Annotated in this window: 55 protein-coding genes; 19 read left to right on the plus strand and 36 right to left on the minus strand. The window is 38.7% G+C overall.

Annotation, left to right across the window (positions count from 1 at the left end; translation table 11 throughout):
- Nucleotides 1–77: 77 nt before the first annotated feature.
- From CDOM16188_RS09290 to CDOM16188_RS09310, 5 genes are all read right to left on the minus strand, one after another.
- Nucleotides 78–272, minus strand: coding sequence for a sigma factor-like helix-turn-helix DNA-binding protein (locus tag CDOM16188_RS09290; protein ID WP_172201630.1), 195 nt, complete (start codon nucleotides 270–272; stop codon nucleotides 78–80).
- Nucleotides 273–274: 2 nt separating this feature from the next.
- On the minus strand, nucleotides 275–1,138 hold the full coding sequence (locus tag CDOM16188_RS09295; RefSeq protein ID WP_172201632.1) for an AAA family ATPase: 864 nt from the start codon (nucleotides 1,136–1,138) through the stop codon (nucleotides 275–277).
- A gap of 64 nt (nucleotides 1,139–1,202) precedes the next feature.
- Nucleotides 1,203–3,929 (minus strand): DDE-type integrase/transposase/recombinase, encoded by a 2,727-nt coding sequence (locus CDOM16188_RS09300; protein WP_172201634.1) that lies wholly within the window; start codon nucleotides 3,927–3,929, stop codon nucleotides 1,203–1,205.
- A 1-nt stretch (nucleotide 3,930) separates the two neighbouring features.
- Nucleotides 3,931–4,098, minus strand: a complete 168-nt coding sequence (locus CDOM16188_RS09305) for a hypothetical protein (protein WP_172201636.1) — start codon at nucleotides 4,096–4,098, stop codon at nucleotides 3,931–3,933.
- 389 nt (nucleotides 4,099–4,487) lie between these two features.
- The gene (locus CDOM16188_RS09310; RefSeq protein ID WP_172201638.1) at nucleotides 4,488–4,727 is read right to left on the minus strand and encodes a hypothetical protein; all 240 of its coding nucleotides are present in this window, start codon (nucleotides 4,725–4,727) and stop codon (nucleotides 4,488–4,490) included.
- 154 nt (nucleotides 4,728–4,881) lie between these two features.
- On the opposite strand from CDOM16188_RS09310, the gene CDOM16188_RS09315 reads away from it, so the two are divergent.
- Nucleotides 4,882–5,613, plus strand: coding sequence for a LexA family transcriptional regulator (locus CDOM16188_RS09315; RefSeq protein WP_172201640.1), 732 nt, complete (start codon nucleotides 4,882–4,884; stop codon nucleotides 5,611–5,613).
- A gap of 545 nt (nucleotides 5,614–6,158) precedes the next feature.
- Here the strand turns inward: CDOM16188_RS09315 and CDOM16188_RS09320 are convergent.
- Both CDOM16188_RS09320 and serC read right to left on the minus strand, forming a co-directional pair.
- On the minus strand, nucleotides 6,159–6,797 hold the full coding sequence (locus tag CDOM16188_RS09320; RefSeq protein WP_172201642.1) for a Crp/Fnr family transcriptional regulator: 639 nt from the start codon (nucleotides 6,795–6,797) through the stop codon (nucleotides 6,159–6,161).
- 201 nt (nucleotides 6,798–6,998) lie between these two features.
- Nucleotides 6,999–8,078: a phosphoserine transaminase gene (gene serC / locus CDOM16188_RS09325; RefSeq protein WP_172201644.1), complete on the minus strand. Its 1,080-nt coding sequence runs from the start codon at nucleotides 8,076–8,078 to the stop codon at nucleotides 6,999–7,001.
- 143 nt (nucleotides 8,079–8,221) lie between these two features.
- On the opposite strand from serC, the gene CDOM16188_RS09330 reads away from it, so the two are divergent.
- The 9 genes from CDOM16188_RS09330 to CDOM16188_RS09370 all read left to right on the plus strand — a co-directional run bounded on the left by CDOM16188_RS09330 (nucleotide 8,222) and on the right by CDOM16188_RS09370 (nucleotide 16,875).
- Nucleotides 8,222–9,649, plus strand: a complete 1,428-nt coding sequence (locus tag CDOM16188_RS09330) for a CHAD domain-containing protein (protein ID WP_172201646.1) — start codon at nucleotides 8,222–8,224, stop codon at nucleotides 9,647–9,649.
- A gap of 10 nt (nucleotides 9,650–9,659) precedes the next feature.
- The gene (ubiE, locus tag CDOM16188_RS09335) at nucleotides 9,660–10,376 is read left to right on the plus strand and encodes a bifunctional demethylmenaquinone methyltransferase/2-methoxy-6-polyprenyl-1,4-benzoquinol methylase UbiE (protein WP_172201648.1); all 717 of its coding nucleotides are present in this window, start codon (nucleotides 9,660–9,662) and stop codon (nucleotides 10,374–10,376) included.
- The gene (gene xseA, locus CDOM16188_RS09340) at nucleotides 10,370–11,533 is read left to right on the plus strand and encodes an exodeoxyribonuclease VII large subunit (protein WP_172201650.1); all 1,164 of its coding nucleotides are present in this window, start codon (nucleotides 10,370–10,372) and stop codon (nucleotides 11,531–11,533) included. The genes ubiE and xseA overlap by 7 nt, the downstream gene beginning before the upstream one ends.
- A 9-nt stretch (nucleotides 11,534–11,542) precedes the next feature.
- Entirely contained in the window at nucleotides 11,543–13,045 is a 1,503-nt protein-coding gene (locus CDOM16188_RS09345; RefSeq protein ID WP_172201652.1) for a DUF1266 domain-containing protein, read from the plus strand.
- Nucleotides 13,042–14,529: a DUF1266 domain-containing protein gene (locus tag CDOM16188_RS09350; protein WP_172201654.1), complete on the plus strand. Its 1,488-nt coding sequence runs from the start codon at nucleotides 13,042–13,044 to the stop codon at nucleotides 14,527–14,529. Before CDOM16188_RS09345 ends, CDOM16188_RS09350 begins: the two co-directional genes overlap by 4 nt.
- A gap of 81 nt (nucleotides 14,530–14,610) precedes the next feature.
- The gene (locus CDOM16188_RS09355; protein ID WP_169942181.1) at nucleotides 14,611–15,282 is read left to right on the plus strand and encodes a CsgG/HfaB family protein; all 672 of its coding nucleotides are present in this window, start codon (nucleotides 14,611–14,613) and stop codon (nucleotides 15,280–15,282) included.
- Between the two features lie 9 nt (nucleotides 15,283–15,291).
- Complete coding sequence (locus tag CDOM16188_RS09360) at nucleotides 15,292–15,663, plus strand: DUF4810 domain-containing protein (RefSeq protein ID WP_172201656.1); 372 nt, start codon at nucleotides 15,292–15,294, stop codon at nucleotides 15,661–15,663.
- Nucleotides 15,653–16,324, plus strand: coding sequence for a GNA1162 family protein (locus CDOM16188_RS09365; RefSeq protein ID WP_172201658.1), 672 nt, complete (start codon nucleotides 15,653–15,655; stop codon nucleotides 16,322–16,324). Before CDOM16188_RS09360 ends, CDOM16188_RS09365 begins: the two co-directional genes overlap by 11 nt.
- Nucleotides 16,325–16,326: 2 nt before the next feature.
- Nucleotides 16,327–16,875: a hypothetical protein gene (locus CDOM16188_RS09370; protein WP_172201679.1), complete on the plus strand. Its 549-nt coding sequence runs from the start codon at nucleotides 16,327–16,329 to the stop codon at nucleotides 16,873–16,875.
- 60 nt (nucleotides 16,876–16,935) lie between these two features.
- On the opposite strand, the gene CDOM16188_RS09375 is transcribed toward CDOM16188_RS09370, so the two are convergent.
- On the minus strand, nucleotides 16,936–17,658 hold the full coding sequence (locus tag CDOM16188_RS09375; RefSeq protein WP_172201681.1) for an ankyrin repeat domain-containing protein: 723 nt from the start codon (nucleotides 17,656–17,658) through the stop codon (nucleotides 16,936–16,938).
- A 93-nt stretch (nucleotides 17,659–17,751) separates the two neighbouring features.
- On the opposite strand from CDOM16188_RS09375, the gene CDOM16188_RS09380 reads away from it, so the two are divergent.
- The 4 genes from CDOM16188_RS09380 (at nucleotide 17,752) to CDOM16188_RS09395 (ending at nucleotide 21,204) form a co-directional block, all read left to right on the plus strand.
- On the plus strand, nucleotides 17,752–18,783 hold the full coding sequence (locus CDOM16188_RS09380; protein ID WP_172201683.1) for a hypothetical protein: 1,032 nt from the start codon (nucleotides 17,752–17,754) through the stop codon (nucleotides 18,781–18,783).
- 2 nt (nucleotides 18,784–18,785) lie between these two features.
- A complete protein-coding gene (locus CDOM16188_RS09385; protein ID WP_172201685.1) occupies nucleotides 18,786–19,853 on the plus strand; it encodes a hypothetical protein in 1,068 nt (355 codons plus the stop codon).
- A gap of 83 nt (nucleotides 19,854–19,936) precedes the next feature.
- Nucleotides 19,937–20,389 carry a DIP1984 family protein gene (locus CDOM16188_RS09390; protein ID WP_172201687.1) on the plus strand — a complete coding sequence of 151 codons (453 nt, stop codon included), beginning with the start codon at nucleotides 19,937–19,939 and terminating at the stop codon, nucleotides 20,387–20,389.
- A 248-nt stretch (nucleotides 20,390–20,637) separates the two neighbouring features.
- A complete protein-coding gene (locus tag CDOM16188_RS09395) occupies nucleotides 20,638–21,204 on the plus strand; it encodes a hypothetical protein (protein ID WP_172201689.1) in 567 nt (188 codons plus the stop codon).
- 157 nt (nucleotides 21,205–21,361) lie between these two features.
- Here CDOM16188_RS09395 and CDOM16188_RS09400 read toward each other — a convergent pair whose 3' ends face one another.
- From CDOM16188_RS09400 to CDOM16188_RS11485, 23 genes are all read right to left on the minus strand, one after another.
- Nucleotides 21,362–21,772 carry a Fur family transcriptional regulator gene (locus CDOM16188_RS09400; protein WP_169942163.1) on the minus strand — a complete coding sequence of 137 codons (411 nt, stop codon included), beginning with the start codon at nucleotides 21,770–21,772 and terminating at the stop codon, nucleotides 21,362–21,364.
- 63 nt (nucleotides 21,773–21,835) lie between these two features.
- Entirely contained in the window at nucleotides 21,836–23,665 is a 1,830-nt protein-coding gene (gene dxs / locus CDOM16188_RS09405) for a 1-deoxy-D-xylulose-5-phosphate synthase (protein WP_172201751.1), read from the minus strand.
- Between the two features lie 11 nt (nucleotides 23,666–23,676).
- Nucleotides 23,677–24,528: a flagellar assembly protein FliH gene (gene fliH / locus CDOM16188_RS09410; RefSeq protein WP_172201691.1), complete on the minus strand. Its 852-nt coding sequence runs from the start codon at nucleotides 24,526–24,528 to the stop codon at nucleotides 23,677–23,679.
- Nucleotides 24,525–25,556 (minus strand): flagellar motor switch protein FliG, encoded by a 1,032-nt coding sequence (fliG, locus tag CDOM16188_RS09415; RefSeq protein ID WP_169942160.1) that lies wholly within the window; start codon nucleotides 25,554–25,556, stop codon nucleotides 24,525–24,527. Before fliG ends, fliH begins: the two co-directional genes overlap by 4 nt.
- Nucleotides 25,556–27,253: a flagellar basal-body MS-ring/collar protein FliF gene (gene fliF, locus CDOM16188_RS09420; RefSeq protein WP_172201693.1), complete on the minus strand. Its 1,698-nt coding sequence runs from the start codon at nucleotides 27,251–27,253 to the stop codon at nucleotides 25,556–25,558. Before fliF ends, fliG begins: the two co-directional genes overlap by 1 nt.
- Nucleotides 27,254–27,256: 3 nt before the next feature.
- Entirely contained in the window at nucleotides 27,257–28,357 is a 1,101-nt protein-coding gene (hisC, locus tag CDOM16188_RS09425; protein ID WP_172201695.1) for a histidinol-phosphate transaminase, read from the minus strand.
- Nucleotides 28,354–29,433, minus strand: coding sequence for a prephenate dehydratase (pheA, locus tag CDOM16188_RS09430; protein ID WP_169942154.1), 1,080 nt, complete (start codon nucleotides 29,431–29,433; stop codon nucleotides 28,354–28,356). Before pheA ends, hisC begins: the two co-directional genes overlap by 4 nt.
- On the minus strand, nucleotides 29,417–30,199 hold the full coding sequence (locus CDOM16188_RS09435; protein ID WP_172201704.1) for an HAD-IIA family hydrolase: 783 nt from the start codon (nucleotides 30,197–30,199) through the stop codon (nucleotides 29,417–29,419). The genes pheA and CDOM16188_RS09435 overlap by 17 nt, the downstream gene beginning before the upstream one ends.
- The gene (lysA, locus tag CDOM16188_RS09440; RefSeq protein ID WP_367649350.1) at nucleotides 30,196–31,449 is read right to left on the minus strand and encodes a diaminopimelate decarboxylase; all 1,254 of its coding nucleotides are present in this window, start codon (nucleotides 31,447–31,449) and stop codon (nucleotides 30,196–30,198) included. The genes CDOM16188_RS09435 and lysA overlap by 4 nt, the downstream gene beginning before the upstream one ends.
- A gap of 41 nt (nucleotides 31,450–31,490) precedes the next feature.
- Nucleotides 31,491–32,552 carry an LptF/LptG family permease gene (locus tag CDOM16188_RS09445; protein WP_172201708.1) on the minus strand — a complete coding sequence of 354 codons (1,062 nt, stop codon included), beginning with the start codon at nucleotides 32,550–32,552 and terminating at the stop codon, nucleotides 31,491–31,493.
- Nucleotides 32,553–32,799: 247 nt separating this feature from the next.
- On the minus strand, nucleotides 32,800–33,351 hold the full coding sequence (gene pth / locus CDOM16188_RS09450) for an aminoacyl-tRNA hydrolase (RefSeq protein WP_172201710.1): 552 nt from the start codon (nucleotides 33,349–33,351) through the stop codon (nucleotides 32,800–32,802).
- A 15-nt stretch (nucleotides 33,352–33,366) separates the two neighbouring features.
- A complete protein-coding gene (locus tag CDOM16188_RS09455; RefSeq protein ID WP_172201712.1) occupies nucleotides 33,367–33,903 on the minus strand; it encodes a 50S ribosomal protein L25/general stress protein Ctc in 537 nt (178 codons plus the stop codon).
- 63 nt (nucleotides 33,904–33,966) lie between these two features.
- Nucleotides 33,967–35,178, minus strand: coding sequence for a type IV pilus twitching motility protein PilT (locus CDOM16188_RS09460; RefSeq protein ID WP_172201714.1), 1,212 nt, complete (start codon nucleotides 35,176–35,178; stop codon nucleotides 33,967–33,969).
- A 10-nt stretch (nucleotides 35,179–35,188) separates the two neighbouring features.
- The gene (locus tag CDOM16188_RS09465) at nucleotides 35,189–36,199 is read right to left on the minus strand and encodes a transaldolase (protein WP_172201716.1); all 1,011 of its coding nucleotides are present in this window, start codon (nucleotides 36,197–36,199) and stop codon (nucleotides 35,189–35,191) included.
- A gap of 12 nt (nucleotides 36,200–36,211) precedes the next feature.
- Nucleotides 36,212–36,835 (minus strand): phosphoserine phosphatase SerB, encoded by a 624-nt coding sequence (gene serB, locus CDOM16188_RS09470; RefSeq protein WP_172201718.1) that lies wholly within the window; start codon nucleotides 36,833–36,835, stop codon nucleotides 36,212–36,214.
- A 10-nt stretch (nucleotides 36,836–36,845) separates the two neighbouring features.
- Nucleotides 36,846–37,346: a chemotaxis protein CheW gene (locus tag CDOM16188_RS09475; RefSeq protein ID WP_169942137.1), complete on the minus strand. Its 501-nt coding sequence runs from the start codon at nucleotides 37,344–37,346 to the stop codon at nucleotides 36,846–36,848.
- A 3-nt stretch (nucleotides 37,347–37,349) separates the two neighbouring features.
- Complete coding sequence (locus CDOM16188_RS09480; protein ID WP_172201720.1) at nucleotides 37,350–39,695, minus strand: chemotaxis protein CheW; 2,346 nt, start codon at nucleotides 39,693–39,695, stop codon at nucleotides 37,350–37,352.
- 9 nt (nucleotides 39,696–39,704) lie between these two features.
- On the minus strand, nucleotides 39,705–40,652 hold the full coding sequence (locus CDOM16188_RS09485) for a chemotaxis protein (RefSeq protein ID WP_172201721.1): 948 nt from the start codon (nucleotides 40,650–40,652) through the stop codon (nucleotides 39,705–39,707).
- Nucleotides 40,645–41,397: a UDP-2,3-diacylglucosamine diphosphatase gene (locus CDOM16188_RS09490; protein WP_253908181.1), complete on the minus strand. Its 753-nt coding sequence runs from the start codon at nucleotides 41,395–41,397 to the stop codon at nucleotides 40,645–40,647. Before CDOM16188_RS09490 ends, CDOM16188_RS09485 begins: the two co-directional genes overlap by 8 nt.
- The gene (gene argC / locus CDOM16188_RS09495; protein WP_172201723.1) at nucleotides 41,381–42,385 is read right to left on the minus strand and encodes an N-acetyl-gamma-glutamyl-phosphate reductase; all 1,005 of its coding nucleotides are present in this window, start codon (nucleotides 42,383–42,385) and stop codon (nucleotides 41,381–41,383) included. The genes CDOM16188_RS09490 and argC overlap by 17 nt, the downstream gene beginning before the upstream one ends.
- Nucleotides 42,386–42,874: a transcription elongation factor GreA gene (gene greA, locus CDOM16188_RS09500; RefSeq protein WP_172201725.1), complete on the minus strand. Its 489-nt coding sequence runs from the start codon at nucleotides 42,872–42,874 to the stop codon at nucleotides 42,386–42,388.
- Between the two features lie 2 nt (nucleotides 42,875–42,876).
- Nucleotides 42,877–43,908, minus strand: coding sequence for a lipid-A-disaccharide synthase (lpxB, locus tag CDOM16188_RS09505; RefSeq protein WP_172201727.1), 1,032 nt, complete (start codon nucleotides 43,906–43,908; stop codon nucleotides 42,877–42,879).
- Nucleotides 43,905–44,342, minus strand: a complete 438-nt coding sequence (locus tag CDOM16188_RS11485) for a lysozyme inhibitor LprI family protein (RefSeq protein WP_172201729.1) — start codon at nucleotides 44,340–44,342, stop codon at nucleotides 43,905–43,907. Before CDOM16188_RS11485 ends, lpxB begins: the two co-directional genes overlap by 4 nt.
- Nucleotides 44,343–44,470: 128 nt before the next feature.
- On the opposite strand from CDOM16188_RS11485, the gene surE reads away from it, so the two are divergent.
- Together surE and CDOM16188_RS09520 are read left to right on the plus strand one after the other, a co-directional pair.
- Entirely contained in the window at nucleotides 44,471–45,244 is a 774-nt protein-coding gene (surE, locus tag CDOM16188_RS09515) for a 5'/3'-nucleotidase SurE (protein WP_172201731.1), read from the plus strand.
- On the plus strand, nucleotides 45,237–45,875 hold the full coding sequence (locus CDOM16188_RS09520; RefSeq protein ID WP_172201733.1) for a ThiF family adenylyltransferase: 639 nt from the start codon (nucleotides 45,237–45,239) through the stop codon (nucleotides 45,873–45,875). The genes surE and CDOM16188_RS09520 overlap by 8 nt, the downstream gene beginning before the upstream one ends.
- A 358-nt stretch (nucleotides 45,876–46,233) precedes the next feature.
- Here CDOM16188_RS09520 and CDOM16188_RS09525 read toward each other — a convergent pair whose 3' ends face one another.
- A complete protein-coding gene (locus CDOM16188_RS09525) occupies nucleotides 46,234–46,659 on the minus strand; it encodes an isoleucyl-tRNA synthetase (RefSeq protein ID WP_172201735.1) in 426 nt (141 codons plus the stop codon).
- A 245-nt stretch (nucleotides 46,660–46,904) separates the two neighbouring features.
- On the opposite strand from CDOM16188_RS09525, the gene CDOM16188_RS09530 reads away from it, so the two are divergent.
- Genes CDOM16188_RS09530 through CDOM16188_RS09540 form a run of 3 tightly spaced genes read left to right on the plus strand, consistent with a single transcriptional unit; the run spans nucleotide 46,905 to nucleotide 51,980 of the window.
- Nucleotides 46,905–47,552 (plus strand): MerR family transcriptional regulator, encoded by a 648-nt coding sequence (locus CDOM16188_RS09530; RefSeq protein ID WP_172201737.1) that lies wholly within the window; start codon nucleotides 46,905–46,907, stop codon nucleotides 47,550–47,552.
- Entirely contained in the window at nucleotides 47,549–51,013 is a 3,465-nt protein-coding gene (locus CDOM16188_RS09535; RefSeq protein WP_172201739.1) for an acyl-[ACP]--phospholipid O-acyltransferase, read from the plus strand. Before CDOM16188_RS09530 ends, CDOM16188_RS09535 begins: the two co-directional genes overlap by 4 nt.
- Entirely contained in the window at nucleotides 51,000–51,980 is a 981-nt protein-coding gene (locus CDOM16188_RS09540; RefSeq protein ID WP_172201741.1) for an amidohydrolase family protein, read from the plus strand. The genes CDOM16188_RS09535 and CDOM16188_RS09540 overlap by 14 nt, the downstream gene beginning before the upstream one ends.
- Before the next feature lie 253 nt (nucleotides 51,981–52,233).
- Here CDOM16188_RS09540 and gdhA read toward each other — a convergent pair whose 3' ends face one another.
- The 4 genes from gdhA to CDOM16188_RS09560 form a co-directional block, all read right to left on the minus strand.
- Nucleotides 52,234–53,592: an NADP-specific glutamate dehydrogenase gene (gdhA, locus tag CDOM16188_RS09545; protein ID WP_172201743.1), complete on the minus strand. Its 1,359-nt coding sequence runs from the start codon at nucleotides 53,590–53,592 to the stop codon at nucleotides 52,234–52,236.
- Nucleotides 53,593–53,849: 257 nt separating this feature from the next.
- Nucleotides 53,850–54,272: a Sua5 YciO YrdC YwlC family protein gene (locus CDOM16188_RS09550; RefSeq protein ID WP_172201745.1), complete on the minus strand. Its 423-nt coding sequence runs from the start codon at nucleotides 54,270–54,272 to the stop codon at nucleotides 53,850–53,852.
- Between the two features lie 81 nt (nucleotides 54,273–54,353).
- Nucleotides 54,354–55,175 carry a site-specific DNA-methyltransferase gene (locus CDOM16188_RS09555; RefSeq protein WP_172201747.1) on the minus strand — a complete coding sequence of 274 codons (822 nt, stop codon included), beginning with the start codon at nucleotides 55,173–55,175 and terminating at the stop codon, nucleotides 54,354–54,356.
- The coding region (locus CDOM16188_RS09560; protein WP_172201749.1) for a DpnII family type II restriction endonuclease at nucleotides 55,165–55,490 on the minus strand (326 nt) is incomplete at its 5' end. The genes CDOM16188_RS09560 and CDOM16188_RS09555, both read right to left, overlap by 11 nt.

Below are 55,490 nucleotides of genomic sequence, written 5' to 3' on the forward strand. Positions count from 1 at the left end.
ACACCCTTTTACAAATATAAAACCGTCTGAACTAACTCCGTAAAATTTCTTTGAGTAATACGCCATAATCCCTCTTATCATCTCATCTCTCCTATTGTGCCTTCTGCGGCTCTTTTGGCTTTTTGGGTCTCTATCATCACTATAGTTTCTTTTATGTTTTTCCACGCGCCTCTATTCTTTGGATGCATTAGTTTTGCGATAGCAGTGCGCTCTATTTGGCGCACTCTCTCGCTGCTAATGCCAAGAATTTTAGATATTTCCGCGTGTGTCATTGTTAGCCCAATACAACCATGCTAGTAGCGCGCTCTACTATCTCGCTATCTATTTCAATGTTGTTAAATTCTGCTAATTTTTTAGCCTTCTTGTATAGCTTTGCGGAGCTTCTAAAGTTCCCTTTGCTCCACTCGTAAATATGCTCTCCAAAGAAGCTTTCACATTCGTCCTTACTTAGTCCTTTCATGACCCACTTGCCGCATATTCTGCTATATAGCTGTTTTAGCTCTTTATTTTTACCGACTAAGTTTTTTAGCAGTATCTCTGTGCCGCACAATATTAGTGGCGTTCTGCTAAAGTCATATATGCGGCGAAGATCCTCAAGAGCCCTTAAAGGCAAATGCTCCGCTTCATCTATTACTATGATCTTGTCACTATTTTTTAGGAATTTTGCTGCTGCTTTTAGCTTGCCGTTAAGGCTACTTGGAGCATCTATTTTTAAAGCTTCACACATATCCTCAAGCATTACCTTTGCACTTGTGTGTACGGTTGCTTCGATTAAAACCGCGTTTGAGTGCTTGGCGCAAAATTCTTTCAAGATAGTTGTTTTGCCTGTTCCTGCTTCGCCGTATATGAGAGCTATCTCTTTTTCGCTTACGGCTTCATCCATCACGAAATTTGCGAGCTTGTAATCGCTACTCTCAAATATGTCGCTACTTTTGGTTGGTAAAATTTGTGCCTTTTGGTTATAATTGTCAATGTAATTATTTATTTTTTTGGCGATGGCTTCGCTGTCGCCTTTATACTCTTTTTTGCGAAACTGACTAATCATCGCAGGGCTTACTCCAAGCGCACGAGCTAAGGCACTGGCACTTGTTTCATTTTTAGACAAAAAACATTCAAGTTTTTCGCAAACATCTTGCATTTTTACTCCTTTTTATGTGATTTAAACACTTTTAAAAGCACTTTTTAAATGCGTTTAAAGCTGTTTAAATAGCCTTTCTCTTAGCTTCGGCCATCTCTTCAAAACCTTTTATCTTCGGTTTTGATTGGCTTTTTGCCGCATACTGCATATACTCATCGCTTAATTCAGCATTGCTTTTCATGTTTCTATCTAGCTTCATGCGGTTTTCTATCTCTTTGTTGACAGACTTTATCTCAGGCTTATTAGCTTTTGAAGCTTCTACATTTCTTACGTATTCCTCGAAAAATTTCTCTGTCTCTTTTCTATCTGCTGCCGATTTATCTTTGATCTTTTTAATTCTTTGTGTAATTATCTTTTGAGCGGCTTTTGCAGTTTCTACACTTTCGCCGTTTTGCAAGTCAAGAGGAGTTGCCACGCCTATAAATTTGTCTTTTTCATCAAATACAAACTGCTCTTTTATGTTGTTTAAATTTGCCCTTACCAAGACTTGCGAGTGATTAAACATAGCTAGATTGCTAAACCATACGCCATCTACACTAATGCCCTTTTTAAGCACTTTTTTGCTCTCTTTTTGGGCTAGATACAAGCTTAGCTCAAGCTCGCTCATAGTTATAGCTTCGCTACTTTTCTCGTTATAAGCCTCTCTACAAGTCTTGCCAAGTCTTTCTAAATAGCGATTGTTTAAGAATTTCTCCGCATAATCATCTATCAAAGAGCTTATTTCATCTATTGTATTTAGCTCTTTTAGGTTTGTTAGGTAGCCTTTTTTGAGTCTTCTCTCTTTTTTAGAGAAAAAGAACTCTATAGCCTGACGTTGTGATATATCATGACCTATAAAGCCCATTAGCCACTCGCTCAGTCCGTTTTGTAAAGCGCCAAAATTCTTTTCTACATACGGTTTTAACCATCCTGAGTATGCCCTTACCGCCTTATATTCTATTCCGACACTTCCAAGGAAGCTAAAATTTGCCTTTGACTTAAATGCCTTTCCGTTATCGCCTTTGATTGTTGCAGGTTTGCCGTATCTTAGAATATATTTGGCTGTAGCTCTTGCTATAGCTGTGCTGTTTTCAGTATCTGATACATGAAAACTAGCTACTCCGCTATATGTATCTATGAGTCCTATGATCGTATAGCGTTTTTGCCACTCACTTACGAATGACTCAAACTCTTCTCTGTCTTTAAAAACATTATTAACCGCCTCAAAACCTATCTTTTTACATAGATCGCTAGCATTGCATATTACATCAAGCGGAGATGCGTCTATCTCAACTATTTGATTTATGCTATCAGCCGCCCAGTTGCTGCGTCCAAGCGCGGTTAAATGTTTGCTTATCGCGCCGTCCTCACCTTTTTCTATCAAAGTTTTTAGTATTGGATTTGATTTTAGGTGGTTTTTTACGAAGCGATTTACGACCTCATAGCTTACTATCTCATCTTTTTTGCCAAGAAAATCATCATGACTTATTAGATCTTCGCTTACTGCGTGATAGTTAAGCATTTTGTATATGTTGTAAGAATTTATGCGCCCGCGCTGAGAATATATTAGCCTTATCGTTATATCTTCTAGCCCAAGCTTGGTTATTTCGCACTCTTTATTGTTGGTGCGTTCATCTATCAGCCCATCTATTCCGCCGTTTTTATAAGCTCTTTGCCATGCATATAGCTTATTTGCGGTTAGCTTTATTGGATATATCCTTTTAGCATTGATATACTCAATAAAACTAGCCTCTCTAACCCTTCCTTTTGCTCTTGTCCACTCGTCAAGTATCATCTTTTTGACAAGCGCAAGCTCTTTTTTTCTATCACTTGCGCTTGCAAATTTGCTATCTACATTGTTTGAAGCATAAACCACAGCATGATTGCCAGAATCATTGCCGCTTGAAACAAATCCATCGCTATCATCATTATCTATCTCTCCGCCCATTCGTCCAGTCTGCCAAACCACTCCTCGAACTTTTGGATCCCATAGCTCCCCTTTGCTATCAGTAGAACACATGTTATCGCTAATAGTATCGGAGTGGCTACAAATATTAACAACATTCTTTTTATCGGTTTCATCTATATTTTCTCCTTTATACTTCGCTTCATTTAAGAGTAAATTACCGCTAGCGCTATTATCGTCATACAGATTATGAATAGTGTGTCCATCTAGGCTCCTTTCACTCTCCATCCATACACCCCGTGATCTGCTATCTTGACCACAAAGCCCTTTTTGCTCATACTCTTTGCAAAATGCAGGAATTTTGACTGCCTCGCTACTTCCGCCTGAGTTAATCGATCCTCTTTTTGCATCATCTGCGCCAATCCGGCTGCTTGGCTTCGTTCCACTTGCCGCTTTGCAAGAGGTGTCCTCTCTATCGCTACCGTTTGCATTTTTACCTTCCTTTTTCATGAAATTTAAGCTGCCGATGCTCTCGGTTGCTGCACTTATGGCTTTAACACTCTCAGAGTCCTTAAGCGCATGCACATCGGCAGGTTGAATTTCACGTCTAAACTCCTCAAAACAAGCATCGCGCTCGGCGTTAGCCGATTTTTCTATAATCTCTCCATTAAATCCCTCTTTTTCATTTATATTGCTCTTTGATTGTTTTATGATCTCGTCATCTATCCAAATTTGAAGTATTTTTCCTGAAGCTCCACCACGCCCCTCAATATATGAAAAGTATAATTTATGGAACTTTATAGAGCAAATTTTTTTACCACACTTTTCAGCTCTTCTAGTAGCTTTTTGTAAGGCATCATATTTTACGCCCAAAATCTCCGCAGCCTCTTTAGAATTTACCCACATATTAAGCTACTTTTATCCCGTCTTTTTCAAGCACTTTTCTAGTTTTTTGGCTGATATAACCTTTATATAGGCTACTTAGGCTAAGTCCGCGCATCTCGCAATAATCTTTTAGATCGTATTTTAGTTTTTGCTTTACCGCTTTTGCTACCGGTTTTACTCTGTTTGCCATTTATTACTCCTTTACTATAATTTCATTGCTAAATTTTTAATGTATAATATTACAAAAAGGATCTACAATGCGTAAAGCCCTTTTATACTATAATAAATTTGAGGACATCATAAGAGATATGTTGACTCAAACCCCAAGAGAGGTATTAGAGGAATTAGACGCGGTTGTAGTCAAGTCTATAGAAAATAAAGATTTCCAAATAGAGCCTCTTAAAGAGGAAATCTTAAAAAACGCGATTTCCTACATTAAAAAGACTCAAAAACAACGAGAAGATATGCTAAAGAATATGACTTTGCAAGAAAAGATTCTTGTAATATTTCCTGCGGTATATGCTCTAACAAAGGCTTATCTTATCCATTCAAAGAGTACTGACAAGTTATTTTTTAATTCTAACATCCCTTACAAGACATTTGCTGCACAAGCTGCTCAAGATCTATTTGGGATTTCGCCTCACGACATTTTAGAGAATTTTCAGAACCATGTTCGCTACGCTCTTGCATGTGATAAGATAGGTTATAGATTATAAGATCAACGATTGCCTTTTTCCCATAAAAATCCTCGCTCATTGCTATATGACCTAATGCGCCTAAAATTTCGCTGATACGCTCGCTTTTTATCTCTACGTGCATATTTGCTCCTTTTTAAAAATTTAACAATGAAATTTAAAAGAACCCGCTTAAGAAATCTTTTGCCTTTTATAGGTTATGATTTCTTAGTTTGTTTTGAAATTATAGTATAATTTAAGGAACTTGTCAAGACTTTTTGTTAATTTTGGAGTAAAATATGGAACTTTCCTCTAGGATGAAAGAATATCGAGATTTTTATGGATGGACACAAGATGATTTATCTGAAAAATCGGGCATATCAATTTCTACAATAAAAAAGTATGAAGCTGGATCTGTTGAAAATTTTACTTATGGAAATTTAAAAAAAATAGCATCGGCTTTTAATGTTACACCATCTGATTTTTTGGATGAATTTTTGTCCGTCAATTTGTCCGTCAATCCTAAGAAAAATGTCCGTCAAAATCAAAATGCACATAAAAATCTGTCCGTCAATCCCTCTAACCTTAAAAAATCAGAAATAGAACAAATACAAAGTGATCAAATTTATATACGACAGCTTAGCTCAAGTGTAGGAGCTGGCGAAAGTGTCGAAATAAACGGCATAGAGATATACGATACCGATATACTTGTACCTTTTTCCCAAATGCTTTTTAAGGTTCGTCCTAAAAACACCGATCATGTAAGATGTATGCGTGTAGATGGTTACTCCATGATACCTATGCTATATCCCGATAGTTGGGTCATAGCTGACGTTACAGCCAAATTTACAGGTGACGGGCTATATATTGTTAACTATTGCAATAACTTTATGGTTAAGCTGCTCCAAAAGTCGCCAAATGGTGTACTTTATATCAAAAGTATCAATAAAGACTATGAAAGCTACGAGATCGGTACTGATGATGAAGCTGAGGTATCTATCATAGGTAAAGTATTGAGGTGTGTGATTTAAAGCCCATTTAAACGGCTTTTAAAAGCTTGTAAAAGGAAGTGTAAAATTCCGTAAAACTTTTGTAAAGTAATGTAAAATAAATTTTTGCCACTTTGATTTTAAACAAAATAGCTCTTAATCCCTAAATCTAGGCACTTGCCTAAAATTTTTCCTCACTTTGAATTCTTACAAAATTTTACACAAATAAGCCGTTGATAACTTTACACGAATTAAAAAGTATATGAAAAAGGTGTATGTAAAAATATTATGCGCCTAAACTATACTTAACTTTGGTATGCATATCTGTAGAGTAACTTCACAAATTTCGCCAAGCAAATTTATGGATAAATTTCTCACCAAATTTAAAAAAGTATTCTAATCAATATTCGCAAATATCAACAATAAAACTAAAATTTTAACTCTCTAAATTTGCTAAAGTTGCTTTAGCTGAAATTCTTGCCAAAAAACCTATATAGCCCTTAGAGCGTATCAAATCTCTTTTTAATTATAAAAAATACAAGACTAAGCCACGCAAGGATAATTTATCAAGCAAAACGGTCGGATATTTAAGCTTCATAAAGCTCTTTTAGCTTGTCATGTTCAAGTATGGTTATATTCTTTTTAGCGTCTATTGCTATGTAGCCGTTTTTCTTAAATTTAGTAATAACACGAGAAAAAGTTTCAGGCGTAGTATTTAGCATTTGAGCGATTTGCGAGTACTTTTGCATCGGCAATTCATTTTGATATTCGCTGATAAAAAGAGCTATCTTACCCTCCACGCCAAGGGCTATTTCTCGGTGTAAAAGTCCTTGTATCATCCTAAAATTTTGCGAAAGCGACCTGATGATCTCCATACAGACATTAACATCATTCATAAAATTTTTCTTAAATTTAGCAAAGTCTATCATCAAAACTTCCGAATCCTCGACAAAAACAGCCGAAGCGGGGAAAGGAGTGTTGTCGAAATTTGCAAATTTAGCCACAGGCGAACCCGGCAAAAACTCATGCACAAACAGCTCTTTGCCGTTTGGCAAGGTTTTGTAAATTTTAACTCGCCCCTTTAAAAGTATATAAAACCACTTTGGCGTTTCGCCTTCGATAAATAGTATTTCGTCGCGCTTATAGCCTCTGATTATGCTTATATCGGCAAGTTTTTGCAAACGTTCGTCATCAAGCGAACTAAATATCTGAATATCCTTAAGCATTATTTTCCGCCTTTTCTTGCTTTTTTTGGATTTTATAAAATCTAAAATAAATTTTCAATATTTAACCGGAGTGTCAAATTTATAATAATATAAATTTAAGCTAATTTAACGCCAAAGATAGCTCGCTTGGTAATTTAAAAGCAAATTCACCCGCCAAAGCCCCTTGAAACAATATATAAAGCCATAGCGGGCGAATAATCTCTAGCCGAATTTCTTAGCGAATTCGCCCATAAACGAAACTAAAGTTTTAACGTTTTCAAGGCTTACGGCATTATAGATAGAGGCGCGAATTCCGCCAAGATGACGGTGTCCTTTTAGACCTATCATGCCCGCTTTTTCGGCTTCTGCTACAAACACCGGCTCAAGCTCGGAATTTAAGGCGATATTGTAGCTTACATTCATTATGGAGCGATCTTTTTTGATAGAGTGTCCTTTGTAAAAACCACCCGAATTATCAATGGCTTCATATAAAATCGAAGCTTTTTGCTCGTTTACGCCTTTTATCGCGTCAAGTCCGCCTTGAGACTCGATCCACCCAAGAGTTAAATTTAGTAGATAAATTCCAAATGTCGGAGGCGTATTAAAAAGCGATTTTGCGTCGGTGTGAGTTTTGTATTTAAGCATCGTAGGCACACTTTCGCCTGCTCTATCAAGCAGGTCTTTTCTGATTATCACTACGGTAACGCCGCTTGGGCCGGCATTTTTCTGAGCTCCGCCGTAGAGCACGCCGATATTTGAAAAATCCATTTTATAAGAGAAAAAGTCGCTTGAAGCGTCAATCACAAGTGGCGCTTTTGTCTTTGGTAAGCTCTTATACTGAGTGCCGTAGATTGTATTGTTCGTGCAGATATAAGCATAATCCGCATCGTCGCTGAAATTTATATTTTCGGGAATTCTGTCGAAATTCGTATCTTTTGAGCTTGCGATCACTTCGTAATTTATGCCTTGTATTTTGGCTTCCTTGATCGCCTTACTCGTCCAAACTCCCGTATCTACATACTCGGCTTTGCCGCCTTTGCATAAATTCATGGGAATCATTGCAAACTGCAAGCTTGCACCGCCTTGCAAAAACAAAATTTCATAATCATCGTTTATACCATAAAGCCTTTTTATCTTATCCATCGCACCGAAATGAATCTCTTCAAAAACCTTGCTTCTATGGCTTATTTCCATTATAGAATATCCTTTGCCTTGATAGCTGGTCAGCTCTTTTTGAGCATGCTCCAGCACGCTTAAAGGCAACCCGCTAGGTCCTGCGCTGAAATTTATTTTTCTATCCACGAAAGCTCCTTTAAAAATTTTTTAAAATTTAGCACAATTTGAGTTAAAAATTAATTTTAATCCCGTTTTTTAAACTAAATTTTCAAAATTTACACTTTAAGCTATGTTTTGATACAATTTATTACTTTCCAAAGGGGCGAATTTTGGTTTTAGAGATTGAACGTAAATTTATATTAGACGGAATTTCAGCTATACAAACCCTCGAAAAAGACGGTATCTTAGCAACTTCTAACGAGATAATTCAGTTTTATACGAAGATCACACAGCTTGAAGAGGTAAGGTTTCGTAAATCGGGCGACAAATTCACCGTAACGCAAAAGATCGGCAAAGGACTCGTCCGCAAAGAGAGCGAAATTCCAAGCGATAAAAAAAGCTACAAAGACGCTCTTAAAGAGATCGTAGGAATGCCGATTAAAAAGACTCGTTTTGAGTTTAAGATCAACAATCTTCCATGCAATATCGATATATATCACGAATTTCTTGAGGGACTTGCTACGCTTGAGATTGAATTTTTAACGCTAAATGACGCTCAAAATTTCGCCATACCTGAATTTTTAGCAAGATATATAACATCAGAAATTACCGAAGATGAGCGCTATAAAAACAAATCATTGGCGCTTTTTGGCGTGCCCGAAATCAAATTTGACATACAATCAACCCTTAAAATAATAGATCAAAATCACGATTTAAAACTTGCTTTTCCAAGCTCCTTGCGCTCTTTTGACGCCGCTAGGGTTATGTTTTTTCAAATTTACAAACAGATAAGAAAATATCGACAAATCTACCTTGAAACAAAAGATGAAGAAGCGCTTCATCAGTTTCGTGTAAATTTACGCAAAACCCGCTCAATGCTTAAGCTTTTAAGCTCGGTTTTTGATAAAAAAACATCAGATCACTTCAATAAAAATTTCAAAACCATAGCCAACTCAACAAATAAAAAACGCGATGTAGACGTATTTTTAGACTTTTTAAAAGAAGAAAAAAGAACCAAACCGCTAATTTTACTCGCCCAAGAAGTAAAAGAGGCCGAAAATATAAAAATCACGGCTATGCTAAATGCGCTAAAAAGCGAAGAAGTCTTTAAAGACTGGGAGATATTTTTAAAAGAGCAAAGCGACTTTTATCAAGGAAAAGACTATGCTAAGCCTATCAAAAAAGTCGTCGCATACGCACTTAGACTACAGATATTAAGACTTCAAAAATCCCTTGCCCTCCTAAACAACGAATGTGAAAATTTACATTTTCACAACACCAGAATTCAGATAAAAAGATTAAGATATCTTCTTGAAATTTTCATAGATATGTTTGCGATAAAATCGCTTGAAAAGTGCAAGCAAAGAGCAAAAGAGATACAAGAAATTTTTGGCGATCTGCAAGATAGGGATATCTGGCTTGAAATTTTAAAAGATTTAGAACAAAACAGCAAAGATTCGATTGAAATTTCATCAAAACTAAAAACTAAAATTTACAAACAGATGTTTAAACTAAGAGATAAAATTTTAGATAAAAAACCGAAATTTATGAGAAATTTAGGCAAAATTTCAAAAAATTTAAAAATTTATTACATGTAAAGAAAGATATATGCAAAAACAAGAAAAAATAGTTCAGATGTTTAACGAGATAGCTCCGACTTATGACCTTGCAAATAGGGTTTTAAGTGCAGGGATTGATATCAGATGGCGCAAGATAGCTTGCAAAAACGTGCTTGAAAAATTTAAAAATCAAAGCGTAGATATAGCCGATGTAGCTTGCGGCACGGGCGATATGATGGGATTTTGGAACAATATCGCAAAAGATTTTAACGTAAATATAAACAGCCTAACGGGCATTGATCCGTCAAGCGGCATGCTAAAAGTAGCAAAGCAGAAATTTCCAAGCTTTAAATTCATAGAAGCGAGCGCTACGGACACTACGCTACAAAGCGCCGGCATAGATGTGCTAAGCATCAGTTACGGCATAAGAAATGTCGTTGAAAGAGAGCTTGCGCTAAAGGAATTTAACCGCGTGCTAAAAAATGGCGGCTATTTGGTGGTTTTAGAATTTACCAAGCGCAATAAAAAAGGCATGACGACACAGGTAAGAGACTTTTATCTAAGCAAAATTTTACCTAAAATCGGCGGCTTCATCTCAAAAAACAAAGAGGCTTACGAATATCTGCCAAGCTCGATAGAAAATTTCCTTGACAAGCAAAGCTTCGTTGATGAACTGCGCGCGGCAGGCTTTGAGATAGAGGTCTGCAAGGGCTTTTCGATGGATATCTCGACACTTTTTATAGCTAGGAAATTTAAAGATTGCTAAGTGTCAGCGAGCTAAACGAGCAGGCAAAAACCCTACTTGAGACTACATTTTCTTACGTGGAGGTTGAGGGCGAAATTTCGCGCCTTACCAAGCACAATTCAGGGCACTGGTACTTCACGCTTAAAGACGAAAAAGCCTCGATCTCGGCGGTAATTTATAAATTTAACAACGCAAAGCTGAAATTTGAAATCAAAGACGGCATGAAGGTCGTTCTTTACGGCAAAATTTCACTCTACAGCCCAAGCGGAAGCTATCAGTTTATCGCAACTTCCATCAAGCCAAGCGGCGAAGGAGAGCTTGAACTTGCATTTAAGCAGCTTAAAGAAAAGCTTGAACAAGAGGGGCTATTTGAAATTTCGCGCAAAAAATCGCTTCCTAAATTTCCGCGCAAAGTAGGCATCATCACTTCGCGCACCTCAGCAGCGCTTCAAGATATGCTTAGGCTCATAAACGAGCGCTGGCATCTTAGTGAAATTTATATATTTGACTCGCTCACACAAGGCGAAAATGCTCCCGCAGCCCTTATAAAAGCTTTAAAAAGAGCCGAGGCAAGCGCGCTTGATGTGATTATTTTGGCTAGAGGCGGGGGCAGCAGAGAGGACTTGTGGTGCTTTAACGATGAAAATTTAGCGCGTGAAATTTATGCTGCGACAACCCCTATCATAAGCGCAATCGGACACGAGATAGACTACGTTATAAGCGATTTTGCGGCTGATTTTAGAGCGCCTACTCCAAGCGCTGCGATAAATTCGCTAATGCCGAATAAAGAAGAAATTTTTCAAACAATCGATATGATGAGCCAAAGCCTTCAAAGAGCGTTTGAGCTGGCACTTGAGCGTAAAGAAAATCTATTAAAAAATTTGCAAACTAAATTTTCTCAAGCAAGTTTAGAGCAAAAAATCGCCCACAAAGAGCAAATTTTAATTAATTTTAGATCAAATTTAAAAAATGCAATCGGCACAAAATTTCTTAAATTCGAAAACAAAATTTTAACTCTACAAAGAAGCTACGTCCAACAAGAGGCGTTTTTCGAGCAAATTTCATCATTTGTCAGAGTTCAAAAGGACGGAAAAACAATAAGTCTAGCCGATTTGCAATCAGGCGATGAGGTCGTTTTAAGTTCGGTTCAAACGACCAAAAAAGCAAAAATTTTATAAACGATAAAAATGAATCTAAAATTTATCCCTCAAAACGTCTTTCAGGCTACACAAAGAACAAATCACCTTGATAGAGCCTTCTTGTCCAAAGAGCTTTTTGTAGATCAGTTTTTTAGTTTCACAAGCTCAAACCACCCGTCTTTCTTGCAAGAACTGAGGCAAAACCTAAAAGAAACTCACAAAGTAACGAGCAAAGATAGCGTCTATACCGGTATAGATGAGGTCATTAGCTATGCTTGTTACTACAATATCATCTTAGATCTTTTGTATAAAGCTTACGAGGAGCTTGGTGAGAGACTTGAAAGTATGACTTGCGAAGAGTTTATGAGCACGTATCTTACGGACGAGTATCTAAAAAACGCTTTAAAATCGGTTCAAACTAACTTTTCTTATAGAAAATTTGAGCTTCATAAAGAGAATTTTGCTTATTTTGCAAAGTCGTTTTTTGGCGTTAGCGGCGAAGAAGACGACGAAAACGACGTGCCTAAATTTGTGAAATTTTGCAAGCAGACAAGTGAAATTTATGCGCTTTGTAAAAACGTGGGCAACAGAGGCTATGAACTCTCAAAAATTTTTGAAATCATATCTGATAGCTTTGCGGTGGGTTACATCAACGAGAGCGAATTTTGTGAGCTGATGAACTTTTACGCAGAAAAAGTGCAAAAGATATTTAGCGGTTGGGACGAGTTTATCGCCAGCTGCGTTCTTGGAGGCGCGTTTAGATTTTTTGACGAGGGCGAGATTGATTACATCAAAGAAAGCTACGATCAAATAAACGCCTTTCATAGGTTACTAAACTCGGCTTACGACGTCTTTGATGCAAGCGGAATTTGGACGCAGAATTTTGACAAAGCAAAGATAAACATTTTAAATCTGCTTGATAAATACGCCGATTTTAAAGAAGAGAAAAACGATAAGGAATACACCCAAAATATCCTAAATTGGCTTGAAAAAGAGACACAAAAATGCGGTTTGGAATTTAAACACTTGCAACAAGCGACGGAAATTTATTACAAGTGTTTTTACGGCACTCTTAAAAACTCTCGCATCGAATTTATGCTTGAATCAAAAAATAACGGCGTAATAACACCTATAAAAATGCTTGAGCTGGAGCATTCCTTATACAAAGAAGTTAAAATTTTTATGGATGAAACAGGGTTTAAATTTAGCAACAAAGAATTTCCCGTCATTCTTATCTTAGCTCCTAAAAAGACGTTAATAACCAACCAATCCGTCTATATTTACAGCGGAGTACTCTTTAAAAAGCTTAAAAAATTTAACCTGCAAGAGATAAGTTGCGAGGTAAAATTCGCCTATCCTGATGAAATTCACTGCTATTTAAACGACAAAGAGTATTTTTGTATAAGTATCAAAGAATATTTAAATTTAACCTGCAAAAAGCCGCTTAAAGTCGTAAAGCATAAAGACTTTTTTGACAATGAAATTTCATCGCTAAATTTAGCAATAAACGAGCTTAAGAAAACCGCGGAAACTTCAGGAGAAAATTTGTGAAAAAAGATTTTATAGCGGGCAATATATTTCAAGTTATTTACAAAGTAAGCGACATAGACAGGATTTTCATCTCAAAAGAGCTTGCAAAGGAGCGGATTTTTAGCCTTGTGGATTTCAATCACCCAAAAAATCTGCAAGAGATCAAGCAAGTATTGCAGGAATTTTACGATATAACCGATAAAAATAGCATGTATCAGGCGATCATGCACCATGACGGCTCGGAATTTGAAGGGGTTTTAGTCCGTCTGCTTTATGGGGCGTATAAAGAATTTAGCGACAAACTTACGGATATGACTTGGGCTGAATTTGCGCTTAGATACCTAAATGAGAGCAGCTTAAAAGAGGCGCTTAAAATTTATCTTATAAACTTTAGCGATGAGGATTTTAAAGCTTACAAAGAGAGATTTGAAAGCTTTAGCAAGGGCTTTTTCGGTTTAGGCGAAGGTGAGCGAAATTTAGTTCCTAAATTTGTAAATTTCTGCAATCAAACAAGCGAGCTTTTTACTCTTTGTGAGCGCACGAGCATTAGCGCATTTGATTATGCCAGAGTGCTTCAAATCCTAAGTTACAGCTACGCGGCAAATTTCATAGACGAAAAAGAATACTTCGAGCAATATAATTTTTATATGAATTTAATAACTCAAATTTTTAGCGGATTTGGCGAATTTATGGCAAGCTTTTTACTCGGTTCGGCGTTTATGAATTTAAGCTATAGCAATTATAAAACGGACTTCATAAAAGATATAAACGAGCGTATAAAAGCTCTTTACGTCGCGCTAAATTCGCCTTACGATATGTTTAAAGAAAGCGGAATTTGGGCTGATAACCTGGAAACCGAGCGAGCTAAACTAAATGAAATTTTAAGCAAGCATATAGACAAAAACAAAAATCAAAAGAAGCTTGATGAGATGAACTCTCTTCTTGATAATCTAAAGCAAGATACCAAAAAACACGGATTTAGCTTTGAAATTTTTACTCAAACGCTTGATCTATTTTACGAGAATTTCTACAATATCCTAAAAGAGTATAGGGTGGAGACTCTTATATCAATCCCCGATAAAAATTTAATCTTTACTCCGCGAGACGAGCTTGAACTTAACTTCTACGCTAGCGCAGATACATTCATAAAAAAGGCTAAAATTTTATTGCAAAGCGACGAATTTCCGATTATGGTAAATTTAAGCGGCAAAAGCTGGCTTATCACAAATAAAGCCGTTTATATACTAAGCGGAATGCTGATGTTTAAAAAGCTTAAAAGAGTTGCGCTAAACGAGGCTGATTTTAAGATTAAGACGCATTTTACTAGAGAAATTCGCTGCTTCGTTAATCAAAACGACTATTTTGAGATATACACCAACGAGTATGAAAAGCTGACAGGCAAAAAACTAGGAGTAGAAGATGACAAGAACGATTTAATCTTTAAAGATGAAATAGAAGCACTCTGGCTTGCATTTAACAAGCTAAAGACTATTACAAAATCTTAAAGATAAAATACGGTTGTAAATTTATCTGTTTGTTATCTTAATTAGTTATCATTATAAAAATTTATAAACAAAAGGAAAAACATGCTAAAAACAGGCTTGAAATTTATAGCCGCAGGAGCTATGATAGCACTGCTGGCCGGTTGTGCAAAAGAGAGCTCAAGAGTGGTTGAAACTCCAAAAGTAAATACCGTAAATACATACTATGGCGGCACAAAAGTAGCGATATCAATAGGCAGGTTTAACAACCAATCCTCTTATCAAAACGGAATTTTCGGCGACGGAGAAGATAGATTAGGCAATCAAGCCCAAACTATTTTAGTAAGCAATCTGCAACAAACCGGTAGATTTTCCGTGATGGATAGAACAAATATGAAGGCCATCAAACAAGAGAGCAACATAAACAAAAAAGCGCAAAATTTAAAAGGCGCTAAATACGTTATCACCGGCGACGTAACCGAATTTGGTAGAAAAACTACAGGCGATCATCAGCTGTTTGGAATCCTTGGCAAAGGTAAGACTCAAACCGCATACGCAAAGGTAAATTTAAACGTAGTTGAGGTTGAAACTTCCGAGGTTGTCTATTCGTCTCAGGGTGCGGGAGAATACGCGCTATCAAACAGAGAAGTTATAGGATTTGGCGGAACGGCGGGATATGACTCTACGCTAAACGGTAAAGTTTTAAGTCTAGCCATAATAGAAGCGGTAAACAACCTTGTCGCAGGGCTTGAAAGCGGCGCTTGGACAGCAAAATAAGGCTAAAATTTGAACACTAAAATCATATTGCCCGTGCTTTTTGCGTTGCTTTTTGCAGGCTGCGCATCTAGCACCCCAAGGCAAATTTATTATTGGAACGGCTCTTATACGGCTTCGACGTATGATTATTTAAACGAAACGAGCGATTTTTATAAGCATATAGACGAGCTTGAAGAAACGGTTGAGTACTCATACGCTTCAGGGCGCAAGATACCGCCCGGACTGCTAGCTCACATTGGTCTTTTATACTCAAACATAGGCAACGATCAAAAAGCAAGCATGTATCTTGAAAAAGAGGCTGAAATTTTCCCAGAATCAAGAGCTTATATTGAGTTTTTAAAACAACAAAAGCTAAAAAAAGGTCGCAAAAATGGTAAATAAATTTAGATCAACTCTTATTTTGGGTTTATTTGCGATTCTTTTTTCGGCATGCGCAAGCGATCCTAGACCGCAGTATGACTACTCCGCATTTTTACAAACCAAGCCAAGATCGATACTGGTATTAATGCCCACAAACGAATCAACCGAGATAAAAGCATCCTCGGCAGTGCTTGCAAATGCGATATTTCCTCTAAGCGAAGCCGGGTATTACGTATTTGACCCTTCATTGGTAAATGACACGTTTAAATTTAACGGGGTTTACGAGCCAAGCGAAATTCATCAAATTTCAGTAAATAAGCTAAAGCAAATTTTCGGTGCCGATAGCGTTCTTTATATAAATATCAAAGAGTATGGCTCAACTTATATGGTGTTTGATAGCGTTACTAAAGTATCTGTTGAAGCAAAGCTGGTTGATACAAATACGGGAAATATCATGTGGCAAAAAACAGCATCGGCGACAAACAGCTCCCAAGGCAGTAGCGATATAGCAAGCATGCTCTTAAACGCGCTGATAAAACAGATAGCCGACACTTTAAGCGATGTTAGCTATGAGTTATCGGCTAGGGCGGATAGAATTTTATTTGCTCAAGACTGCTACGACTGCTTGCTTTATGGACCGTATTCGCCCTATTATGGCAAAGATAGCCAGCTTACAAAGTAGCCATGGAAGTTAAAAATTTTATCACGATAGAGGAGTACTTGCTAAAAAATCACTTAGCAAGTCTCTATTTTGAAAATTCGCCTTTAAAAACCGATATAGCTTTAAGATACTACTACTATCCTCACGACGCAAAAGAGGCTACTAACGACACCATAGAAGCCTCTTTGAAACAAGCCGGCTATCAAAAGCTCTACATACCGCTTAGAGATATGATGAAAACGGCAAATATAACGCCTCCGCCCGAACATGAGATGGATAGTGAAAACAACTGGGTATTTTGCTTTATAAATTTAAAAGTATCTCCGCCGATAAAAGAGAGTTTTAAAAAATATTTTAATGAAGAAAAGATAACCTTTATCTGCGTGCCTTTTATAAATAGCCAAAATCAAAGAGATTTTAGTCTCCTCATCTCATCGCCATCAACCGGAAGGCTGTTTTTGGAGATGAAGTCTTGTAGGCTGCTAAAAAATAGCGATGAAACAGATAAAAAATATTTTGAAATTTTTAACGAGGCTGCAAATTTTATCTGCGAAGAATTAGAAATTCGCTAAAAAGATGACGCAAATTCGTCTTAAAATATAAATTAAAAGGAGCAAGCGCTCCTTTTAAAGTTATTTGCAGCTTGGCTTGCCTGTGCGGTGATTTATCGCTCCGTTTTCTATAAGAAGCTTAACCATCTCGGGATGATTATTATCGCAAGCAAAGGATAGTGCGCTTTGATCCTTTGGAGTTGCCACCAAATTTACGTTTGCGCCCTGAGATATAAGATACTTTGCTATCTCTATGCGGTTATTGCTTGCGGCTACGATTAAAAGCGTCTCTGCGTCACTCTCTACGGTCTGATCGTTAAAATCAACTTTCTTGCCTGTCTTTTCCTCTATTTTGGCTTGAATTTTACGAACGATGTTAAGATTTTTACCTAAAACAGCTGACTTTAAAGAGTTATAAACATCGCCCCTGTCGGTTGCAAAGACATCAGCGCCTTGCGCTATGAGATAATCAACCATATCCTCATATCCGATAAACGCAGCCCAGCCAAGCGCCGTTTGATCAAGGCTTGCGCTGTCTTTCGCCTCGATATCCTGACCGCTAGCAACCATCTGCTTAACTTTTTGCAAATTTCCTTGCTTTACGGCATCAAACCACTCGGCATCTTTCCCGCTTGAAGCCTCTTTGTAAAATATCCTCCATTTAAGCTTTGTAGGGCTTGCGATATCTTGCATCTCTTCTAAGCTAAAGCGAAATTTACTAAGATCCGCATCCTTTGCATTAGCCACGCCAAAAACCGAACAAATAGCCAAAACAGCGGCTAAAATTTTAAAATTTTTTTGCATTTTTACTCCTTGAAGTGCGAATTTTATCAGAGAATTTACGATTTATTATTAACGCTATTCCAATAAAATAGTTAAAATTTTAAAAAGGTCGTTATGAAAGAGTTACAATATATACCCGATATCATAGATTTAATCCAAGAAGAGCTTTCGGGAGGTCATTTTGCAAACCCTCCCTTTGGCGGCAGCTATATGAAAGTTTGGCAGTTTTTCTATCCTTTTAGCATATCTTACGCGACCAAAGGGCTTACAAATCACTTCTTATCAAAAGCGGGTTACACCGACACTTATACACCGCTTAAGGAATTTATGAGCAAAGCAGGCTTTAACGCAATACCAAAAGAGGAATTAAGCGACGACTACAACGATGTATTTTTGATGATTAGCTTTTATCATTATCCGGCTATATCAAATAAATTAAAAAAGTTATACGCTAATGAAAAGCTGTTATTTTTCGTTATTCCCTATGGAGAAAGCGAAGAGGATTATAAAATTTTACTCAAATCAGAGCCAAACGAAAATATATTTTTAGATATGAAAGAAAGTAGGATTTTAGATCCAAATAGCGAGGATAAAGAGGATCAAATCTACCTTAATACACTTAGCAAAGCGATTAAATTTATCTGCAAAAGACTTGGCATAGTGGTTAATGACGAGCTTTTAAATTTAACTACCGATGAGGCTTTGAGCGAATTTATGAATTTATGCGAAGTAAAAGACAAAGAGGAGTTTAAAAGTTGCTTCTACAAAGTGCTTCTTGAGCCTGAAATTTGCAGCGCCGAGCTTGCCGAGCAGGGTTATGCCGATCCTGATGAAACTCTTAGTGAAAAAGAGCTATTTTATAGTTTTTTACTTGCACCGATGCTTGAAGCCTATGAGGACGATTGGAAATTTGACACGAAGGATTTAAGCGCTTATATATTTAAATTTACGGGCAAAAGGTTGCGCTTAAGTGAGGATATGGAGCTTTTTGATGTTGCAGATAGGCTTGAAAAAAGGTCGGAATTTTCGCTGATTGAGATTGATACGCAGATGGATAGCATCTGTGTTTTTGTATGCAAAAAAGATCATAAAGAAAAGATCGTAGATCTTGGACGAATGCTTGGATTTGACATTAAGGGATTTTAAAATTGAAAAACGCAGTTGAGAAATTTAAAGACATAGAGAGATATTTAAACGAGAACGAGGCTACGACTATAAGCTTTGACAAATCGCCTTTTGCCGCAGACGTAACGGTTGATTATTATTTTTATCCGCAGGAATTTTTACATGATGACGAGGCGCAAAACGCATTAAAAAGAGCTAAATTTAACAACCTATACGAACCGCTTGCAAAACTTATGCAAAACGCCAAGCTAATTCCTCCTTCAAAAGAGCGGATTGATAGCGGTGAAGGCTGTGCTTTTACCGTTATAGGAGTGTGTGTAAAGCCGGTGATAAAGCTTGATATGAAAAAATATCTGCGCTTAGAAGATATCGCCTTCATCTGCTTACCGTTTGAAGATGACGAGGGTAACGAGGGCTTTAAGATACTCATCAAGTCGCCTACTACGGGAGATTTGTTTTTTGAGATGAGAGACTGCAGGCTCTTGGGCGAAGATTTAAAGAACGAGCAAGAGAAAAAATACATAGAAGTGTTCATAAAAGCTGTAAATTTCATCCACAAAAGGCTAAATTTAAGTACAGATGAAACCGAGGATATAAATTTAAGCACCCAAGACGCTCTTAGCGAATTTGCAAATCTGGCTCAGATGAGTGCTAAAAACGAAGCGGAATTTATAAAAAGATTTTTCTTGGCTCAAAATAAACCCCAAAAGTGCGCGAAAATTTTAATAGAAAAAGGCATTTTATGGCAAGGGTACGAAAACCATACTCCAAGCCGGGAATTTCTAATCTATAACTTTATCTTAAAAGACACGCTTAAAAGCTTTGAAAGCCATTGGGAGATAGATATTTCAGGGCTTAAAAGATACATAAAGAAAACAACGGGCAATGAGCTTAAAATCAGCAAAAGCGATATCCTAGAGCCTCACAAGATAGCTTTAAAGCTGGAAGAAATTTCAGACCACACGATACTAAACGTAAATCCGAGTAAAGATAGCTTAGAGGGGTATTGCTTCTTTGTTTGCAAGAAAGAGGATAAAGATAGAATTTTAAAGCTGGCGGAGTTTTTAAATTTAAATATCCACGAATTTTGATTTTTTAAGATAAATCAAGAAATTTTAACGCCGTCTTAAAAATTAAAGGTATAATTTTTACAAAACAAATTTTAGGAGTAGCTATGAAACTGGCAGAAGCACTTATCCTGCGTGCGGATTTGCAAAAACGCATCGAACAGCTTCGTGTGCGACTTAACAACAATGCAAAAGTCCAAGAAAACGACGAAGTTGCGGAGCAACCAAGCGAACTTTTAAAAGAACTTGACGGCTGTATAAACGAGCTAAATTCTCTCATATCAAAGATCAATAAAACCAACTGCGCTTCTCAAATCGAAGGGCAAAATTTGGTCGATCTTATAGCTAAGCGCGATACTATGACGATGAAAGCCGGAATTTTAAGGAGCTTTATAGAAAATGCCAGCAGAAAAGTCGAGATGTATTCAAGCAAAGAGATTCGAATCTTAAGCACGGTGGACGTAGCAAGCCTGCAAAAAGAGCTTGACGGAATTTCAAAAGAGATTCGCCAGACCGATACGCTACTTCAAAGGGCAAATTGGCAGGTTGATCTGATTTAAATTTTGGTTAAATATCATCAAAAGCGAGTATAAATCCGTTTAAAACTAGGCTACACCCGCGATTCGGAGAGATCGCAAACAAGCAGATTTATCTCAGTAATCTTACAAGGGCAAAGTTAGCGAGTAATGTTACTACCATATACTGATTTGATGATACAGGGTGGGTTTGGGGGCAGATAAACCAAGCGGTTAATTCAAAATTCGGTTTAAATTTGATCCGCTAAAATTTAAAACAAAAAGGAAGATAAATGTCAGGATATATTAAATTTTTAAGCCTAGCGATAACCGCGGCTTTGTTTTCAGGTTGCTTTGAAACTAAGAAAGAGCTGGCTTGCGATGATAAAAATGTTCAAGAGACTATTAAAAAACTTATCAAACCTCATCTTGGCGATCTTTTTGCGGCAAGCGTTTATAAAGACGAGCTTAGCTCAAACAAGGCAGTAAAAGACGTAGTATCCAATCTATCCTCAGGATTTTCGCTCAAAAAAGTTCTTCAAACAAGCCATGTCGCGCAAAAATTTGATCCCTCCAAAGAGTGTGACAAAGACGATCTGCTTTGTAAAATCATTAAAGTATCGGATAAATTTAATGAAAAAGCCACTTTGGATATGATTGTGCTTAGCGGCTTTAATACCACAGATAAAAGCAGTGACGGAAACGCTATCTCTTGCAGTGCGGATATCGGCATTAAAGATACTCAAAAAATAATTCCAGATATAAATGCGACAAATTTTCCTAAAATTTCTACGCTTGATTATGAAGCGAAGCTAACCGAAGATAAAAAGCAAATCAGAGTCGAGATAAAAAGACTTTAAAGAGCTTTCAAACGATTTTTTATAGCAAGATAGAAAAATAAACTGAAATCAAAAATGAAAATTTGAGTAAATTTATAAAATAAGATTTGGTTGTTTTGTATTTAAATTTTATGAATTGACTAAAACAAAAAGAAATAGCAAGGGCTAAATTTAGCCCTTATCTGCAATGCTTGCAATCTTTAACTGTAGCTAGGACGTTCATTCTCTCAACTATGTTTCCAAGCCTTTTTTCAAGCTTCTGCTTGCAATCATCAAGCGATATATCACTATGAGCTACGTCGCTGACTTTACCGCATTTTTCGCATACTACGTGGATATGAGGCTCTTCAAAGATATCATATCTTGCTTTTTGGTTTGGCATATTTACTTCAACTACCAAACCTTCGTCTTTTAACATATTTAAGTTTTTATATACCGTGGCAAGCGATACTGAAGGATTTTCGATACAAATTTCTTCATAAAGCTCATCGATAGTCGGGTGCATATGACGATTTAAAATTTTTAGCACGCTAATGCGCTGCGGAGTTGCTTTTAGTCCGTGTTCTTTCAATAAATTCATATAGTTCATGCTTCTCTCCCAATTTTTTTAGCTAACTATACAAAAAATTTATTTAAAAGTTTATTATAGTTGTTAATATAAATTATCTTTTAGTATTTTTTCAGAAATACTTTTAACATCCACTCCAAGATATTGCTCAACGACTTGGGTTTTACCGTGGCTTATAAATTTATCCTCATACTCAAAACTGGTGATTTTAACGTCATAAATTTTTTCATCCTGTAAAAATGCTGCGAGAATTTCGCCTACGCCGCCCTTTTTGGCTCCATCCGAAAATACATACCATATCTTTTTTTCTTGAGCTAAATTTAAAAGAAGCTTCCTATCAAGCGGCTTTATAAAGACCAAATCAACAAGAGTTGCATCAAGCTTACCGATAAGCTCTTTTCTAACTAAATTTGCTTTTCCGACCGCGTTTCCGTATCCTATAAATGCTATTTTTCCATCTGCAGGAGCTAAAATTTCGCCTTTACCAAGCTTAAATTCACGAGCTTCAAATTCACCCTCTTCAAGCAGAAAATTTCCGCGCGGGTATCTAAAGGCACAGGCTCCGATGTGTATATATGCATACTCCATAGCGAATTTAAAATTTGCCGCACATCTTGGAGCAAAGAGCGTGATGTTTGGAACTAAATTTAGATAACTGATATCAAAAGCTCCCTGATGAGTCTCTCCGTCTTCACCCACGATACCTGCTCTATCCATAGCAAAGACGACGTTTAAATTCATAATGCAAGCATCGTGAATAACCTGATCGTAAGCTCGCTGCAAGAAAGTTGAGTATATAGTGATAAAAGGCTTAAAACCCTCTTTTGCCATCGCAGACATCGAAGTTACGGCGTGCTGCTCGGCGATTGCTACATCCCAAAATCTATGCGGAAATTTCTCTATAAGTGCGTCAAGGCCTGTTCCTGTAGGCATCGCGGCAGTAACACCTACTATATTTTCATGTTTGCTTGCAAGCTCTATAAGATACTCGCTATAAAGAGCGGTTGCCGATTTTGCGGAGGATTTTTTGATACTCTCTCCACTTTTAAGATCAAACGGACCCACGCCATGCCAGTTTGCGTAGTGTCCTTCGGCCTTTTCGTAGCCTTTGCCTTTTAAGGTTTGAGCATGCACTATAACTGGTTTTTTCATAGCTTTTGCAACTTCAAGTGCGTCTATGAGGGCTTTGATGTCGTGTCCATCGACAGGACCTATATATTCAAGCCCAAGCTCTTCAAAAAACATTCCCGGAGTTATAAGTCTAATCCCCTCTTCCATCCTGCGCGCCATGTAAGCGGCAGAATCAGGCATGTAGCTTAAAAATTTCTCGACTCTGCTTTTAAATTTCTGATAAGGCTGTCCCGCCATCATCTGGCTTAGGTATTTGCTAAGCGCACCTATTGGCTTACTTATGCTCATCTCGTTGTCGTTTAAGATGATGACGCAAGGGTATTTGCGGTCTCCAAGCTCATTTAATGCCTCGTAAGCCATGCCCGCACTCATCGAGCCGTCACCTATCATAGCTACGGGCAAGCGATCTTCGCCTTTAAGTCTTATCGCCTTAGCGGCTCCTACGGCAAGAGAGATAGAAGTAGAGCTGTGTCCCGCTACAAAATAATCAAATTCGCTTTCGCTTGGCTTGGTGTAGCCGCTTATGCCTCCAAATTGCCTTAGCGAATCAAATTTATCCCAACGACCCGTTAAGAGCTTATGCGCATAGCTTTGGTGGCTCACGTCAAATATAAACGGGTCTTTGTTCACGTCAAACACATAATGCATAGCAACTATAAGCTCTACTGCACCGATATTTGAACTAAGATGCCCACCGTTTTTACTCACGGTTTGTAAAATTTTATCTCTAAGTTTTTGAGCAAGCTCTTCTAGCTCGCTCACACTCATCGCTTTTAAATTTATCTCATCCATTTTCATTCGCTAATTATCTTTTTGATCTTTTCAAATCTTGATTCTATAGTGCCGTCAAGATTTCCGATATCGCTCATCACGATCACGCCGCCTACATTGATGGCTTCATCAGGCACAACTTGTATATTGTCGCTTGCGCCAAACTGCTCTTTTAAAAACTCAAAATCCTTTTGACTAACGCGAATTTGTACATCTTTAGCCTCGCTTAAATCCTTCATCAAGGCTTTTGCCAGTGCGTAAGCCACGCTTGAAGAGCTTGTTGAAATTTCTTTTTTAACTATCTGCCTTGCGATATCAATAGCCGTATTTGAGAGCTCCTCCTCGCTTGAAACCAAAAAACGCTCAAATTTAGCAGACTCGTTATCAAGCCTTGAAACAGAGGAGCTATATCTGCTTTCAAGCTCTTTTAATTTCTCTTCAAATTTCGCTTTAGCCTCGGTATTGCCTTGCTGCAAGCCTTCATCTTTAGCTCTTGCAACTTCGTTTTCAAGACGTCTGGCAAATTCGCTCTCTTGATTTTCTATCTGCATTTGAAGCTTTATGATACTGCCTGAGAGCTCATCGATTCGCTTTAAAAGCTCCTCTACGAAATTTGACTGAGCAGCATTATCTTGCGAAAGAGAAATTTTAGGCGAATTTTGAGAGTCATCTTTAGTAGGAGTAAAGTTAGAATCAAAAATTTTTACATCATCGGTTGAGCCTATATCTTTTTCGTATTTTAAATTTTGCCCTACAAAGCCGTTGTCATGAGTGTGGCTCTCTTCGATCTTTTTTTCCTGACCCAAAACCTTAAACCGATAATTTTCAACAAAGTGCTTTTTAGCATCTTCGTTGGATATAACGCTACTTCTCATTCTATCATCTCATCAGCTTCACCGACTTGGAAGACTCCTTGATCGGCTAAGGCTTGGACTTGCTCTACTATTCTGCGCTGCGCCTCTTCGACGTCTTTTACGCGAACGGCGCCGAGATACTGCATCTCCTCTTTAAACGCCTCGCTTGCACGCTGTGACATACTGGACATAAATTTCTCTTTAAGCGCGTCGCCTGAGCCCTTAAGTGCAACCATGAGATCTTTTTTATCAACGTTTTTAAGAATTTCTCTAATGGCGATTTGATTAAGCGTGTTAATATCTTCAAATGTAAACATAAGCTCTTTGATAACGGTAGCAAGCTTTTCATCGCTGTCTTCGATATGCTCAAGCGTTGATTTTGAGGCTTTTTGCCCAAGTCTATTAAGCACTTCGGCAACCGCTCTTGGACCGCCGACCTCAACTTTATATGAAGTGAGACTTTCAAGCTTGCCTTCAAGCACGGTTGAAACTCTTTTGATAACAGAAGGGCTGATATCGCCTAAATTTGCCATTCTCATCACGACTTCGCCTCTAAGATCGTCGCTAAAATAAGAAAGCGTTTCCGCAGCGCTCGTTGAGTCCATATGAGCAAGTATCAAGGCTATGGTTTGAGGGTGCTCTTTGGTGATGAAGTCCGCTAACTGCTGAGGCTTGATCTTGGTTAGATAACCAAAGCTCTTGGTGCTTTCCATGCTTTTAGCAAGTTTATCAAGAATTTTTTGCGCGGTTTCAGGACCAAAAGTGCGGTATAAAATTTCCTTAGCATATTCAAGACCGCCGCTTCTCATGTATTGATTTGACTGCATAAGTGCGTAAAATTCTTCCAAAACCGCAGCTGCAACCTGTCTATCTACGCTTTTGGCCGTAGCGATGTAGCGTGAAATTTCAGTTATAACATCAACTTCCATATGAGAAAATAAAAGCGTAGTGGCATCTTCTCCAAGCTGGATTAGAAGTATCGCGACCTTTTCGGGCATTGAAAGATCATCGTAAATTAACTTTTGTTGTTCGTTTAACTTAGTAGCCATCAAAAATCCTTGCGGTTGCTAAAATCAACGTCATTTTTAATCATATCCTGAATAAGCACCGATATCTCCTCGCTTCGCTCCTGCACGATAAGCTTAGTCTTTTCAAGCAAGACATCGTATCTTAGCTCGTCTTCGTTGAAATTTTCACCGATTCCAAGTTGCTCTTCGACTTTTTTCTTAGCGGCTTTAAATTTCTCCAAAGCGTCTTCGCTATCGTCAAGATCTATCATATCAGGCAACTCTTCAGGCTCTTCTTCTTTGATATTTTCAACCATTTTTTCCATGAACGGCACAATGATTTTCTTATAAAATATAAATAGTAAAAGTGCGACGAAAAGATACTTAAGTATCGGCAAAAACGGCGTTACGTAAGCATCAAAAAACGAATTCACCTTACTTGCAGGCGTTTCGTTGCTCGGGCGCTGGAATTCAAAATTGCTAAGAGTAACTTCATCGCCTCTATTTGCATCAAAGCCTACGGACTGCTTGATAAGTGCGTTTATCTGATCAAGCTGTTCTTTGTTAAGCGGGATGTATTCAATCTCTTTTGTTAAATTTCCGCTCTCATCTTTTTTGTTTTCGTATCTTCCGTCAACCACCACCGCAGCGCTTAAACGCTTGATAGTAGCGAACTGATCCTTGATACGCATAACTTTCTTTGAAATTTCATAATTCGTAGTTGCCGAGCTTTTGGTATAAAGTTCCTCAAGCTTTTTATCTTCAAGACCCTCAACAGGACCTATATTACTAACCGCACCCGGCACGCCCTGTACCTCCGGAGCTTTAGAGCCTTGACGTTTCTCTTCGATATTTTGCTCGCTTCTGGCGACCGAATTTGGATCAAAAGTCTCGCTTTCGCTATCTTTGCGCGAAAAATCAAAATCAATCGTAACCTTAGCCACGACCTTATGCATGCCGCCTACGATTGGCGAAAGCACATTCAGTATCTTTTGCTCAAGAGCATTTTCGGCTTCGCGCTTGTATCTTATCTGCTGAGCGATCATATCGCTATCATAGTCGCCATCCTCTTCGCCCAAAGGAATTCCGTCTTGATTTACGATTTTTACGTTTTGAGGAGTGAGATTTGCAACCGCCGAAGAGACTAAATTTTTAATTCCGGTAATCTGCTTTAAATTAAGACTCTGTCCGTCTTTTAGATTCAATACTATAGAGGCTGAAGGAGGAGTCGTTCGCTCCGTAAATAACGTCTCTTTTGGGATTGCTATTCGCACAAGAGCCTTATCTATCGGCGCTAGGCTTTCTATCGTACGCGCTAACTCACCTTCAAGAGCTCTTTGAAATTTGACCTTTTGCTCGGCATCCGTAGCTCCAAATTCCTGCTTGTCAAAAATTTCAAAACCGACTTTATTGTCCTTTAAAATTCCCATAGAAGCTACGGAAATTCGCTCTTTATAAACGTCGGCAGTCGGCACTAAGATGGTGCCTTCATTGTAAATTTTATATTTTACGCCGTTTTTTTCAAGCTGCTGAACGATAAGCGCGGAATCACTCGGAGAGATGTTTTCAAAAAGTACGCTATATCCGTCATAGCTTTGAGCTTGAGAGCTTTTATAAATACTAAGAAAGACCAAAAAACCCACGACAAACACAACCGAGCTTGCCGCGATTATACGCTGTTTTAAAGAGAGATTTTGATAAATTTGTCCAATCTGCTGAAATATCGCTTTAAAATCCATTTCCTATCTTATAGTCCCCTCTAATTCGCTTAAAACTCTATCATTTTGCCACTGTAGTCCTATCGTGATACGAACGGCATTTAGTCCATAACTTTTTAAATCACGTAAAATTATACCTTTTTTTAGCAGAATTTGCGCGATATCGCTTGCATTTAGCTCATTAAATTTATAAGTTATGAAATTTGTATAGCTATTTATAAACTCGATTTGGTTTTTCTTTGCAAATTCTTCATACCTTATCATCTCTTTAAAATTCGCTTCTATCGAGTGTCTTACGAACTCCTCATCTTTTAGAGCCTCAATCGCCGCTTTAAGACTTAAATTCGTGATGTTAAAAGGCGCCCTAAGCTTGCCAAGCTCGCCTATGACGCTAGCGTCTGCGATACCGTATCCCACTCGCATACCGCCAAGCCCGTAAGCCTTAGAAAAGGTGCCAAGATAAATGGCATTTTTAAATTTCGCTATAAGCTCGTTTGGTTTTATCTCTTTTTTAGCGTCTTTAAATTTTGCAAATTCCTGATACGCGCCGTCGATCACCACAAGGACGTTTTCATCAACTTCGCCAAGAAATTTATATACTTCATCCGCATCTACACACTCGCCAAGGGGGTTGTTCGGCAAGCAAAGAAATATGATAGCAATCTCGTCTTTATGTGCGTTATAAATTTCTCTAAATTCGTTTAAATCATGTTCTTTGGCTTTGGTTTTATAGATTTTAGTACCGGTTTGTTTGGCGTAAATTTCATACATAGCAAAGGTCACTCCCGCCATCAGCACGGCGTTTTTAGCATTTGCCTTAGCATGAACGGCAAACTCTATCACCTGATCGCTTCCGGAGCCTATTATAAGGCACTTTTCATCTACGCTAAATTTCTTTGCAAGTGCAGCTTTTAGCTCAAAATAGCTATCATCAGGATACAAGCTCATCTTGCTTGCATACTCTCTTATGGCCTCAACGACGGCTTTGCTCGTGCCAAACGGATTTTCGTTACTAGCTAGCTTTATCACGTCATTTGCTGCTATGCCAAACTCCCTAACCACAAGTTCGATCGGCTTACCCGCTTCATAATTTATCAAATTTGCCAAATTCTCGTTAAATTTCATCTCTCATCTCCTGAAATGTAGCTTCCAAGCCAGGTTATCTCATCACCGAATGTCTTTACTTTTTCAATGGCTCTAACGACGTTTTCATCGTCTATATGACCTTCAAAATCTATATAAAAGACAGTCCTAAACTCGCGCTCTTTTATAGGACGGCTTTCAAGTTTAGTTAAATTTATCCCCTCATCCCTAAAGGCTCCAAGCAGGTCGGCAAGCCCGCCAGGACGGTGATCGGTGCGCGCTAGAATCGATGTTTTATTTCTCTGAGCGCGTTCGTTTTTAAAATCACTCAATATAAAAAATCTCGTGCGATTTGCCATATTATCCTCAATCGTCTCAAACAAAATCGGCACATTATAAAGCTTAGCAGCAATCTTTGAGCAGATCGCCGCCGAATTTGGCTCGGTTGAAGCGAATTTCGCAGCCTCTGCGGTTGATTTTGTAGGGATAAACTCGGCACTTGAAAGCAGATGATCATCTAAAAATTTAAGACACTGGTTGTATCCTTGCGGATGTGAGTAGATACGCTTAATGTCGCCTAAATTCTCGCAAGTACTTGCAAAACTATGGTGTATATCCATGTAAATTTCAGCCACTACTTTGACACCCTCAAACCTACCAAGACAATCAAGCGTCGCACCAACTGCGCCTTCAGTGTTGTTTTCAATAGGAACTACACCGTATTTTGCCTCTTTGTGCTTAAGCTTAGTAAAAACCGACTCAATCGTAGCAAGCGGCAGATACGAGCTCATCGCGCCAAATCTACTCTCGGCAGCCTGATGAGTGTAAGTGCCTTCAGGCCCTAAGTAGGCGACTTTCTCGGGCATTTCAAGATTTCTGCTAACTGCGAAAATTTCAAGATATATCGCTTCGATTGCCGATTTATTTAAGATATTTGAGCCGCTACTTTCAAGGCGGTTTAGTATCGCTCTTTCTCGCTCGGGACGATATATCGAAGTGCCGCTGGTCTGTTTTAGTTCGCCGATTTTTTTGACAAACTTCATGCGTTCGTTTAATTTTTTTAAAATTTCATCATCAATCTTGTCGATTTCACTTCGCAAATCATTTATATTTTGCATTTAGCTCCTTTAAAAACTCGGAAACATCGGCGTAAATTTTATCTACTACGTGTGGCTTAACGCCTGAATTTTTAGTATCCTTTACCTTGCCGCTTAAAACAAGAGCCGTTTTCATACCAAGCTCTTTTGCACCCACCAAATCGCCCTTGGCGTCATCGCTGATTATCAAAATATCGTTAAAATTAGCCTTTGCATTTTGTAAATTTAATAATTCCAAAGCGGCTTTATAAAACTCCTTGCTTGGCTTTCCGATGACTTCATATTCGCGTCCCGTAGCGTAATTTAGCATCTTGGCTATCGCTCCTACGCCGGGATAGCTTCTATTATTTTTTTTATATACGCTAGTTTCGCTCATTGCAATTAGTTTTGCACCGTTTTGCAAAATTTCTATCATTGAAGCGAATTCATCAAATTTAAAGTCATCTCCGCTAGCTACTATCACGGCTTTAGTGAAATTTTCATCAAGCTCATAGCCTAAATTTCTCATGGTTTGTTTGAATTTATCGGCTCCAAAGGCTGCGATTTTGCAAGGCGGTAAGATGCTTTCAAGCACGCAAAAAGGATCTATATAAGCACCCTCTTTTATCGCCAGCCCCTTGCTTCTAAGCTCTGCTAAAAACTCATCGCTTTTAAATTTCGTGTTATTTGTTATGACGACATACGGAATGCTTTGCAAATTTAAAAACTCAATCAGCTCGCAAGCGCCGCTTATGGGGCTTTTGTCACTATCGCTTATCAAAGTGCCCTGAACGTCGATAAATATCACAAAAGATCCTTTTCAAGAGCGATCAGATCTTCAAAACTTTCGCGACGCCTAATCAAAAAATCCTTACCGTCTTTTACGCCAACTTCTGCGGCTCTTAGGCGCGTGTTGTAGTTGCTACTCATGCTAAAGCCGTAGGCTCCTGCTGATTTTACTACGAGCAGATCCTTGCTATCGCAAGTCGGTAAATTTACGTTTTTGGCTAAAAAATCGCCGCTTTCGCATACGGGACCTACCACATCACAAAGGCTAAAGTCAAATTTGTCCAAATCCTCTTGCCTGCAGCCGCAGACTACTTGTCCGTCTTTAACTGCAAAAATTTTATGCTTCGCTCCGTAAAGGCTTGGGCGAAGCAAGTCGTTCATCGCTCCGTCAACCACAACAAAGCGCTTTTGTTTATTAAATTTCTCATACAAAACGCTAGTTAAAAAATATCCGCTATTGCCTACGATAAATCTACCCGGCTCACAAACGATCGTTACATCAAGACCGCTTAAATTGCTTAAAATTCCCTGCGCGTACTCATATAAATTCGGCTCTTTTTCATCGCCATATACGATACCAAGTCCGCCGCCAACGTCAAAAAATTTGATATCAATTTCAATTGATTTTAATTCTCTAAGCAGATTTGAAACGACCTTTGAAGCCTGCACTATAGGCTCTATATCGGTGATTTGCGAGCCGATATGAGAGTGTATGCCGACAGGCTCAAGGAAGGCTGAATTTTTAGCGTGCAAGTACATTTTTTTAGCGGTTTTAATATCAACGCCAAATTTATTTTCATTAAGTCCCGTTGAGATGTAAGGGTGGGTTTTAGCGTCTATATCGGGATTTACCCTTATACTTATGCGAGCCGTTTTGCCAAGTTCTCTTGCAACATTTTCAAGGCTATACATCTCGGCTTCGCTCTCTAAATTTATCATCAAAATTTCATTTTCAAGGGCGAATTTCAGCTCATTATCGCTCTTGCCCACACCGCTAAAAATGATCTGATATTTTTTGGCTCCCGCCATCAAAGCTCGCCTTACTTCGCCTTGACTTACGCAATCAAACCCTGCGCCTAAATTTGCAAGATGCTTCAAAACGCTTAAATTTGAATTTGCCTTAACGGCATAGCAAACCAAAGATTTTCTAGCGTGAAAAGCCTGCTTTAAAGCCTCATATCTAGCGGCTATATAATCAAAATCATAAACATAAAGAGGGGTGCCGTAAGTTTTGGCTAAATTTGTAAAATCCATAAAACTAACCTTGATAGAAATGATTAGATTTTACTGAATTTTAGCCTAAATTTGACTTAACGGTGCTTAAAATAAAGATATAAAGCAACCCCAAATATACAAACTATCGGCAACAAGACTCCAAGCTCCGGCAGTATAACACCGTTATGAGCAAATCTCATGAGTACAAATAGAGCACCCCAAACACAAAGTGTTACTATAATAAACACAAAACTGGCAAGTGCGAGATTAAAAAATCTACCCGTAACAGGCAAGAAATAATAGATTATAAAAACCATTAGAGGCGCAAAAAACGGAGAAAAGGCTAGATTGTACAAAGTGGTTTTGGCTGCATTTAGCCCAACGCCTTCTTTTTCAAATGCAAATATAAAATCAAGCGCGTCTAAAATAGATATGGAAGAGCTTGCCTGATAAGCGTTTTCTATGGTTTTTGGTTTGAAACCCTCCAAACTCTCAAGAGTGTCAAAGTGCCTTATATCAAGCCCTTTTGCGCCAAGCTTTACGATTTCCGGCATAGTAGTTACATTTACATCTTTAAGTAACCATTTGTTATCACTAAAGCTTGCTTCGTTACCAAAAGTAGCGCTTAGCAGCTTTCCATTAGACACGTCAAATATCCTTATGTCTTTTACCGTAGCCGTTACGGGATTAAGCTCTTTGATGTAGATAAATTTGCCCTCAAATTTCAAAAATATATCAGAACTAACACGCGAAATTTGAGAAGTTTTCATCAAATTTCTTTGAAATTCGTAAGAATAGGCAAAGGGGGTAAAATTTAAGCCGACATACATAAGGGTAATTACAAGAGCAATTATAAAAGGCGGCTTAATAAGCGTGTTTTTGCTGATACCAAGAGCGTAAAAGCTAACAAGCTCGTTGTTTCTAATCATGCTAAATTTACTAACAATCAAGGCAAAAATCAAAGATAGCGGAAGCACGTAATTAACGGCAGTAAGAGATGTCAGCGAGAAATAAAGCAGTCTTAAGTTCGCACTTGTGGGCATGTCTTTTAGATTTGTAAGTATATCGATACCCACGTAAAAAAATATGAGGGCTAAAAATATCACAAAAAACGATTTAAAATATAGCCAGCCGACATATCTTGCGTACAAATTCACTAAAACACCTTCATTAAATTTGTCGAATTTTATCTAATTTAAATTAAATCCAGCCTATTTAAGGATAAATTTTTAAGTTTTAATTTGACAAATAAGATATTTTTGACTTTTGCGATACTGAAATTTATAAGAATCTTGAGATTTCGTTTAAATGAGTAGTTTTCAATGAAAAAATAAAAGCTGATTTGGGAATTTTTATTGTTTAAATTTAACTCTTTAAAATCAAACCAAAATTTGGGATTTTAATTTAACAAATTCCTTTTTTTGTAGAGTATTTTTGAGAAATACTAGCAACATCGCTTCCAATAAGCTCTAAAACCGCCTCTTTAGTATAGCTTAAAACTTTTTGCAAGCATTCATTTTCATATTCGCTAAAGGCACCAAGTACATGACTTGTGACACTTGTCTTATCGCTTCTGCCTATGCCTATACGGACTCGTTCATACTCGCTTCCGATTAAGCTATCAATCGATTTTAGTCCATTATGCCCGCCGCTACTGCCGCCTATTTTAAATTTAACCGTTCCAAGCTTAAGGTCTAAGTCATCGTGAATTACGATAATGCGCTCCGGTTTGTAAAAATCATTTACCGCTTTTACGCTGTTTCCTGATAAGTTCATGAATGTTTGAGGTTTTAAAAGAAGCAAATTTGAAAATTTAAAAAGTTGGCCTTGAAATTTGCTAGAACTAACGTCGGTAAATTTCTCGGTTTTAAGTAGGTCTATAAGCATAAACCCGATATTGTGTCTTGTTTTTTCGTATTGTGAGCCGGGATTTCCCAGCCCAACTATAAGGATCAATCTATAAGCCTTAAACTACTTAGCTTTTACGACTCCGACAACTGCAACATGACCGGCATCAACCATGCTAACGCCTGCAGGAACGGTGATATCTCTTACTAATATCGTATCTTCTACGTCAAGCTTGCTAACGTCAAGCGCAAATGAATTTGGTAAGTTTTCAGCTGTACATTTTACTGCAAGTCTCTTTTTAGATAGGATCAAAACACCTTTATTTTTAAGACCGATCGGTGTTCCAAAAGGCTTAACAGGAATTAAGTATTTTGATACGACACCAGGAAGTGCAACTTTTAGATCCACGTGCTTAAGAGCGTTTGTGATAGGATCTTTTTGATACTCCACGATAACGACTTTAAGTACCTTATCGCCAACCTTTACATCAAATGCAAGACTATCTTTTTTGCGCACCTCTTTGATAAATTCATTTACCTTAAAAGCCGCCTCAATATTCTCTAATCCTTTTCCGTAAATGTTCGCGATTAGATAACCATCTCTTCTCAAAGCTTTAGAAGCTTTTTTACCGATACTCTCTCTAACGATACCTTCTAACATCGTTTTCCTTTCATAAAAAATAAATGCCGATTTTAGCTAAAATTTTATAAATTTAGCCTAAATTTAACTGTCCAAGTCTTTAAGCGCGATTACGTCGCGTTTTAACCTTTCTGTATAATCCTCTTCTCCGCTTGCAAGATCCAGCATGCCCTCTTTTGCTAAATTTGCGTTTTTGATCTTGATTTCAAGGTTATTTCTCTTGCTTGATTTTTCCAGCGCCTCTTCAAGGTCTATTATCTCTTCATTGTAAAGTTCAAGCAGATGCTGATCAAAAGTCTGCATACCGTAAGTGTTTTTACTCTGCTCGATCGCGTCATAAATTTCACCCTCTCTGCCGTCCATGATCATGTTTTTAATTCTTACGTTTTTAATCATCACTTCAACGGCAGGTCTGCGAGTGTTTTGAAGAGTTCTAACAAGCCTTTGAGAAATTATCGCTTCCACAACCGAAGCAAAGGTCATCTTTATACGATTTTGCTCCTCTTTTGGAAACATATTTATAACCCGCCCCACAGTCTCTTTAGCATCCAAAGTATGCAGAGTAGAAAGTACCAAATGCCCTGTTTCAGCCGCAGCCATCGCAGTTTTTACTGTTTCAAGATCTCTCATCTCGCCAACTAAAATCACATCGGGATCTTCGCGCAAAGATGCACGCAAAGCGTCTGAAAATCCGCTCGCGTCTTGTCCTATGGCTCTTTGATTTACGATACTTTTTTGATCGGTATAGACATATTCGATAGGATCTTCAATAGTGATAATATGACGCTTTTTTTGAGCGTTCATTCTATTTATCATACTTGCAAGAGTTGTCGTCTTACCGCTTCCTGTTGGACCGGTAACTAAGATAATCCCACGATTTACCGTATCGCAAATTTTTTCTATTATAGGCGGAAGATAAAGTTCTTCAAAATTTGGAATTTTCGTAGGTATAGTTCTAAAAACTGCAGAAACACCTTCCATTTGGAAAAATATATTTACACGAAAGCGATAATCGTCATTTAGCTTATGGGTAAAGTCGATATTTTTCATATCCACAAGCTCTTTAAAGCGAGAACGCAAAAGCTCTTTTGCCAAAGTAATGCTGTCTGACTGACTCATTATTTCGGTATTCATTTGGCGAATTTCACCGTTAAATCTACCGTAGATATATCCGCCCGATTTTATGTGAAGATCGCTTCCGCCGCCCTCAACAAGCTTTGAAAGATATCCGTTAAGTTTATCTCTTAAGATAAAATCTAATTTACTGACGTCTACTTCAAATTGAGAAATTTCCATAGCTCGCTCCCTAAATTTGGTTTTGTTTTAATGCTTTCATTATCTCTTCATATGCCTGCACAAACTGCTTTATGCCGTCACTTAAAAGCTCTTTATAAACTCTGCTCATATCTATATCGGCTCGTTTTACCACTTCAAAAAATCTCTCGATACTATCATCGCTTGCGGCTTCTTTTGGCTCGCTATTTTGGCTTATAAAAGCTTTGATCGTATCAAGCGGAGCTGTATTGATCGAGTTTTTATACATTAGCTCTTTTACGTAATAATCCTTGCTAAGTTCATCTCCCTTTACGCCGGTGCTTGCAAAGAGCGCTCTTACGTTGGCTAAATTCCTAGCCTCTATGATTTTATAAATTTTAGTAGCATTCATTATGCCGATTTGTCCCGTAGGAAGTGAGCTTTGACGCATCTTTTCGTCAAGCAATCTATCAAAACGGCTTACAAAAATACTTATCACGCCCTGAGGAAGTTTTGTATTTGGGAATTTTTTCTCGTAAATTTTCGTTCCGCTCTCAAAGGCTTCAAGACAAGATATCGCTTGCTCAGGTGAAAATATAAGCGTAGCATTGACTGAAATTCCTCTTGCTATAAGCGCGCTCATAGCTTCAAATCCTGCTTTTGTCGCAGGAATTTTGATCATAACGTTTGGCATAGCCATCTCATTAAACAGCCTAACACCTTCTTCTATCGTGCCTTGAGTATCATCACAAAGGTTTGGATCAACCTCGATACTTATAAACCCGTCATTCTCGTTTGCGAAATTTTTTATAAGCTTATTTGCTGCGATTTTGATATCTTGCATAGCAAGAGTCTCGTAGATATTTTTAGGATGTTTTCTCTCGCTTTGCTCTATAGTGCTTTTGTAAGCGCTTGAAGTTAAAAAGGCAGATTTAAATATCGCGGGGTTTGAAGTAGCTCCGTTTATCGTGCCTGAATTTATAAGTTCTACAAATTCTCCATTTAAAAAATCCCTCTCCACAAAATCACACCATAGCGAAAATTTGACATTACCGTTAAACATCTTTTTTGCCTTTTATACTAAATTTATTATCTCTCTTAAATCTTTTTTATCTATACAGTGCGTCGCCTTAGCTTTTAAAATTTCTTTGGCGCAAAAAGCGATTTTAAGACTTGAATGTTCAAACATGGATATATCATTGGCTCCGTCACCTACACTCATAGTTTCGTCTTTGCTTATACCTAGCAAATTTTGCAAATTTTGCATCATGGAGCCTTTTGAGAAACCAAACATCATCTCGCCTCCCACAAGTCCGCTTAAAGCGCCGTCTTTTGAGTGCAAGATATTTGCAAAGCTAGCGTCAAATTTAAGCTTAGCTTGCGCCCTATCCGTTCCTGCATGAAATCCTCCGCTAAAAACAACTACTTTTATGCCTTTGGATTTTAGATGGGTTATCAGATCAAAGGCTCCCGGCATAAGCGGTAAATTTTCACAAATTTCATCTACTTTCTCTACGCTAAGTCCTTTTAGTAGGCTTACGCGCTTAGTTAAGCTCTCAAAAAAATCAAGTTCGCCAGCCATGGCGCGCTTGGTTATAGCACTAACTTCATCACCTACTCCGTGAGCCTGCGCTAAAAAATCAATAGTCTCTCCATCCATCAAAGTAGAGTCAAAATCAAAAACACAAAGTTTTATCAAAATTTAGCCTTTAAAAATCGCGCTTTAAGAGCGACTCAACTTTTAAAATCGTAAGGATATTTTGATCTCTTTTGCCGATTCCGTAGATCATACCTTTTTCTTTCAGCAAAGTCTCAGGCGGCGGATCGATCCTATTCTTTTTAATTCTAATTGCCTCGGTTAGTCTATCTATAACAAATCCCGCCACTCTGTTTTCATCATCCTTCATCACGATATATCTCGTATTTGCATTAGGCTTTGTGGCATTTAGCGAAAAGCGCTTTCTAAGATCAATTAGCGGTATAACGCTTCCGCGCAAATTAAACACGCCTAAAACATACTCAGGAACGCTTGGCACGCGAGTATATTCAATCGGTTTAATAATCTCTTGGATGTTTAAAATAGGTATCGCATACTCCTCGTCTCCTACTATAAATCCGACAAGTTGGACTATCTCATCTCTATCCTTTTCACTAGGATCTGAAATTTGCTTTTTCTGTCTTTTTAGAACCTGATTTAATTTGTCATTCATGTTCTATCCTATCATTTTAATATTTTTTCTAACTACGTTTTCAAGGTATTCCGATGAATACGGCTTAGTGATATACTCGGTCATTCCTACTTCAACTCCTCTTAATCTATCCGTCTTTGAAGTCCTTGAAGTAACTGCTATCAGCGGTAAATTTCTATACTTTGAGTATTTGCGAATTTCCGCAGCCAAAGTATATCCGTCCATCCTTGGCATCTCTATATCTATAAGCATAGCATCAAGAGCGTGTTCACCCGATTTTACTATACTAAGCGCTTCAACGCCGTTCGTAGCTTCTATAACAGTTACGCCAAGCGGTTCAAGCGATCTTTGCATGATATTTCTATCCATCTTGGAATCATCCACTATCAGCACCTTATAATCGCTCGGCTTTTCTTTAGTCGCTTTTGAAGCCTCAAGACTGGCTCTAATATCTACTTTGATATCTTTTGCCATCTCCATCATAGCGGCAACGTCGATTATAAGAGTTACGCGTCCGTCGCCTCTTATGGTAGCGCCTGCGATTCCAGGAATGTTTTGCAAGTAATCGCCCATGGATTTTATAACGATCTCTTCTTGACCTACAAGGCTATCTACTATGATACCAAGCTTGGCTTCCGCAACTCCGATGATAACGACATAAGTCTGCTCTCCTCCGTCAAATACCTGCTTAACGCCAAAGATGTCTGAAAGCTTAACAAGCGAAAGCACCTCATCTCGCAGCCTAAGTACGTTCTTGCCGTCGATAGTGTATATATCATCTATAGGCACGCGAACCGTTTCAAGAACGCTTGCAAGCGGGATAGCGAAAAATTCCTCTTGAGAGCCCACTAAAAGCGACTGGATGATAGCTAGAGTAAGAGGAATTTTAAGTTTTACGACCGTTCCTTTTCCAAGCTCGCTATCTATATCGATTAATCCGTTTAGCTTTTCTATATTTGTCTTAACGACATCCATTCCTACGCCGCGTCCGCTTACGTTTGTGACCTTAGCCGCAGTTGAAAATCCTGGCTTAAATATAAGACTAAACGCCTCTTTATCACTCATCGCATCAGCTTCACGCTCGGTTATTATGCCTTTTTCGATCGATTTTGCCTTAAGCATATCGGCATCAAGGCCTTTACCGTCGTCTGCGATCTCAACTACTATGTGATTACCTTCATTATAGGCTTTTAGCTGAATAGTTCCTTTTTCACTCTTGCCTGCGGCAATTCTGGTCGCGCCGTCTTCTATGCCGTGATCACAAGAATTTCTTATCATATGCACAAGCGGATCGCCGATTTGCTCGACTATAGACTTATCAAGCTCGGTCTCTTCGCCCGCGATTTCAAGATCGATCTGTTTATTTAACTCACGACTTAAATCCCTTATCATGCGTGGGAATTTGTTAAACACTTTAGCGATAGGAAGCATTCTTGTCTTCATAACCGCAAGCTGGATATCCGTAGTTACAAGGCTTAAACTAGAAACTACTTGATTTAGCTCTTCAAGGAATTTCTCACCCTCGTATCTTTCCTCTACGTCATCATAAATTTTAAGCAAGCGGTTTTTGCCAAGCACTAGCTCGCCGATTAAATTCATCAAATGATCAAGTCTTTTAACTTCTACGCGTATAGTCTGTTCCGCATCGCTTCCGCCTGCTGAGGCAGCTGGGACTTTCTTCTCGGCTTCAGCTTTTTTAGGAGCACTTGGCGCAACAGGTTTAGGTGCAGGCTGGGCGGCTGCTTTTGGAGCCTCAGGAGCCAAATTTGCACTAGGTGCAGGCGCACTTGCTGCTTTTTGCGCTCTACGGGCTTGATCTTCTGCCTTTCTTACTTTAAGCAGTCTTTCTATCTCGGCCTCTATCTCGTCATCGCTTAAATTTGATAAATTTTCATCGCTGATAGGCTCAGGTTCAGGCTCGGCTTGCACTTCCTTTACAGGCTCGGCTTTTGGACTTTCTTGAGCCGCAGCCACGTTTTCGCCCTCTGAAATAGCAGTAAGTCTAGTGCAGATATCAGCTATATCTATGCCTACATCCGTGTCGTTTCCGTTATCTCTAATTCCATGCAAAAGCGACTTCATCATGTCGATTGATTCAAGTACGACGTCCATGATGTCAGGCGTTATCTTAAGCTCATCTTTTCTAGCTTTATTTAAAACATCTTCCATATGATGCGTAAGTTTGGTTAAAACATCAAAATTTAAAAACGAAGACGATCCTTTTACCGTGTGAGCCACGCGGAAAATTCTATTTAAAAGTTCCAAATCTTCAGGGTTTGACTCAAGCTCGATAAGGTCATGGTCGATTTGCTCGACTAGCTCAAAGGCTTCTACCAAAAAGTCTTCAAGTATCTCTCTCATATCATCCATATCTTACCCCTATTTCGCTGATTTTTGCGCTTCGATAACACGAAGCACCTCATTATAAAGAATAGTCGCATCAAATTTCGTTAAGTACGCAGCACCGCCCGCCTCTTTACTCTGAGCCTCGCTATAAACATTGCTCAAAGAGGAGTTAAAGATAATAGGTATGTTTGAGTATCTACTATCATCTTTAAGAGTCGCCGCGAAGCGGTATCCGTCCATCTGAGGCATCTCAATATCGCTTAATATAATCCTTAAATGCTCGTTTAATTTATCTCCGTACATCTCGTAAAGATCTTGCATCTTAGAAAGTCCTTCAATACCGTCTTTTGCCTCAACTACTTTTAGTCCCATCTTTTCAAGCGTATCTTTTACGAGCTTTCTGGCAGTCGAGCTATCATCAAGCACAAGCGCTACGCCGTGAAGCCTCTTAGCCTCATCTATATCAACCTCGATCTTAGGACTATAAATTCCAAGCTCTTCAACGATACTTTCAAGATCTAGTATCAATAAAACTTCATCGTTTTCTATGCGAGTTACGCCTGTTATTTTGCCTTTATCAAGCGTACCTGAGCTTGCAGAAAAGCTAGCCGCTTCTATATCAGCCCAGTTAATTCTGCGAATTCTTTTAGCTTCGTGAACTATAAAACCTATCAAAATTTCGCTAAATTCCGAAATTATCACACGCGGTTTCATAACGGCTTCTTGCGGCTCTTTTATATTCATCCATTTGGCTAAATTTATAACCGGTATCACTACGCCCCGTAAATCAAAAATTCCTTCTATATATTCAGGAACACCCGGAAGTTCGGTCAAATTTGGCATCTTGATGATTTCGCGGACCTTAGCAACATTTACGCCGTATATACCCTCATATACTCTGTCGCCAGTCTGCTTAAAAATTCTAAAATCAACAAGCTCCATCTCGTTTGAACCGGTCTTTAAAACGTTATCATCAAACATCTTGGCCCCTTGCGCTCTTTAGAGCAAACTTAATCTTTGGTGCGTATTCTACTATAAAATAACTTTGCTCACATGCAAAACTTGGAACGTTGATATATTGTTGATTTTGAAACTCAAATATATCTCCTTGGTGAAAATGCCCTTCGATTATGATTTCTTCGGTATAATTCGCCACTCTTTTTGCCGCTAAATTTTTAAAATTTGGAATTTTATAAGTTAAATTTTTATGTCGTAATTTTTTAAAAAGCGCTTTTGAAATTTTAAAATTTAACAAATTATCAATAAAATTCATACATTTTAAAAACAACTTGAGCCTTAAAAATCTCAAAGCGTATTTGCTAACAAAAGGCAAAAATATATCTCCGTGCGCAATAGCCACGTTTTGCGCGCATTCACTCTTAAATTTGACAGGTTGCGCAGCGATCGGAAAGACTCGCACGTTTTTTAAGATTTTTGAAAGGTTAAAGTCGTGATTTCCTTCAAAATAATAAATTTCCATGCATTTGGAAAGCTCATTTATAAGCCTTATATGTTCGCTTGCAAATTTAAGCGGATAATCGCAGTAATCCGATAAAAAATCAAACATATCGCCCATCAAAAATAACTGCGGAGCGCAAATTTTGCCCTCTTTTAATGCTCGCAGAAATTTTAAAAATTCTGGGCGATTTTCGTTAGCGTGAGAATCGGCTATAAAAATCGCGCCATTTTTTATCGTCAAATTTTGCATTTTAAGGAAGGCAGGCATAGATCGGAAGTGCCGTATCTTCGCTAAATCCGCAGATTAAATTCGCATTTGCAAGAGCTTGCGAGCTGGCACCTCGCAAGAGATTATCGATGGCCGAGTTTATAAAAATTTTATCCTCATTAACATAAGCCGCTATATCGCAAAAGTGCGTTCCTGCAACGCTTTTGATGCTAACGGGCTCATTTTTAACCCGCACGAATTTTTCAGCTTCATAAAATTTATTTAAAATTTCGCAAGGATCTATCTTACTAGTAAGTTTCGCATAAACACTTACCAGCATCCCGCGCGTTATAGGAAGCAAGTGAGGCACGAAAAGCGTGGGTATTTGCCTGCCTGCAATAAGTGAAATTTGCTCTTTTATCTCGTCACTATGGCGGTGCTTTATCGGATTATAGGCGTTTGCGTTTTCATTCACGCTCACAAAATGGCTTGTCGCGCTTAGTTTTTTGCCCGCCCCGCTAACTCCGCTTTTTGCATCTATTATCACGCCAAATTCGTGGTCTAAAAACGGCAAAAACGGCGCGATGGCTAAGATAGAAGCTGTCGGATAACATCCCGGATTTGCGATTAAATTTGCTCTTTTTATGCGGTCGCGGTTTAGCTCTACTAGTCCATAAACCGCATTTGATAAATTTTCAGGATCTAGGTGCTCGCAGTAATTTTTCTCGTAAAGCTCAAGGCTTAAGCGGTAATCGGCAGAAAAATCAACAACCTTAACGCCAAATTTCAAAAGCTCTTTTGCATATTTCATCGCCTCTTGATGCGGCAACGCCAAAAAGACAAGTTCGCATTTTTTAGCCGCTTGGCTTGCGTCCGCCGCGCTTACTTCAAACTCAAAAACGCCTTTTAAAGACGGGAAAATTTCCTCTATCCTAGAAGCGGAGCTTGCAGCAAGGTAAGCGATCTTAAATTCAGGGTGATTTAAAAGCAGCTTTATAAGCTCAAATCCCGTATATCCGCTAACGCCGATGATGCCTACATTTATCATCTACTCTCCAAATTTGATAGGTTTATAGCTAACAGAGATGATCTCTATCTCGCTTGCACCGTTTGGCAAATTTAGCGTTACGTCATCGCCCTCGCTCTTGCCGATAAGCTGTCTGCCAAGTGGTGAGTTTATAGAGATTAAGCCTCGCTCCAGGTTGCTCTCAGGCGTTCCTACTAAAGTATAGGACTTTTCTATCTCGGTTTCAACGTCCATTATCACAACCGTTGAGCCGAATTTCACTTTGTCATGCTCGTATTCGCTGGGATCTATAACTTTTGCTCTGCTTACTATGTCGCTAAGCTCGGCGATTCTGCTTTCGATGAAGGATTGCTTCTCGCGCGCTGCGTGATACTCGGCATTTTCTTTTAGATCGCCATGGCTTCTTGCGATGTCAATCTCTTCGACTATGCGCGGACGCTCCACGGTTTTTAAATTTTTAAGCTCGCTTGTGATTTTTTCGTATCCAAATATAGTCATCGGTTCAGTCATTTTTATCCTTTTTTATTTTGTATCATATTTGCAACTGCGTTTGCAGAGCCGTGCTCAAGGTACTCTCTAAGCTGCGCACAACCGTTTATAAATTTTTGCCTATCACACTCTTGATAAGCCTTAAGCAAATTTTGCGCAGTTACTTCATCTTGCAAAAGCTCGGTGTGAAGCGGCTCTTTGCCCAAAAAATCAAAAATAATATTAGCAAGCCCTGCAAATTTCACCTTCACAAGCCTTCTAGCGATAAACATATCAATGGCTTTTGCCTTGTAAGCTAGCACAAACGGAGTTGCGATAAGAGCTGATTGAAGCGTGGCCGTTCCCGAGCAGATAAATGCAAATTCGCTTTGCAAAAGCGCCCTGGGTGCGTTATTTACAAGCGTAAATTCGCTTATATCACCGTAAATTTCAAGCTCTTTCATCAAAAACTCAGGCACGCAAAGCAGTTTTTCGCCCTCTATTTGCTTTGCGACCTCTTTAAAAACAGGCATAAGCCTTGTTATCTCAGACTTTCTAGAGCCCGGTAAAAAGGCTATCTTGCCGCTATTTATAAGCGTATTTTTACGCACTCTAAGCTCATCCATCAAAGGATGTCCCACGTAAGTAGCACGACTATAAAACATCTTATCAAAAGGCAAGATCGAAGCCAAGTTATCGCAATACTTCTGCACTTTAGCCACTCTGCCCGCCTTCCAAGCCCAAACTTGAGGCAAGATGTAGTAAGTTATAGGCGTTTTAATGCCTGCTTCTTTAATCGCCTTTGCCAGCGGTAAATTGAAGGCTGGACTATCGATGAGCAAGACGTGATCGCACTCGCAAGCCAAATTTACCATCTCTTTGATAGCTCGTCTAGCCTTAAAATAAAGCGGCAAAACCTCCACAAAACCCATCGCCGAAAATTCGCTACTTCGCATAAAAGGCTTGCCGAATTTTTCGTCAAATATACCCTTAAGCTCGTAATTATGCAGATACTCAAGCACCTCGGCTAGGTGCAAATTCGCCGAAGCCTCAAGGCATGAAACAAGCAGCTTCACTGATTTCCCTCAAACTCTTCTATGACGTACTGAAGCTCTTGTGTTCGCTCCTTAGTCATCTTTAGATAGCAATTTGCCGAAACAACGAGATACATCGTGCCTTGAGGCGGGACAAACGGGCATTTAGCCTCTTTATAGGCCACCCATTTTCTTTGGATATCTTTTAGTTTCTTTTTATTTTCGTCGTTTAATACACTCATAGCTTTTTTATAAGTTTCGTTTAAAATTTTGTCTTGAATTTCAAACTCTTTATTTATGCACTCTATCATCCCTGCCGTAGAGCTATCAACCTCTATGCACGCTTTAACTCTTAGTTCGGATTCATCCGCTGCGCCCTTGCTTAAATTTGGAGCGCTTTCAGTTTTAACAACAAGCTGCTGCGCGCTAAAAGCAAGGCTTGCCGCAAGCACGATAAATGTAAATTTTTTAAGCACATTTTATCCTTTGGAATTTGACAAAGATTATCCCTAAAAGTGGCTAAATAAATAATAAATTTAAAATTTGACTTTATGAGGCTATAACGAAAGCTATGTTAAAATCGCAAAAATTTTAAAGGCGAAATTTGAAAGAAATTCTTATCACAAACGACGATGGATTCGAGGCTAAAGGGCTTCATGAGCTTGCTCGTGCCTTAAAAGAAATTCCAGATACAAACGTTACTATCGTAGCTCCAAGCAGTGAGAAATCAGCCTGCGCGCACTCTCTTACGCTTACAAAGCCGCTTAGGTTTATAAAGATAGACGATAACTTCTTTAAACTTGATGACGCAACGCCGAGTGATTGCGTATATCTGGCGCTTCACGCACTTTATAACAAAAAGCCCGACCTCATCATAAGCGGCATAAATCATGGCGCGAATTTAGGCGAGGATATAACCTACTCAGGCACGTGTGGAGCGGCTATGGAAGGGGTTTTGCAAGGAGTTAAGAGCATAGCGTTTTCGCAATTTTACAAAAACGACAGCATCGATATGCTTGGCTTTTCTTTGGCGCGAGAAATAGTTAAATTTATCATTCCTCGAGTGCTTGATGGGCGAATTTGCTTGCCTGAAAGGCAATTTTTAAACGTAAATATCCCCGCCGTTACGCAAAAAGATTTTAAGGGCTATCAAGTAGTGCCCGTGGGCAGGCGAAGCTACGCGACTCACGCAACGCTAAATCGCAATCCGCGCGGGGTAGAGTACTACTGGCTGGGCAATGCCGCGCTTGATTACGAGCAAGGTGATCCAAGCGATATCAGCGTCGTAAATGAAGGCTACGCAAGCCTAACGCCCATAATGCTTGACATGACGGCGCACGCGAGCTTAAATTCGCTTAAAAAGAGTCTCGATGGATAGATTTACTCGCGTTAAATGGCTTTTGGGCGATGAAAAGTTTGCAAAACTTCAACAGGCTAAAATTTTAGTTTGCGGAGTCGGCGGCGTGGGCGGTATCTGTGTCGATGCGCTGGCTCGCTCGGGTGTGGGGCAAATAACCATCATAGACAAAGACACATTTGACATCACAAACCAAAATCGCCAAATTTACAGCGAAGCGGTCGGAGAGGTAAAGGTAGGCGAATTTGCTAAAATTTATCCTAACATCACGCCTATTTGCGAACTTATAACGCCTGAATTTGTGGCGAATTTTAACTTTAGCGAGTTTGATTTGGTAATCGATGCGATTGACGATATGGCAGCTAAGGTTGCTCTTGCAAATGCAGCACACGGCAAATTCATATCTTCTATGGGCGGAGCAAAAAGGCTTGATCCTACTAAAATTTGCGTCGCTTCGGTTTGGAAAACTTGCAACGATCCTTTGGCTAGGAAATTTAGATATGAACTTAGAAAATCAGGCTTTAAAGGCGATTTTGAAGTAGTATTTTCAACCGAAGAGCCAAACTGCAAAGAGCTTGGAAGCTTTATGGGAGTAACGGCTGTTTTTGGACTAAATTTGGCGAGCTTGGCGGTTAAAAAGCTGACCGAGTAAAATTAAAATTCAAAAATCATACTAAGACAAATATAATCGATAAAAATCAAAATACTAAGATAAATCGTCTTTTTATTTATCCGTCTTTCAATCTCAAAAATGCTGTAAATTGCCAGTAAAAGCCGGTCCATCATCCCTAAACGCTCCTAAATGTTTCTATTATCAAGATAAAAGAGATAATCGTAAAAAACACAACCATGCTTTTAGTGATTTTACGGCTGTAAATATGAACTAAAAAAACAGCCAAGATCATTAAAAGTTTTATGATATCTGGTAAAAATTCCTGCATAACTTTCTTTTAATCCGCATCAACGTAAATTTTATACTTGCCGCTTTGGCTTTAAATTCATCTAGCGCTTTAAATTTTCCTCTCAAAGCCCTTGTGAGAATTTTCATCAAAATAATAAATTTTACTTCTGCCTTTATAAATTTCAATCGCGTTTAATTCATTTCCTTTTGCGTCTTTTAGCATAACAGGCTTTGCAAATAAAGCTTCTCCGACCTTTTTGCCAACACTATCATGCCAAGAAGTGGCAGCTATAAGCAAAATCAAAACAAAAACTACGCGCATAAATTTTCTAAAAGGAGCGTATAAAATGAGATATCCAAACACAAGAGAGATAGGTAAAATAAAAAGCCACGGCACGCTATCAACGAATATGACGTTAAAGTATTCATTTACGCCGTAATAATCAAAATAACTAGTCTTAAGCCCCACAAAAAGCGTAAAGATGGCGGCTAAGACAAATAAAAATCCGATAAAAAACGCATTTACAAATTTCATCTAATTCCTTTTGAGAAATTATATTGAAATTAGGCTTTGAATTCAAAAGTGCGTCTCAAATAAGCCTATCTTAAAGCAAATTTCAAATTTAAAAGCTCAAATTTTATCTTAAAACATCAAGGTCAAAAGCAAAATTTAAAAGCCGAGCGAGTCCGGCTAAAATATAAATAGTGTAAAGTGTCACTTAACACTATTTTAAGCTAAAAGGATGTAAGATTTCATAAATTTTAAAAAGGAGAATGAAAATGCTAAAGATGAATGAGCTTATAGAGCGTAGCAAAACGCCCAAATCAACTATCCTTTACTACATCAAAGAAGGCTTACTGCCAGAACCGTTTAAAGAAAAAGCAAATTTGCACCTTTATAGTGATGAGTGCGTGGATATAATTGAGTTTATAAAATACCTCCAAAGCAACTTTAACTCAACAATAGCGGAGATAAAAGCACTTTTTGCCCATCCTAATTTTGATATCAAAAGCCCATACGAAGCGCTTTTGGGCACGCTTGAGCTTGTCATGGGAGCATCGCTTACTCAAATTTATAGCGCAGATGAGCTTTGCAAGGAATTTAAGATAGATCAAAAAACGCTTGAAAAATATGTAAAAGACGGCTTTTTGATGCCGCGAGAGGGCAAATTTACGGCTAAAGAAAGAGAAATTTTAGCCATCATCATGAAGTCGGATAAAAACCAGCTTGAGATACTAAAAGCTTATATAAATTTAGCCAAAAAGCTCGCCAAAGAAGAGGTCGCGCTTACTTTTAAATCGCTTGAGGGCGTAGATGAAGCAAGCAAAAACGAAAGCCTAAAACACCTCTTTGACATCTTGCTAATCGCAAAACCATACATCCTAAACATGCATACATTAGAGTTTTACCAAAAGGAAAACAGATGAAAAATTTACTATACATCAAGGGATTTTTGCCCTATCTTGCTATCGCGTTTTTAAACGCAAGCGTTGATCTAGCGCATAAGATAACCATACAAAACGTGCTTTTAAAGAGCTTTTCGGGCGATACTTTAGTAGTCTTAACCGCACTCATAAACGCGATGATACTGCTACCCTTTATCGTGCTTTTTTCGCCTTCGGGATTTATCAACGACAAGTATTCCAAAACCAAAGTCATACAGATATCCTCGCTTGTTGCGGTAGCCATTTGCCTACTTATCTTGCTTAGCTATCTTTTAGGGCTTTTTGAGCTTGCATTTTTCCTAACACTAATTTTAGCCGTACAAAGCGCCATCTACTCGCCCGCCAAATACGGCATCATCAAATCAATCGTAGGCACGGAACTCTTAGGCATGGCAAACGGCGTTATACAGGCTCTTACTATCGTTGCGATACTGTTTAGTTCGTTTGCATTTTCTTATATGTTTGAGATATTTTACGTAGCATCTTCAAGTCCGAATGAAATTTTATCAAGCATATATGTAATAGGTTTTTTCTTGGTTGCTCTAAGCGCACTTGAAGCGATTTTTGCATTTAGACTTCCTTATTTTGAAGCTAAAAATAAAGACGGCAAATTTAACGCCAAAAGATACTTTAAGCTTAGCTATCTAAAAGAAAATATCAAAATTTTAAGAAAAGACAAAAATATCTGGCTTAGTATCATCGGACTTAGCATATTTTGGGGAGTTTCGCAGGTGATACTGGCAGCGTTTCCCGCGCATTATAAAATTTTATTTAACGATGATAACGCAATTATCATACAAGGAATTTTAGCCGTAAGTGCCGTGGGTCTTATCATAGGCTCGTATATAGCGGGCGCGATGAGTAAATTTCACATCGAGCTTGGTATCGTACCGATCGGCGCATTTGGAATTTTTGTCTCGATGTTTATATTCGGCTCGGCAAATAGCGCCTTTGTCATAGCTCTTTGTTCGTTTTTATTCGGAGTTTTTGGCGGACTATTTATCGTGCCGCTAAACGCCACTATACAGTTTTTCGCACCTGAAAAAGATATGGGCAAGATAATGGCGGGCAACAACTTCTTGCAAAACATCGCAATGGTTGCGTTTTTATGCTTAAGCATCGCCTTTGTCTATACGGGAATTTCAACCAAAGGTCTCTTTATCTTCGCTTCGGCGGTGTGTTTGCTTGGAAGCTTTTATGCTATTTTTCAGCTTCCGCATCTATTTACAAGACTGCTTCTTTTGCCGCTTCTTAAGAGCAATTACAAATTTAACGTTGAAGGACTTAAAAATCTTCCTCAAAGCGGCGGAGTTTTGATGCTTGGCAACCACATAAGCTGGATTGATTGGCTGGTGCTTCAAGTAGCAAGCCCTAGAGGGATAAAATTTGTGATGTATAGAGGCATTTACAACAAATGGTATCTAAACTGGATTTTAAAATTCTTTAAAGTTATTCCAATCGGAGCGGGTGCTAGTAAAGAGTCAATCGAACTTATCAGAAAGCACCTTAAAAACGGCGAAGTCGTTGCGCTATTTCCTGAAGGGCACATCAGCTATAACGGTCAGATCAATGAATTTCAAAAAGGCTTTGAGCTCATCATAAAAGATCTTGATGAAATTTGCATAGTGCCGTTTTATCTGCGCGGACTTTGGGGTTCAAGCTTTTCAAGAGCGGATAAATTTTATAAGGAACTAACGGCTAAAAAAGGCAAGCGTGAGATCATCGTGGCGTTTGGTAAGCCGATTTATGAGTTCATAGATAGCGCAGTCATGAAGCAAAAGGTGGTCGAGCTTTCGTTTTCATCGTGGGAAAATTTCCTCTCTCGCCAAAAGCCGCTAACTCACCACTGGCTTGATACGGCTAAGTCAAATTTACTCAAAGAGTGCGCGGTAGAAAGTATGGGCACAAGCCTGAGCAATGCAAAATTTATCACCGCCGTGCTTGTCTTTGCCAAAATTTTAAAATCCGAGCTAAAAAATGAAAAGCACGTCGGAGTGCTGCTTCCAAGCTCGGCTATAGGCGCTATCATCAACATGACGCTTTTGGTTATGGGCAAAATCCCTGTAAATCTAAACTACACTCTAAGCGAGCAGGCTATGAACGCGGCACTTAGAAAGGCTGACATCAAGCGAGTTATCACATCGCACAAATTTCTTGAGAAGCTTTCAAGCAAGGGGTTTGATTTCGCTAGCATCTTAGAAGGTAAAATTTTAAGCGTAGAAGAGCTTGGTAAAAAGGTAAGCAAACCGCTTAAAATTTACTCGTTCATGCTTGCGCTTTTTGCTCCTGAAAGCCTTATTAAAGCGCTTTACTTCGCCGATGTAAGTCTTGAAGATACAGCTACGATTTTATTTAGCAGCGGAAGCGAAGGCGAGCCAAAAGGTATCGAGCTAAGCCACAAAAACCTGCTTGCAAACATCAAGCAGATCAGCGAACTGTTAAATTTCAGAAAAGATGACGTGATACTAAACTCGCTTCCGATATTTCACTCCTTTGGCTTAACCGTAACTACGCTAATGCCGCTTTGCGAAGGCGTAAAAATGGTAAGCGTGCCTGATCCTACGGACGGTGCGGCGGTAGGTAAAATGGCGGCTAAGCACTCAGTTAGCATTCTTTTTGGAACTTCGACGTTTTTTAGGCTTTATATCAAAAACAAAAAACTCACTCCGCTTATGTTTCAAAGCGTTCGCATGGTCGTTGCAGGAGCGGAAAAGCTAAAAAAAGAGGTAAAAGACAGCTTCAGGCTTAAATTTGGACTTGAAATTTACGAAGGATACGGCACGACCGAAACCGCTCCCGTAGCAGCCGTAAATATGCCTGACATCCTTGAAAAAGAAAGCCTCAAAGAGCTAAATTTCAACAAACCGGGCTCAGTTGGATTGCCACTTCCAGGCACCATCATAAAGATCATAGATCCGGATACGCTACGCGAACTTAGCGTAAACGAAGACGGTCTTATCGTCATAGGCGGCTCGCAAGTGATGAAAGGCTACTTAAACGACGAAACAAAGACTAACGAAGTGATAGTTCAGATAGATGGCACCAGATACTACAAAACAGGAGATAAGGGTCATATAGACGAAAAAGGTTTCGTAAGTATCGTAGATAGATACTCGCGCTTTGCCAAAATCGGCGGAGAGATGATAAGCCTAGGAAGCGTAGAGGAACAAATAGCTCAAATTTTAGCCGATGAGGCGAATTTCATCGCGGTAAATATGCCCGATGAGAAAAAGGGCGAATGCGTCGTGCTGATAGCTAAAAGCGAGCTTAGCGAAAGCGAGATAGCCTCAAAGCTAAGAGAGGGAAATTTGCCTGCGCTTATGCAGCCTGCGCATATATTTTTAGTTGATGAGCTGCCAACGCTAGCAAGCGGTAAAGCGGACTTCAAAGGCGCAAAAAACCTAGCCGCAAATTTAATGGAAAAATCAGATGAAAACGCTTGATATACACACTCATCTTTTAAGTTCGGAAGTAAAATTTGATCGGTTTTTCGACAAATTTGCCATAAATTTTTTCGCTAAGAAATTCGGACTTGAGGCTAAAGAGCTTTACGAAAATCCTTATGAGGCTTACAAAAAAGGCCTCATAAACAACTTAAGAAGCTCAAAATACGTAGACAAAATCGCGCTTTTTGGAGTTGATGCGAAAGTAAATGAGCGCGACGAAATTTTGCATAAGGACAAAACGGTATGTGCGACAAATGACGATGTGTTTGAGGTTTATAAAGAAAATCCAGACATCATCGTGCCGTTTTTTTCGATAAACCCGCTTCGCCCGGATGCCATTGAGCTTATAGAAAAATATCATGAAATGGGCTTTAAAGGGGCGAAATTTTTGCAAAACTACTGGGGAGTTGATACGAGAAAAGAGTGCTTTAGACCTTATTTTGAAAAGCTAAAAGAGCTAAATTTGCCCCTAATCGTGCATGTGGGCAACGAAAACACCATCCATTCGGATAAGGCGTGCGAGGATATCAGCATGCTTTATCATCCGCTAAAGGTCGGTGTAAATACGATTTGTGCGCACATGGCTTTGGGGTATGACGGCAACATCTTTCGCGCCATCTCGAAAAAGCCGCGAAATTTCAACAAAGAGTATCACGCTCTTTTAGAGCTTTTAAAGACGCATGATAACCTATACGCCGATGTTTCAGCACTCTTAACGCCCGTTCGCGCCAAAGTGCTTCGCCACTTAAGCGAGCAAAAAGAAGTGCATGAAAAGCTGCTTTATGGATCTGATTTCCCTGTGCCCTACTCGGTTATCTACAACAGCTACGATCTAAATTTTAAGACACGACTTGATCTGCATAAGCTGCAAAATCCGTTTGATAGATATGCTAACGGAATTTTGGAGTATTTTGACGAGGAAAATCCGATATGGAGCAACTATAAAAAACTCATAGCCGAGTAAATTTCATAAAGCCTTGCGAGTTTAAATACCTTGCAAGGCTTATAGTGCACAAAAAACGACATAGATAAACTGAGCTATCATTAAAAAGCCGCAAATTTCTTAGCAACTGCGAATTTATCAGGCATAACTAGATACACAAATACTAAAAACGGCAAGTATAAACGCGGCTAAATTTTGTATTTAGGCTCTTTGAATTTCACCACGCACACAAGCATAAGTAGGCTCAAATTTCACCTTCGCTTCATGCCAAATTTCACACATACCCCTGATCTATCATCGCATCAGCCACTTTTCTAAAGCCCGCGATATTTGAGCCAAGCACAAGATTGCCCTCATCGCCAAATTCCTTGCTCGTCTCATAGCTTAACTCAAAGATATGATCCATGATACCGTGAAGCTTCTCATCGACCTCATCAAAGCTCCATGAAGTCATGCTTGCATTTTGCATCATCTCAAGCCCGCTGGTAGCTACTCCGCCGGCATTTGCCGCTTTTGCCGGAGCGAAATAAAAATCCTTTTGCGCCAGCATAAAATTTATCGCGTCCAAAGTACTTGGCATATTTGCCCCTTCTGCTACAAACCTACAGCCGTTAGCATAAAGCGTCTTAATATCCGCAAGTCGCAGCTCGTTTTGCGTTGCACACGGAAACGCTCCGTCGCAAGGCGTGTTCCACACCGCGTTTCTGCCTTGCTCATAATCGCTAACAGGAGTAAATTTAGCATGCGGACGAAAATTCAAATACTCGCTTATGCGTCCTCTTTGCACCTCTTTGATCTCTCTAAGAGCGTTTATATCGATGCCCTCACCATCGTAAATAAACCCGCTAGAGTCAGAAGCCGTTATCGGCAAAGCGCCCACGTCATAAAGCTTTTTAATCGTATAAATAGCCACGTTACCAGAGCCACTCACTGCGCATTTTTTACCTTCCAGGCTAAGTCCTGCGCGTCTTAACATATTTTGCGTAAAATAAACAACTCCATATCCCGTAGCCTCCGTCCTAGCCAGACTTCCGCCCCAGTTTAGCCCCTTGCCCGTAAAAATTCCGTCAAATTTGCCCGTAAGCTTCTTATACTGACCAAACATATATCCGATTTCGCGCGCTCCCACGCCGATATCGCCTGCTGGCACATCGGTCGTATCGCCGATATGTCGGTAAAGTTCGTTCATGAAAGAGTGACAAAATCGCATGATCTCGTTATCGCTCTTTCCTTTAGGATCAAAGTTGCTTCCGCCCTTTGCGCCGCCTATTCGCACGCCAGTAAGAGAATTTTTAAAAATCTGCTCGAATCCAAGAAATTTCAAAACTCCAAGATCAACGCTCGGATGAAACCTAAGCCCGCCCTTATAAGGGCCTACAGCAGAGTTAAACTGGATGCGATATCCGTTGTGAACGTGCACGCTACCGTCATCGCCCGTATATGTAACGCGAAATATCACGCTTCTTTCAGGCACCGTGATGCGCTCTAAGATGGCGTGCTTTTGGTATTTACTTTCTCTTTTTAAAAGCGGCTCAAGGCTATAAAGCACTTCGGTTGCAGCTTGCACGAACACATCTTGCCCGGGATTTGCTCTTTTGATATGTTCCATCATTTTGCTTACATACTCACTCACGCCATCTCCTTTGTAACAATTTATGGTGAAATATTAGCACGATATGATTTTTTATTTTTTTAAATTTAAATTTATATTTTTATCTTAGTCATTTAATGTTACATATCGAAACTATGAGTAAATAGACCCAGTAAAACAGAAACAAATTTACACAGATAAAATATTTTGTTTGGAATTTAAATTTGATAAATTGAAATCTTATATAACCTAATTACTCAATATATAAAAAGTAAGTGCGTTTTGAGTTTATGATTTATCTATCTTATCTTTTTTAAATTTATTTTTGATAGTTTGTAGATTTTCGAGCTTGAATTTTCTTGAAAATTTTCATCAACAACGACATCAGCAACACTTCTAGCCCAAGCTTCGTCAAATTTCTCCGAGCTTAAATTTGCACTGCTTGAGTAAAACCAGCCATTTTGATCAAGAAATTTAGCGTGCGCACACTCTTTGACGACCCGCACGGCCTTTAAATTCGGATATAAAAATGTAGTTTTTCTTGCTCGGCGCACCAAATTTTTAAATTTACCAGGAACCCGCACAAGCGTTTTTAGCTCGCTAAATTTTGACGTAGTGATAAGGCAAGGCTTATGCAAAGGGCGGTTTTTTAAGCGGTTTATCTCCTTAAAATCCTTGCTTAAAAATCCCGCCGTAGTGTCTGTTTGCGCTAGGTAGATCAAAATTTTCCTTTTATTAAAAGATAAATCATTTGTGAGTTTATCGCTGTAAAATTATAGCTAGCTTAAATCTATAAATTTACATTAGATAAGGCTTGAATTTATCTTTGAAATAAGCTTCAAATCGGAAATTTTACCCTTAAATTTATTCAAATTTTGATCTAACTCTCTTTTCCTATCCAAAGAAATTTTTATAAACTCATCCTCTTTTTCTATGCCTACAAATTTTCGCCCAAGTAAATTTGCAGCGATTCCGGTTGTACTTGAACCGCTAAAAGGATCGCAAATAACCGATTTTTCATTGCTTGCCATCAATATCAATCTAACCAAAAGCGAAAGCGGTTTTTGAGTCGGATGCTTACCGCAAGCTTTCTCCCAAGGCGCAATAGCCGCAAAACTCCAAACATCCTTCATCTGCTTATCATTATTTAGCTTTTTCATGAGCTCGTAGTTAAAGATATGCTTATGCTTTTCGCTCTTTCTCGCCCATATGATCTGCTCGGTAGAGTGCGTAAGATACCTGCAACTAAAATTTGGCGGCGGATTTGTCTTTTGCCATGTGATGATATTTAAAATTTTATAATCAAGCTTCTGCAAAGCCCGCCCGATAGAAAAGATATTATGATACGTTCCACTTATCATCACGCTCCCGTTGTCCGTTAGCGCATTTTTTGCTAAATTTAACCAAGCTAGGTTAAACTCGTCAATCTCGTCTATACCATAACTCTTATCCCACGCCCCTTTATTGACGCTAACTATCCGCCCGCTTTGGATACTTAAGCCGTTGTTTGATAAAAAATAGGGCGGATCGGCAAAGATTAGATCAAATTCTTTTGTGAATTTCGGCAAGATTTCAAAGCAATCGCCTTGGATAAGATTAAACTCGCTTGTCATATTATCTATCATTTTTTATCTCGCGAGTAAAAAGATGAAGCGTGGCTAAGTTATAAATCTTAACGTTCTCATAGGCTTCTTGAAGTTTGTTTTTAGCATTTAACCAGCCTTGCCCATCCGTTATCCAGATAAATTCAAATCCGTTAAATTTTGAAATTTCTTGAGCGATTTTTGTATAGGCTCTTGCTACCTCATTTAATTTTGAGCCTCCTACGCTATAAAAATTCGTTTCAATCAGAAAGGTTATATTATCTGCTTTTACTACAAAGTCAAATACTTTGTTATCGCTACCTAAATTTAAGCCGAGCTCTTGGCTACTAACTTCAG

It is taken from the genome of Campylobacter sp. RM16188, from assembly GCF_012978795.1.
GTDB lineage: Bacteria > Campylobacterota > Campylobacteria > Campylobacterales > Campylobacteraceae > Campylobacter_A > Campylobacter_A canis.

Bases quoted from the DNA above. Each gene is read 5' to 3' on its own strand.
- fliH (WP_172201691.1), bottom strand. From the start codon at position 24,528: ATGAGAAGTAGCGTTATATCCAACGAAGATGCTAAAAAGCACTTTGTT.
- fliG (WP_169942160.1), bottom strand. From the start codon at position 25,556: ATGGCTACTAAGTTAAACGAACAACAAAAGTTAATTTACGATGATCTT.
- CDOM16188_RS09345 (WP_172201652.1), top strand. From the start codon at position 11,543: ATGAATCTAAAATTTATCCCTCAAAACGTCTTTCAGGCTACACAAAGA.
- CDOM16188_RS09475 (WP_169942137.1), bottom strand. From the start codon at position 37,346: ATGAATGACAAATTAAATCAGGTTCTAAAAAGACAGAAAAAGCAAATT.
- CDOM16188_RS09370 (WP_172201679.1), top strand. From the start codon at position 16,327: ATGGAAGTTAAAAATTTTATCACGATAGAGGAGTACTTGCTAAAAAAT.
- fliF (WP_172201693.1), bottom strand. From the start codon at position 27,253: ATGGATTTTAAAGCGATATTTCAGCAGATTGGACAAATTTATCAAAAT.
- CDOM16188_RS09365 (WP_172201658.1), top strand. From the start codon at position 15,653: ATGGTAAATAAATTTAGATCAACTCTTATTTTGGGTTTATTTGCGATT.
- CDOM16188_RS09295 (WP_172201632.1), bottom strand. From the start codon at position 1,138: ATGCAAGATGTTTGCGAAAAACTTGAATGTTTTTTGTCTAAAAATGAA.
- hisC (WP_172201695.1), bottom strand. From the start codon at position 28,357: ATGAAATTTAACGAGAATTTGGCAAATTTGATAAATTATGAAGCGGGT.
- CDOM16188_RS09355 (WP_169942181.1), top strand. From the start codon at position 14,611: ATGCTAAAAACAGGCTTGAAATTTATAGCCGCAGGAGCTATGATAGCA.
- CDOM16188_RS09455 (WP_172201712.1), bottom strand. From the start codon at position 33,903: ATGTTAGAAGGTATCGTTAGAGAGAGTATCGGTAAAAAAGCTTCTAAA.
- CDOM16188_RS09310 (WP_172201638.1), bottom strand. From the start codon at position 4,727: ATGCACGTAGAGATAAAAAGCGAGCGTATCAGCGAAATTTTAGGCGCA.
- CDOM16188_RS09315 (WP_172201640.1), top strand. From the start codon at position 4,882: ATGGAACTTTCCTCTAGGATGAAAGAATATCGAGATTTTTATGGATGG.
- CDOM16188_RS09320 (WP_172201642.1), bottom strand. From the start codon at position 6,797: ATGCTTAAGGATATTCAGATATTTAGTTCGCTTGATGACGAACGTTTG.
- CDOM16188_RS09395 (WP_172201689.1), top strand. From the start codon at position 20,638: ATGTCAGGATATATTAAATTTTTAAGCCTAGCGATAACCGCGGCTTTG.
- ubiE (WP_172201648.1), top strand. From the start codon at position 9,660: ATGCAAAAACAAGAAAAAATAGTTCAGATGTTTAACGAGATAGCTCCG.
- CDOM16188_RS09520 (WP_172201733.1), top strand. From the start codon at position 45,237: ATGGATAGATTTACTCGCGTTAAATGGCTTTTGGGCGATGAAAAGTTT.
- argC (WP_172201723.1), bottom strand. From the start codon at position 42,385: ATGATAAATGTAGGCATCATCGGCGTTAGCGGATATACGGGATTTGAG.
- CDOM16188_RS09555 (WP_172201747.1), bottom strand. From the start codon at position 55,175: ATGATAGATAATATGACAAGCGAGTTTAATCTTATCCAAGGCGATTGC.
- CDOM16188_RS09485 (WP_172201721.1), bottom strand. From the start codon at position 40,652: ATGTTTGATGATAACGTTTTAAAGACCGGTTCAAACGAGATGGAGCTT.
- CDOM16188_RS09390 (WP_172201687.1), top strand. From the start codon at position 19,937: ATGAAACTGGCAGAAGCACTTATCCTGCGTGCGGATTTGCAAAAACGC.
- CDOM16188_RS09290 (WP_172201630.1), bottom strand. From the start codon at position 272: ATGACACACGCGGAAATATCTAAAATTCTTGGCATTAGCAGCGAGAGA.
- CDOM16188_RS09490 (WP_253908181.1), bottom strand. From the start codon at position 41,397: ATGCCTGCCTTCCTTAAAATGCAAAATTTGACGATAAAAAATGGCGCG.
- CDOM16188_RS09400 (WP_169942163.1), bottom strand. From the start codon at position 21,772: ATGAACTATATGAATTTATTGAAAGAACACGGACTAAAAGCAACTCCG.
- CDOM16188_RS09460 (WP_172201714.1), bottom strand. From the start codon at position 35,178: ATGGAAATTTCTCAATTTGAAGTAGACGTCAGTAAATTAGATTTTATC.
- CDOM16188_RS09530 (WP_172201737.1), top strand. From the start codon at position 46,905: ATGCTAAAGATGAATGAGCTTATAGAGCGTAGCAAAACGCCCAAATCA.
- CDOM16188_RS09540 (WP_172201741.1), top strand. From the start codon at position 51,000: ATGAAAACGCTTGATATACACACTCATCTTTTAAGTTCGGAAGTAAAA.
- CDOM16188_RS09480 (WP_172201720.1), bottom strand. From the start codon at position 39,695: ATGGATGATATGAGAGAGATACTTGAAGACTTTTTGGTAGAAGCCTTT.
- CDOM16188_RS09300 (WP_172201634.1), bottom strand. From the start codon at position 3,929: ATGTGGGTAAATTCTAAAGAGGCTGCGGAGATTTTGGGCGTAAAATAT.
- CDOM16188_RS09525 (WP_172201735.1), bottom strand. From the start codon at position 46,659: ATGAAATTTGTAAATGCGTTTTTTATCGGATTTTTATTTGTCTTAGCC.
- CDOM16188_RS09465 (WP_172201716.1), bottom strand. From the start codon at position 36,199: ATGTTTAACGGTAATGTCAAATTTTCGCTATGGTGTGATTTTGTGGAG.
- CDOM16188_RS09380 (WP_172201683.1), top strand. From the start codon at position 17,752: ATGAAAGAGTTACAATATATACCCGATATCATAGATTTAATCCAAGAA.
- CDOM16188_RS09535 (WP_172201739.1), top strand. From the start codon at position 47,549: ATGAAAAATTTACTATACATCAAGGGATTTTTGCCCTATCTTGCTATC.
- pheA (WP_169942154.1), bottom strand. From the start codon at position 29,433: ATGCAAAATATAAATGATTTGCGAAGTGAAATCGACAAGATTGATGAT.
- CDOM16188_RS09305 (WP_172201636.1), bottom strand. From the start codon at position 4,098: ATGGCAAACAGAGTAAAACCGGTAGCAAAAGCGGTAAAGCAAAAACTA.
- greA (WP_172201725.1), bottom strand. From the start codon at position 42,874: ATGACTGAACCGATGACTATATTTGGATACGAAAAAATCACAAGCGAG.
- CDOM16188_RS09375 (WP_172201681.1), bottom strand. From the start codon at position 17,658: ATGCAAAAAAATTTTAAAATTTTAGCCGCTGTTTTGGCTATTTGTTCG.